The 57671-nt window shown below is 70.3% G+C and carries 45 protein-coding genes and 1 pseudogene (2 of these 46 cut by a window edge); 18 read left to right on the top strand and 28 right to left on the bottom strand.

What is annotated here, in order from left to right; all coding sequences use genetic code 11:
• Positions 1–1128 carry the 5' portion of an AGE family epimerase/isomerase gene (locus tag U5C87_RS05245; protein ID WP_330475576.1) on the bottom strand. 105 nt of this gene lie to the left of the window's left edge, so 1128 of the gene's 1233 nt are visible here — the first part of the coding sequence; it begins with the start codon at positions 1126–1128; the stop codon falls past the left edge of the window.
• Positions 1129–1250: 122 nt separating this feature from the next.
• On the opposite strand from U5C87_RS05245, the gene U5C87_RS05240 reads away from it, so the two are divergent.
• The gene (locus tag U5C87_RS05240; RefSeq protein ID WP_330475575.1) at positions 1251–1805 is read left to right on the top strand and encodes a hypothetical protein; all 555 of its coding nucleotides are present in this window, start codon (positions 1251–1253) and stop codon (positions 1803–1805) included.
• 63 nt (positions 1806–1868) lie between these two features.
• Here U5C87_RS05240 and U5C87_RS05235 read toward each other — a convergent pair whose 3' ends face one another.
• Positions 1869–2042 carry a hypothetical protein gene (locus U5C87_RS05235; RefSeq protein WP_330475574.1) on the bottom strand — a complete coding sequence of 58 codons (174 nt, stop codon included), beginning with the start codon at positions 2040–2042 and terminating at the stop codon, positions 1869–1871.
• A gap of 157 nt (positions 2043–2199) precedes the next feature.
• Between U5C87_RS05235 and trxA the strand changes: the two genes are divergently transcribed.
• The gene (gene trxA / locus U5C87_RS05230; protein WP_330475573.1) at positions 2200–2577 is read left to right on the top strand and encodes a thioredoxin; all 378 of its coding nucleotides are present in this window, start codon (positions 2200–2202) and stop codon (positions 2575–2577) included.
• A gap of 23 nt (positions 2578–2600) precedes the next feature.
• The gene (locus tag U5C87_RS05225) at positions 2601–2999 is read left to right on the top strand and encodes a DUF302 domain-containing protein (protein WP_330475572.1); all 399 of its coding nucleotides are present in this window, start codon (positions 2601–2603) and stop codon (positions 2997–2999) included.
• A gap of 49 nt (positions 3000–3048) precedes the next feature.
• Here the strand turns inward: U5C87_RS05225 and cobA are convergent, their stop codons facing one another.
• From cobA to U5C87_RS05195, 6 genes are all read right to left on the bottom strand, one after another.
• Positions 3049–4272, bottom strand: coding sequence for a uroporphyrinogen-III C-methyltransferase (gene cobA / locus U5C87_RS05220; RefSeq protein WP_330475571.1), 1224 nt, complete (start codon positions 4270–4272; stop codon positions 3049–3051).
• Entirely contained in the window at positions 4260–5636 is a 1377-nt protein-coding gene (locus U5C87_RS05215) for a sulfate adenylyltransferase subunit 1 (RefSeq protein ID WP_330475570.1), read from the bottom strand. The genes cobA and U5C87_RS05215 overlap by 13 nt, the downstream gene beginning before the upstream one ends.
• Complete coding sequence (gene cysD / locus U5C87_RS05210) at positions 5636–6634, bottom strand: sulfate adenylyltransferase subunit CysD (protein ID WP_330475569.1); 999 nt, start codon at positions 6632–6634, stop codon at positions 5636–5638. Before cysD ends, U5C87_RS05215 begins: the two co-directional genes overlap by 1 nt.
• Positions 6631–7380, bottom strand: a complete 750-nt coding sequence (locus tag U5C87_RS05205) for a phosphoadenylyl-sulfate reductase (protein ID WP_330475568.1) — start codon at positions 7378–7380, stop codon at positions 6631–6633. The genes cysD and U5C87_RS05205 overlap by 4 nt, the downstream gene beginning before the upstream one ends.
• Entirely contained in the window at positions 7377–9101 is a 1725-nt protein-coding gene (locus U5C87_RS05200; protein ID WP_330475567.1) for a nitrite/sulfite reductase, read from the bottom strand. The genes U5C87_RS05205 and U5C87_RS05200 overlap by 4 nt, the downstream gene beginning before the upstream one ends.
• Positions 9102–9224: 123 nt before the next feature.
• Positions 9225–10175 (bottom strand): lytic murein transglycosylase, encoded by a 951-nt coding sequence (locus U5C87_RS05195; RefSeq protein ID WP_330475566.1) that lies wholly within the window; start codon positions 10173–10175, stop codon positions 9225–9227.
• Positions 10176–10571: 396 nt separating this feature from the next.
• Between U5C87_RS05195 and U5C87_RS22640 the strand changes: the two are divergent.
• The 4 genes and pseudogenes from U5C87_RS22640 to U5C87_RS05180 form a co-directional block, all read left to right on the top strand.
• Positions 10572–10844, top strand: a pseudogene (locus U5C87_RS22640) (response regulator); the annotation flags it as partial.
• A gap of 115 nt (positions 10845–10959) precedes the next feature.
• Positions 10960–11241 carry a winged helix-turn-helix domain-containing protein gene (locus U5C87_RS05190; protein ID WP_330475565.1) on the top strand — a complete coding sequence of 94 codons (282 nt, stop codon included), beginning with the start codon at positions 10960–10962 and terminating at the stop codon, positions 11239–11241.
• Between the two features lie 2 nt (positions 11242–11243).
• On the top strand, positions 11244–12338 hold the full coding sequence (locus U5C87_RS05185; RefSeq protein ID WP_330475564.1) for a sensor histidine kinase: 1095 nt from the start codon (positions 11244–11246) through the stop codon (positions 12336–12338).
• A gap of 109 nt (positions 12339–12447) precedes the next feature.
• The gene (locus U5C87_RS05180) at positions 12448–15630 is read left to right on the top strand and encodes a discoidin domain-containing protein (protein ID WP_330475563.1); all 3183 of its coding nucleotides are present in this window, start codon (positions 12448–12450) and stop codon (positions 15628–15630) included.
• Positions 15631–15640: 10 nt separating this feature from the next.
• Here U5C87_RS05180 and U5C87_RS05175 read toward each other — a convergent pair whose 3' ends face one another.
• Entirely contained in the window at positions 15641–17020 is a 1380-nt protein-coding gene (locus U5C87_RS05175) for a 6-phospho-beta-glucosidase (protein ID WP_330475562.1), read from the bottom strand.
• Between the two features lie 254 nt (positions 17021–17274).
• On the opposite strand from U5C87_RS05175, the gene U5C87_RS05170 reads away from it, so the two are divergent.
• Positions 17275–18417 (top strand): carbohydrate kinase family protein, encoded by a 1143-nt coding sequence (locus U5C87_RS05170; protein ID WP_443082100.1) that lies wholly within the window; start codon positions 17275–17277, stop codon positions 18415–18417.
• Between the two features lie 21 nt (positions 18418–18438).
• Here the strand turns inward: U5C87_RS05170 and U5C87_RS05165 are convergent, their stop codons facing one another.
• Positions 18439–18966, bottom strand: a complete 528-nt coding sequence (locus U5C87_RS05165) for a DUF3995 domain-containing protein (protein ID WP_330475560.1) — start codon at positions 18964–18966, stop codon at positions 18439–18441.
• 79 nt (positions 18967–19045) lie between these two features.
• On the opposite strand from U5C87_RS05165, the gene U5C87_RS05160 reads away from it, so the two are divergent.
• Both U5C87_RS05160 and U5C87_RS05155 read left to right on the top strand, forming a co-directional pair.
• A complete protein-coding gene (locus U5C87_RS05160; protein WP_330475559.1) occupies positions 19046–19411 on the top strand; it encodes a hypothetical protein in 366 nt (121 codons plus the stop codon).
• Positions 19412–19477: 66 nt separating this feature from the next.
• Positions 19478–19810 (top strand): cupin domain-containing protein, encoded by a 333-nt coding sequence (locus U5C87_RS05155; protein WP_030197216.1) that lies wholly within the window; start codon positions 19478–19480, stop codon positions 19808–19810.
• A gap of 86 nt (positions 19811–19896) precedes the next feature.
• Here U5C87_RS05155 and U5C87_RS05150 read toward each other — a convergent pair whose 3' ends face one another.
• The 9 genes from U5C87_RS05150 to U5C87_RS05110 form a co-directional block, all read right to left on the bottom strand.
• A complete protein-coding gene (locus tag U5C87_RS05150) occupies positions 19897–20748 on the bottom strand; it encodes a carbohydrate ABC transporter permease (RefSeq protein ID WP_330475558.1) in 852 nt (283 codons plus the stop codon).
• Positions 20749–21498: a carbohydrate ABC transporter permease gene (locus tag U5C87_RS05145; RefSeq protein ID WP_330475557.1), complete on the bottom strand. Its 750-nt coding sequence runs from the start codon at positions 21496–21498 to the stop codon at positions 20749–20751. It abuts the gene before it with no gap.
• A gap of 248 nt (positions 21499–21746) precedes the next feature.
• A complete protein-coding gene (locus U5C87_RS05140; protein ID WP_330475556.1) occupies positions 21747–23072 on the bottom strand; it encodes an ABC transporter substrate-binding protein in 1326 nt (441 codons plus the stop codon).
• A 269-nt stretch (positions 23073–23341) separates the two neighbouring features.
• Positions 23342–24643, bottom strand: a complete 1302-nt coding sequence (locus U5C87_RS05135) for a glucoamylase family protein (protein ID WP_330475555.1) — start codon at positions 24641–24643, stop codon at positions 23342–23344.
• 240 nt (positions 24644–24883) lie between these two features.
• Positions 24884–25930, bottom strand: coding sequence for a LacI family DNA-binding transcriptional regulator (locus U5C87_RS05130; protein ID WP_330475554.1), 1047 nt, complete (start codon positions 25928–25930; stop codon positions 24884–24886).
• Between the two features lie 75 nt (positions 25931–26005).
• Positions 26006–27859 carry an ABC transporter ATP-binding protein gene (locus tag U5C87_RS05125; RefSeq protein ID WP_330475553.1) on the bottom strand — a complete coding sequence of 618 codons (1854 nt, stop codon included), beginning with the start codon at positions 27857–27859 and terminating at the stop codon, positions 26006–26008.
• Entirely contained in the window at positions 27856–28806 is a 951-nt protein-coding gene (locus U5C87_RS05120; RefSeq protein WP_330475552.1) for an ABC transporter permease, read from the bottom strand. The genes U5C87_RS05125 and U5C87_RS05120 overlap by 4 nt, the downstream gene beginning before the upstream one ends.
• A complete protein-coding gene (locus U5C87_RS05115) occupies positions 28803–29792 on the bottom strand; it encodes an ABC transporter permease (protein WP_330475551.1) in 990 nt (329 codons plus the stop codon). The genes U5C87_RS05120 and U5C87_RS05115 overlap by 4 nt, the downstream gene beginning before the upstream one ends.
• Positions 29793–29853: 61 nt before the next feature.
• Positions 29854–31533: an ABC transporter substrate-binding protein gene (locus U5C87_RS05110; protein WP_330475550.1), complete on the bottom strand. Its 1680-nt coding sequence runs from the start codon at positions 31531–31533 to the stop codon at positions 29854–29856.
• Between the two features lie 176 nt (positions 31534–31709).
• Between U5C87_RS05110 and U5C87_RS05105 the strand changes: the two genes are divergently transcribed.
• From U5C87_RS05105 to U5C87_RS05095, 3 genes are read left to right on the top strand one after another with little or no spacing between them, the layout of a single operon-like run.
• Positions 31710–35144 (top strand): GH36-type glycosyl hydrolase domain-containing protein, encoded by a 3435-nt coding sequence (locus U5C87_RS05105; RefSeq protein ID WP_330475549.1) that lies wholly within the window; start codon positions 31710–31712, stop codon positions 35142–35144.
• A gap of 1 nt (position 35145) precedes the next feature.
• A complete protein-coding gene (locus tag U5C87_RS05100; RefSeq protein WP_330475548.1) occupies positions 35146–37356 on the top strand; it encodes a glycoside hydrolase family 3 N-terminal domain-containing protein in 2211 nt (736 codons plus the stop codon).
• Entirely contained in the window at positions 37353–39683 is a 2331-nt protein-coding gene (locus U5C87_RS05095; RefSeq protein ID WP_330475547.1) for a beta-galactosidase, read from the top strand. The genes U5C87_RS05100 and U5C87_RS05095 overlap by 4 nt, the downstream gene beginning before the upstream one ends.
• Before the next feature lie 390 nt (positions 39684–40073).
• On the opposite strand, the gene U5C87_RS05090 is transcribed toward U5C87_RS05095, so the two are convergent.
• From U5C87_RS05090 to U5C87_RS05075, 4 genes are all read right to left on the bottom strand, one after another.
• Positions 40074–40979 (bottom strand): hypothetical protein, encoded by a 906-nt coding sequence (locus U5C87_RS05090; protein ID WP_330475546.1) that lies wholly within the window; start codon positions 40977–40979, stop codon positions 40074–40076.
• Between the two features lie 735 nt (positions 40980–41714).
• Positions 41715–42692, bottom strand: a complete 978-nt coding sequence (locus tag U5C87_RS05085) for a caspase family protein (RefSeq protein ID WP_330475545.1) — start codon at positions 42690–42692, stop codon at positions 41715–41717.
• 1 nt (position 42693) lies between these two features.
• Positions 42694–43707 (bottom strand): DUF4386 family protein, encoded by a 1014-nt coding sequence (locus tag U5C87_RS05080; protein WP_330475544.1) that lies wholly within the window; start codon positions 43705–43707, stop codon positions 42694–42696.
• Positions 43708–43821: 114 nt separating this feature from the next.
• On the bottom strand, positions 43822–44712 hold the full coding sequence (locus U5C87_RS05075; protein ID WP_330475543.1) for an alkaline phosphatase family protein: 891 nt from the start codon (positions 44710–44712) through the stop codon (positions 43822–43824).
• Positions 44713–44904: 192 nt separating this feature from the next.
• Here U5C87_RS05075 and U5C87_RS05070 point away from each other — a divergent pair, with 192 nt between their 5' ends.
• The 3 genes from U5C87_RS05070 to heR all read left to right on the top strand — a co-directional run bounded on the left by U5C87_RS05070 (position 44905) and on the right by heR (position 48468).
• A complete protein-coding gene (locus U5C87_RS05070) occupies positions 44905–45309 on the top strand; it encodes an effector-associated constant component EACC1 (protein ID WP_330475542.1) in 405 nt (134 codons plus the stop codon).
• Complete coding sequence (locus U5C87_RS05065; protein ID WP_330475541.1) at positions 45306–47507, top strand: caspase family protein; 2202 nt, start codon at positions 45306–45308, stop codon at positions 47505–47507. The genes U5C87_RS05070 and U5C87_RS05065 overlap by 4 nt, the downstream gene beginning before the upstream one ends.
• A gap of 115 nt (positions 47508–47622) precedes the next feature.
• Positions 47623–48468 (top strand): heliorhodopsin HeR, encoded by an 846-nt coding sequence (gene heR / locus U5C87_RS05060; protein WP_330475540.1) that lies wholly within the window; start codon positions 47623–47625, stop codon positions 48466–48468.
• 144 nt (positions 48469–48612) lie between these two features.
• Here the strand turns inward: heR and U5C87_RS05055 are convergent, their stop codons facing one another.
• The 5 genes from U5C87_RS05055 to U5C87_RS05035 form a co-directional block, all read right to left on the bottom strand.
• Positions 48613–50520 carry a CocE/NonD family hydrolase gene (locus tag U5C87_RS05055; RefSeq protein WP_330475539.1) on the bottom strand — a complete coding sequence of 636 codons (1908 nt, stop codon included), beginning with the start codon at positions 50518–50520 and terminating at the stop codon, positions 48613–48615.
• A gap of 142 nt (positions 50521–50662) precedes the next feature.
• Positions 50663–50800 carry a hypothetical protein gene (locus U5C87_RS05050; protein WP_330475538.1) on the bottom strand — a complete coding sequence of 46 codons (138 nt, stop codon included), beginning with the start codon at positions 50798–50800 and terminating at the stop codon, positions 50663–50665.
• Between the two features lie 263 nt (positions 50801–51063).
• Complete coding sequence (locus U5C87_RS05045; RefSeq protein WP_330475537.1) at positions 51064–51624, bottom strand: NYN domain-containing protein; 561 nt, start codon at positions 51622–51624, stop codon at positions 51064–51066.
• A 53-nt stretch (positions 51625–51677) separates the two neighbouring features.
• A complete protein-coding gene (locus U5C87_RS05040; protein ID WP_330475536.1) occupies positions 51678–54878 on the bottom strand; it encodes a hypothetical protein in 3201 nt (1066 codons plus the stop codon).
• 186 nt (positions 54879–55064) lie between these two features.
• Positions 55065–55802: a polysaccharide deacetylase family protein gene (locus tag U5C87_RS05035; RefSeq protein WP_330475535.1), complete on the bottom strand. Its 738-nt coding sequence runs from the start codon at positions 55800–55802 to the stop codon at positions 55065–55067.
• A 372-nt stretch (positions 55803–56174) separates the two neighbouring features.
• Between U5C87_RS05035 and U5C87_RS05030 the strand changes: the two genes are divergently transcribed.
• Both U5C87_RS05030 and U5C87_RS05025 read left to right on the top strand, forming a co-directional pair.
• Positions 56175–57038 (top strand): hypothetical protein, encoded by an 864-nt coding sequence (locus tag U5C87_RS05030; RefSeq protein ID WP_330475534.1) that lies wholly within the window; start codon positions 56175–56177, stop codon positions 57036–57038.
• 162 nt (positions 57039–57200) lie between these two features.
• Positions 57201–57671, top strand: the 5' portion of a protein-coding gene (locus U5C87_RS05025; RefSeq protein WP_330475533.1) for an excalibur calcium-binding domain-containing protein. 126 nt of this gene lie beyond the right edge of the window; the window shows 471 of its 597 coding nt (coding positions 1–471); the start codon lies at positions 57201–57203; the stop codon falls past the right edge of the window.

Here is a 57671-nt window from a genome sequence, read left to right as displayed (position 1 = left end):
GCGGCTCGAGGGCTCGTTGTGCTCGTCGAGCTCGTGGACCCACGAGCCGTCACGCTCGTCGACGAGGTGGCGCACGGCATACGCCCACCAGCGCTCGTAGTCCTCGGCGTAGCCCGCCTCGCCCGTCGCGCGGTGCACCGTCCAGGCGGCGGCGATCGCCTCGGCGACGACCCAGTGCATGCGCTCGCGCACGACCGGCCGGTCCTCGAAGTCGGTCGTGTAGACGAAGCCCGGGGCGCCGTCGACGTCCCAGCCGTGCTGCACCCCGGCCGCGTAGAGGTCGCGCGCGGCGCCGGGGATCCACGCCGGGGCCTCGGCGCCGAGCGCCGTCCCCACGTGCAGCGCGAGCCGCGACCACTCGATGAGGTGGCCGATCGTCACGCCGTAGGGCTGGAACGGGTGGCCCGGGTCGTCGACGTTGTGGTCGAGGAGCGGGCGCCACTGCTCGTCGAAGTGCTCGGGCAGGCGCCAGTCGTGCGAGCGCGCGAAGCCGTCGACGACACGGGTCAGCACCCGGGTCGCCCGGTCGAGCCAGAGGCGGTCGCCGGTGACGTCCGCGGCCGCGAGGAAGGACTCGACCGTGTGCATGTTGGCGTTGACGCCGCGGTACGGGTCGAGAAGGTTCCACGAGGCGTCCCACTGGTCGACGACGAGCCCCTCGGACTCGTCCCAGAAGCGCTCGTCCATGACGCCGAGCGCCTCGTCGAGCAGGGCCCGTCCGTCGGGGTGACCCGACCCGGTCGCGGAGGCCGCGGCCAGGACGACGAACGCGTGGGCGTAGGCCTCCTTGCCGCCGTCCGGCCGGCCTGCGACGGACATCCAGCCACCGTTGCTGTCGTCGTGCAGGGTCGTGCGCAGGGCGCGGACCCCGTGGTCGACGAGGTCGGCGGCGCGCTCGTCGCCGTGGAGGTGGGCGAGGGCGAAGGTGTGGGTCATCCGGCACGTCACCCACGTCTCGGCGGGACGGCCCGGCGTGACCCGGCCGGCGTCGTCGAGCCAGCCGAAGCCGCCCGCGGGGTCGAGCGAGTGGGTCGCGACGTCGACGAGCCGGGCCGCGGCGTGCTCGAGGCGGCTGACCTCGGTCTCCGGGAGTCGGGGTGCACTCTCGGGGTGGGGCGTCTCGGGCATCGTCGTCCTCGTCAGGTCGGTTCGGGCTGGCCGCCGGTGCGGGACCGCGGCCCAGCCATCCTCCCGCAACGCCGTGCCGCACGTCCGGACGTTCGCGGCGGTGCGCGGCATATCGTGACCGCGTGACGAACATCGGACGGGTCATGCTGGCGCAGGTCAGGTCGATCGGGTCGCGAAACGCCTGCCTCGCGGCTGGCGAGCTCCCCGGCGGACCGTGGGCCGCACGCGGCGGACGCACCTACCGCACGGGCGCGAGCGGCAGCACGAGCGAGGCCATCACCCGGGCGCGCGCCATCCGCTCCGTCACGAGCGTGCGCGGCTACCAGGAGGTCGGCCGCGCGGACCTCTTCATCCAGGTGATCCCGTTCGCGTCACCCGAGGACGCGCGCGCGGGGCTGACGGAGCTGCGTGGCCTGCCGCGGACGATGCCGCAGTCCAAGGGGCTCTCGGACGTCGGCGAGCTGCGCACGGTGGCGCCGCCGACCATCTCCGGCACGACCCACGTCGAGGCGGCCGAGCAGGCGTTCCTGCTCGACGGCGAGCACTCGCGCACCCTCACCGTGTGGTGCGTGGCGAGGCAGACCGTCGTCGTCGCGGCGCTCGGCGGCCGGTCCGAGGCGATCCGGTGGCCACAGCTCGCCGAGATCGTCGAGGCGCAGGTGGCCGCGCTCGGCTGAGCCGGGCTGGGCCCGGCTCGGCTCGGCTCGGCTCGTCTCAGACTTCGCCGCGTGCGACGGGTGTCAGCCGCGACCGAGGAAGCGGCCGAGGAAGCCGGAGCCCGAGGCCTTCTCGGCCGGGGCGTGACCGGGGCAGCGCTGGCCCGAGGGCACGTTGCGCATGACCTGGTCGACGTGCTGACCGCAACCGGCCCACGTCGTCTTGCCGCAGGTCCTGCAGGTGGTAGCTCGGCACATGGTGGTCTCTCCTGAAGTTCGCTCGTTATACCCATAGGGGTATCGATCTGCGTTCACGATACCGACGTCGCCGCGGCAGCCAACCGGGAACATCGACGCGAAGTCTGTCGTTGGATACCCCGGTGGGTATAGGTCGAACCACAGAGAAGGAGCCCCCATGGCAACCCAGACCCTCACGGCCGCCGACTTCGGCACCACGATCTCCGAGCACCCGATCGTCCTCGTCGACTTCTGGGCGTCATGGTGCGGCCCGTGCCGCATGTTCGCCCCCGTCTACGAGGCTGCGTCGGAGCAGCACCCCGACATCGTCTTCGGCAAGGTCGACACCGAGGCCGAGCAGCAGCTGGCCGCCGCGGCCCGGATCACCTCGATCCCGACGCTGATGGCCTTCCGGGACGGCATCCTCGTCTTCAGCCAGCCCGGCGCCCTGCCGGCAGCCGGCCTGGAGCAGGTCATCACCGCCGTCCGCGGCCTCGACATGGACGACGTGCGTCGCCAGGTCGCCGCCCAGCAGTCCGACGACGTCACCGCCTGACCCGACGACACCCAGGAGCCCTCATGTCGCACAGCCTCAGCACGACCCTCGAGCTCGGCTTCGACCGCGCCCTCGAGGCCACGCGCGCCCAGCTCACCGAGGTCGGCTTCGGCATCCTCACCGAGATCGACCTCGCGGGCACGCTCAAGGCCAAGCTCGGCGCCGACGTCGCGCCGCAGGTGATCCTCGGCGCCTGCCGCCCGCCGCTCGCGCTCGCCGCGATCGAGGCCGAGCCGTCCATCGGGGTCTTCCTGCCGTGCAACGTCGTCGTCCGCTCGCTCGACGAGACGCACACCGTGGTCGAGGCCATCGACCCCGACGCCATGGTGCGCCTGACCGACAACGAGACGCTCGCCACCGTCGCGGCCGACGCCCGCGAGCGGCTGACGAAGGCCCTCGCGGCCCTCGACTCCGCCCAGTAGGTCGGGCGGCTCAGCCGGGCAGCTCAGCCGGGCAGCTCAGCTGGGCAGGTCAGCCGGCGCGCCAGTCGGGTCCGAGGCGCACGACGTCGCCGACGACCACGACGGCCGGCGCCTGCACGCCCCGCTCGCGGGCCAGCTCGGCGATCGTGGCGACCGTGCCGACGGTCGTGCGCTGGTCGCGCGCGAAGCCGCGCTCCACGACGGCGACGGGACAGTCCGCCGACCGGCCGTGCTGCACCAGCAGCTCGGTCGTGCGAGCGAGCTGGGTGACGCCCATGAGCAGCACCAGCGTGTGGTCGCCGCCCGTCGGAAGCACGGGGATGTCCTCGTGGCCGGTGACGACCGTGAAGCCGCGCGCGACGCCGCGGTGGGTCACCGGGATCCCTGCTGCCGCAGGCACGCTCACGGCGCTCGTCACGCCCGGCACGACCTCGACGCGTATGCCGTGTGCCTCGCACGCGTCGCGCTCCTCGCCGCCGCGGCCGAGCACGTAGGGGTCACCGCCCTTGAGGCGGACCACGCCGAGGCCCCGCTGCGCCTCCTCGACGAGGATGTCGTTGATCCGTGACTGGGGCACGGGGTGGTGGCCGGGCGTCTTGCCGACGTCGATGACCCGCACCGAGGCCGGCAGCCGGTCGACGACGGCGCGCGGGGCGAGCCGGTCGACGACGACGACGTCGGCCGAGACGAGCAGCTCGTGGCCACGGGTGGTCAGCAGCCCGTCGGTCCCGGGACCACCGCCGACGAGCGCGACCCAGCCGCGTCGGCCGTGGGTGCGGGTGCGCCGCAGGTCCAGGGCGCCCGACACGAGCGCCCGCTCGACCCCGTCGCGGACGGTCACGGCCAGGCCGGGGTCGCCCGCGGCATACGCAGCCACGGTGACCCGGCCGTCGGGAGTGGTCACGTCGGCGCGCGCTGCGACGCTGGCCGTCGTGCCCCCGGCATCCGTCGCGTCGACGCACCAGACGCGGAGGGACTCGGCATCGGCAGCGACCTCGCGGTCGACCGACGGCTCGCCCGTCGCGGTGTGCGCGAACCACGCGCCGTCGAGGTCGGACGGGCCGGCGTAGTCGCGCTCGACCCAGTCGACCCGGCCGGCGGCCACCAGGTCGCGCAGGTCCTCGCAGACCCAGGGGGCGACGAGGCGCACGAGGGCACCCTCGTCGAGGAAGGCCCGGACCCGGCGTGCCGACACCGGTCCGCCACCGACCGCGACGACGAGGCGGCCGGTCAGGTCGAGGACGACCGGCAGCGCCGACTTCAGATCTCCCATTCCTCGTCACCCTCGGGCTGCGACGGGGCGTCGGCGGCGGTCGGCAGCGTGGCACCGACCATGCCCGCGGCGACCGTGCGGCCGTCGTGGGCGTCGATGAGCAGGAAGGACCCGCCGCGGCGCGACGTCGAGTAGTTCTCGACCGGCACGGGTGACGCCAGGCGCAGCGTCACGAGGCCGATGTCGTTGAGCGACAACGACTCCGCCGGCACAGCGTGCAGGTCGTCGAGGTCGAGGGCCCCGTCGAGCGTGCGGACGGCGGTCTGGACGGTGCGTGACCCGTGCTTGAGCAGCAGTCGCTGGCCGGGGCGCAGTGGGGCGTCGCCGAGCCAGCAGACGACGGCCTTGATGTCCTGCGTCGGCTCGGGGGCGTCGGTCGCGGCGGCGATGACGTCGCCGCGCGAGATGTCGATCTCGTCCGCGAGGCGCAGCGTCACCGACTGCGGCGCGAAGGCCTCCTCCAGGCTCGCCTCGCCGAGGTCGATACCCGTGACGGTCGTGCGACGGCCCGACGGGAGCGCCACCACCTCGTCACCGACGCGCACGACACCCGAGGCGACCTGGCCGGCATACCCGCGGTAGTCGCGGAACTGCGGGTCGCGCGCCGCGCCCTGCGGGCGGATGACGAGCTGCACCGGCAGGCGGAACGACTCGTTCGCGGGGTCGTCGGACGGCGGCAGCGCCTCGAGCAGCTCGAGCAGGCTGGGACCGGAGTACCACGGCGTGCGCGACGAGCGCTCCGCGATGTTGTCGCCGTCGAGGGCGCTGACCGGGATCGCGATGGCGTCGACGACTCCGAGCTCGCGGGCCACGGCCTGCACCTCGGCCTCGACGCGGTCGTAGACCTCCTGCGAGAAGTCGACGAGGTCGATCTTGTTGACGGCGACGACGACGTGCGGCACCCGGAGCAACGCGGTCACCGCGAGGTGGCGACGGGTCTGCTCGAGCACGCCCTTGCGGGCGTCGACGAGGAGCACGACGACGTCCGCCGTGGAGCTGCCCGTCACGGTGTTGCGGGTGTACTGCACGTGCCCGGGGCAGTCGGCGAGGACGAACGACCGTGTCGCCGTGGCGAAGTAGCGGTAGGCGACGTCGATGGTGATGCCCTGCTCGCGCTCGGCGCGGAGGCCGTCGGTGAGCAGCGCGAGGTCGGCGGCGGTGAGGCCACGGTCGCGCGACACGCGCTCGACGGCGGCGAGCTGGTCGGACAGCACCGACTTCGTGTCGTGGAGCAGGCGGCCGACGAGGGTCGACTTGCCGTCGTCGACGGAGCCGGCCGTCGCGAGGCGCAGCAGCGTGCCGCGACCGGCGCCGGCAACGGCGGCTGGGTCGAGCACGGGCGTGGTCTGCGTGGGGACGCTCATCAGAAGTAGCCCTCCTTCTTGCGGTCCTCCATGGCAGCCTCCGAGATGCGGTCGTCGGCGCGGGTCGCCCCGCGCTCGGTCAGGGTCGAGGCGGCCACCTCGAGGACGATCTCGGCGTTGGTGCGCGCCCGGGACTCGACGGCGCCCGTGCACGACATGTCGCCGACGGTGCGGTAGCGCACGAGACGCGTCTCGACCGGCTCGTCGTCGCGCGGCCGGCTCACCGGGCCGACGGCCAGCCACATGCCGTCGCGGCGGAAGACCTCGCGCTCGTGGGCGTAGTAGAGCGGCGCCAGCGGGATGTCCTCGCGGTCGATGTAGCGCCAGATGTCGACCTCGGTCCAGTTGCTGATCGGGAAGACGCGCACGTGCTCGCCGGGGCGGTGCCGGGGGTTGAAGAGGTTCCACAGCTCGGGGCGCTGGTTCTTGGGGTCCCACTGGCCGAACTCGTCACGGAGGGAGACGATGCGCTCCTTGGCGCGCGCCTTCTCCTCGTCGCGCCGGGCGCCGCCGAAGACGCCGTCGAACCGGTTGTCGTTGATGGCGTCGAGCAGCGGCACCGTCTGGAGCGGGTTGCGGGTGCCGTCGGCGCGCTCGCGCAGCCGGCCGTCGTCGATGTAGTCCTGCACGCTCGCGACGACGAGCCTCAGGCCGAGCCGCTCGACGGTCTCGTCGCGGTAGGCGAGGACCTCGGGGAAGTTGTGCCCCGTGTCGACGTGCAGCACCGGGAACGGGATCGGCGCCGGCCAGAACGCCTTGGTCGCGAGGTGCAGCATGACGACGGAGTCCTTGCCGCCGCTGAAGAGCAGCGCCGGGCGCTCGAGCTCGCCGGCCATCTCGCGGATGACGAGGATGGCCTCCGCCTCGAGCGCGTCGAGCTGGCTCAGCCGTCGGTCGGGTGCCGTCGAGCCGCTTGAATATGCGTTCGGCTGGTCGGCGTCCGCGACTGACGTTGCCGAAGCTGCTTGGGTGTCAGGCGTGTTCGTGGTCGTCGTCATGTGTGGAGTCCGCACTCGGTCTTGGCGAAGCCGGCCCAGCGGCCGGCGCGGGGGTCCTCGCCGGGCTCGACCCGGCGCGTGCACGGCTCGCAGCCGATCGACGGGTAGCCGTCGGAGAGGAGGGAGTTGACCTCGACCTGGTGCTCACCGGCATACGCCAGCAGCTCGTCGAAGGTCCAGGCGGCGAGCGGGTTGATCTTCACGAGGCCGTTCTTGGCGTCCCACGTCACGAGCGGGGTGTCGGCCCGGGTGGGGCCCTCCTCGCGTCGCACCCCGGTCACCCACGCCTCGTAGAGCGGGAGCGTGCGGGCGAGCGGCTCGACCTTGCGCATCTGGCAGCAGAGAGCTGGGTCGCGCTCGTAGAGGCGCGCACCGTACTTCTCGTCCTGCTCGGCGACGGTCAGCTCGGGGAGCACGTCGACGAGGGTGATCGGCAGGTCCTCGGCGACGATGTCGCGCGTCACGAGCGTGTCGGAGAAGTGGTAGCCGGTGTCGAGGAAGAGCACGTCGACGCCGGGCGCGAAGCGCGAGACGACGTGCGGCAGGACGGCATCGGCCATCGAGCAGGCCACGGCGAGCGTGCCGTCGAAGTGGAAGGCGGCCCAGGCGGCGACCTCGTCAGCGGTGGGCTCACGCTCGGGGTCGGCGGCGAGGGTCGCGTTGAAGTCGTCGACGATCGCCTTGAGCTCGGCCTCGGTGCGCCGCTTGCGCGGCACCGTGGGGGTGGCGAGGGGGACTGCGGTCACTGGAGGGCTCCTTCGTCTGCTCGGTAGCTCCACTGGGCGAACGTCTCGCCGTCGATGCGGCCGGCGACGTAGGAGCGCACGACGCGCTCGACGTAGTCGGGCAGGTCGTCGGCCGTCACCTTGAGGCCGCGGACGGTGCGCCCGAGACCGGCCTCGTCACGGTCGTGGGAGGCGAGGCCGCCGCCGAGGTGCACCTGGAAGCCCGGCACCTGCTGGCCGTCGATGGTGACGAGCTGGCCCTTGAGGCCGATGTCGGCCGTCTGGATGCGGGCGCACGAGTTGGGGCAGCCGTTGAGGTTGAGCAGGATCGGCGCGTCGAGCGAGCCGTCGTCGACGAGGTCGGCGAGGCGCGTCTCGAGCTCGGCGATGGCGTCGGTGGCGGTCTGCTTGGTCTCGACGATGGCGAGCTTGCAGTACTCGATGCCGGTGCAGGCCATCGTCGTGCGGCGGAACGGGCTGGGCCGGGCCGTCAGGCCGAGGCCCTCGAGGTCGGTGACGAAGTCCTCGACCCGGTCGGCGGGCACGTCGAGCACGACGAGCTTCTGGTGGGCGGTCAGGCGCACGGCGCTCGCGCCGTAGGACTCGACGAGGTCGCCGAGCCGGGTGAGCAGGGTGCCGCTGATGCGCCCGACCGTCGGAGTCGCGCCGACGTAGTAGTTGCCGTCCTTCTGCAGGTGCACGCCGACGTGGTCGCCGGGGCCGGTGGCCGGTGCGGGCGGCGGACCGTCGGGGAGCGGGTGGCCGAGGTACTCGGTCTCGAGCACCTCGCGGAACTTCGCCGGACCCCACTCCGCGAGCAGGAACTTCAGGCGCGCCTTGTTGCGCAGGCGGCGGTAGCCGTAGTCGCGGAAGATCGAGATGACGCCGTGCCAGACGTCGACGGCCTCCTCCTCGGAGACGAAGACGCCGATGCGCTCGGCCAGGCGCGGGGAGGTCGACAGGCCGCCGCCGACCCAGAGGTCATAGCCCGGGCCGAGCTCGGGGTGGACGACGCCGACGAGGGAGATGTCGTTGATCTCGTGCACGACGTCGAGGCTCGGGTGGCCGGTGATGGCCGTCTTGAACTTGCGCGGGAGGTTGGACAGGTCGAGGTCGCCGATGTACTTCTCGGTGATCCGCTCGATGAGGGGTGTCGGGTCGATGATCTCGTCGGCGGCGACGCCGGCGACGGGGCTGCCGAGGAAGCCGCGCGGCGTGTCGCCGCACGCCTCGGTGGTCTGCAGGCCGACGGACTCGAGGCGGCGCCAGATCTCGGGCACGTCCTCGATGCCGATCCAGTGGTACTGCAGGTTCTGCCGGTCGGTGATGTCGGCCGTGTCGCGGGCGAAGTCGGTCGAGATGCCGCCGAGGACGCGCAGCCGCTCGGGCGAGAGGGCCTGGCCGTCGCTGCGCACGCGGAGCATGAAGTAGCGGTCGCTCAGCTCGTCGTCGCTCAGCTGCGCGGTGCGGCCGCCGTCGATGCCCGGGCGGCGCTGCGTGTAGAGCCCCCACCAGCGGAAACGTCCCGACAGGTCCTGCGTCGGGATGGAGTCGAAGCCCTCGCGCGAGTAGATCTGCTCGATGCGCTCGCGGACGTTGAGGCCGTTGTCCTCGTGCTTCCACGTCTCGTTGCCGTTGAGCGGCTCGGGGCCGTCGACCTTCCACTGCCCGTTGGAGCGGTCGGCCCGAGGCGGACGGGTGCCGGGTCGGGCGGCGCCGGTCGTGGAGTCGGTGACGGTCATGTAATCGAATGTATAACCCATCATTATCTGGACCCATACGGGTCCAGAGTGCGGCCCTTTCCCACCAAGCCGGTGGGAATGCGCCGTCGCGCCGTCACGACGGGCGTATGCCGTGTGCCCGGGTCAGGGACCGGCGAGCTGTCCCGAGTCGACCGCCTGCACGATGCCGAGCACCGTCGCGAGGTAGCGCTGCGAGTGGTTGTAGGACAGCACCGCTGCCTCGAGGTCGGCCTGCCTGGACAGGTCGCGGCCGCCGGCGCAGAGGTAGTCGGCCGCCGCGAGCGCCGCGTCCTCGATGTTCTGCGGATCGGCGACGCCGTCACCGTTGCCGTCGGCGCCCCAGAGCCGCCACGTGCCGGGGATGAACTGCATCGGGCCGACGGCGCGGTCCCAGACGGGGTCGCCGTCGTAGCGGCCGCCGTCGGTGTCGCGGATCGAGGAGTACGCGCCGCCCGTCAGTGCCGGACCCAGCACCGGCGGGACGACGTCGTGCGAGGCGTCGAGGCTGCGTCCGCGCAGCGACGACGACTCCACCTCGCCGATCGCGGCGAGCAGCATGACCGGGATGTGGCAGCTGCTCTGGCGCTTGGCGGCGGAGACGTAGGCCGCCCAGATGATCTCGTCCTTGCTTAGCGTGGCCTTGGCGCCGCCGGTGGTCTTGCGCGGTGGCGCGGCGACGGGGATCTTGATGACCGCCTTGGGCTTCCACGGGGTCGGGTTGCTGCTCGTCCCTCCGCCGGGCTCGAGGGCGGCGGCCGGCACCGGCCCGACGTTCTCCATCGAGAGGGTGGCGGCGACACGAATCTCGTCGAAGACCGGCAGGACGAGATCGCCTGCGACGGAGCCGAACCCGGGACCGATCGGCGACGGCGACCCTGACGAGCCGGTGCTGCCCGACGAGGACGTCGCTCCCGGGGTCAGGGGCGACAGGAGCGGGGCGGGCGTCGGCGTCGGCGGGGCCGGGCTGTCCGCGGCCGACGCCCCGGCAGCCGACCCGAGCAGCAGCGCTCCGACCGCGAGCGAGGCGGCCGCAGCGCGTGCGGCAGTCAGCCTCCGCTCGGTCCGGCGTCGCATGTCGCATCCCTTCCCCGGCGGCGCGTGTCCGCCCTGCTCTCCAGTACAGCGCGAATCCTCGCATCGCGGCGACGAAAGGCAACTCCCACAGGGAGTCGCCCGCCCCGGACGGGACGGCACACCGGCGCATACCCCATCGTGGCCGGGTCGGTCCCCTCACCACGGCCGGCGCAGCGTCGAACTCAGCCAACTGTCATCGTTCAGGTGGTCATCGGCTCACGGACGGCTCACCGCGTCGAGAAGCCTTCGTCATCTTCTCGTCATAACCAGTGCCCGGTTTGCCTCGCTTGGTCCGGCTATCGGAATCGGTCTTCCGCGGGTGTGGCTTCTGTCTGCTCGTGCGAATGCGCGCCCGACGCATACTGATCGAGCAACTCGGGGAGGGGGGCCGGTCACATGGCCAGAGTCATGGTGGTGGACGACGAAGAGCGGGTCCGAACGCTGCTGGCGAAGTCGCTGGCCTCGCAAGGACACTCGGTGGTGACGGCTGCCTCGGCCAGTGCAGCCATCGAGCGGCTGGAGTCGAGGGACGTCGATCTCATCGTCCTGGATCTCGTCATGCCGGGCCTCGGGGGCCTGGCCGTGCTCGACGCGGTCAACGCGCGCAAGAGGTCGACGCCGGTCATCGTGCTGTCCGGCGTCACCGACGTCGGGACCCGGGTCGAGGCGCTCGACCGCGGCGCCGTCGACGTCGTGGCCAAGCCGTTCAGCCTGACCGAGCTGCTCGCGCGTCCGGCGCAACGTCGGCGCGGCGCGCGCACCCGCGGACGACCGCTTCCTCGACGTGGGCGGCATACGCCTCGACGTCGGGCGGCGACGGGCGACGTTCGGGTCGGTCAGCGCCTCGCTCACCGAGCGGGAGTTCAGCCTGCTCGCGCACCTCATGCGCCGCTGCGGGGAGGTGTGCCGCAAGGAGGAGCTGCTCCACGACGTGTGGCACCTCGACTTCGACCCAGGCAGCAACGTCGTCGAGGTCTGCATCGGGCGGCTGCGCTCCAAGCTCGGCCAGGACCTCCCGATCGAGACGCTGCGCGGCGTCGGCTACGGCCTCTACGAGGACGCCTGACGATGCGCCAACGGATGGTGGTCGTCTGGACCGTGGTCGCGACGCTGTGCGCGGCCGCCATGCTCGCCCTGCCGGGCAGCGAGACCGTGCCCTACCACGTGGGGTGGGCCGCCTTCGCGCTCTGCTTCGGCCTCGAGCAGTGGAGCCCGCGGGCCACGTGGATCGGCCTCGGTCTCTACACGGTCGTGACGGGCGGGATCCTCGTGACCCGCGTCGCGAACGGGGTCCTCGACTGGCAGGAGACGACCGAGATCCCCCTCATGCTCCTGCTCATGGCGCTGATGATCTGGCACGTGCGCCGGCGCCAGCAGGCGCTGTCGGACCTCACCGAGAACGCGGCGAGGGAGCGCGCCGAGTCGACGATGCGCGAGCTGCTCACGCTGCGGACCTCGCACGAGATGCGCTCGCCGCTCATGATCTCGCGCGGCTACGTCGAGATGCTCATGGACCGCACGCCGGCGGGTGAGGACCTCGCGGACCTGCAGGTCGTCGACGAGGAGCTCGTGCGCCTCACCCGGGTGTGCGAGCGGCTCGTGCGCAGCATGCGCGTCGGGGCCGACCTCGAGGTCACGGCCATCGACGTCGACGCCGTGCTGCGGCAGACCGCCCAGCGCTGGTCGATGGTGGCCCAGCGCGCGTGGACGGTCGAGTCGTCGGGGATCACCCTGGAGTGCTCGGGCGAGCGGCTGCGGGCCTGCCTCGACACCCTTGTCGAGAACGCCCTGCGCTACACCGAACGCGACGACGACACGGTGCTGCTCTACGCCCGTCCGATGCGCGACGCCATCGCGCTCGGCGTCGCCGACTCGGGACGCGGCTTCTCCACGGAGATGCTGCGCACGGCCGCCGGTCAGGGCGTCGTCCAGAACCAGGGGCCCGGCGAGATCCTCGACGGGGTGCGAGACGACCTCTCGCAGACCGGTCTCGGGCTCTCGCTCGTGCGGGACGTCGCCACCCGGCGCGGCGGCTGGTTGCAGCTGGGCGTGTCCCCGTGGGGTGGAGCCGACGTCGCGATGATCCTGCCGCTCGTCCCCCAGGTCCCGGTGGCGCCGATGCTCCGGCCGGTCCAGACCACGGCACCGGCCGGATCTGCCTGACCGATCCGGTCCGGCGCCCGTGCCGGCCGTGTCCGATGGGCTTGTCCCGATCGGACAGCCGGCCGACAGACCGTTGACTGCCGGTCGTGGGCCCCCGAAGGATCACGCCATGACAACGACCGTCACCTCTCGCCGTCGGTTCCTCGGGCTCCTCGGAGCGGGAGGCGTCGCGACCTGCCTCCCCGTCGCACAGGCATCCCCGGCGTCGGCTCTGGGCCTGACCGGCCCTATGGCGGCGCCCCTCTCACCACCCTCCGGCTGGCTCGACGGCGACGAGGTGGCACAGACCTACCACCGGGCACTGCTGCGACACACGCGCTGGACCGAGACGCAGTGGGACGCGTCCGCGGGCACCTACCGCAAGACGGACTTCAACTTCGCCGTCGTCCTCGGCCACGCGCTGCTGCTCACGCGGGGCCACTACGACGCCGACGAGGCCGGCATCGACGAGGCCACCCTCCGGCAGCGCACCCTGGCCACGATCACGCACTTCGCCGGCACCAACCGCAACGCCGGCGGCACCGAGTGGGGCCGAACCCTCTTCTGGGACAGCACCTTCCAGCTCTACGTCCAGCTCGCCGCATGCCTGCTGTGGGACGAGCTCGACCCACTGACGCGCGACCGCATGCAGGCCATCGCCGTCGAGCAGGCGGCCTACACGACGTCCCTCGGCACCTCCGACGACCCCGCCTCCGGGTCGTGGAGCCCCAACGGCCTCAAGGGCGGCTGGGTCGGTGACACCAAGCTCGAGGAGATGGGTGTCTACACCCAGTCCCTCGCCCCTGGCCTGGCGTGGGGGTCCGACGACCCCCGCTGGGAGAGCTGGATGGCCAGCTACGGCCGCTGGAGCCGCAACGAGGCCGGCCTCCCGCAGGCCGACGCGGCCAACCCGGCCCTCGTCGACGGCGTCCCGGTGCTGACCAACACCTCCCACAACGTCTACGACACGTTCGTCGTGGAGAACCACGGGTCGTTCGGCCCGCACTACCAGTCCGAGCTCTGGCGCACCTCGGGGCGCAACTCCGCCCACTTCATCGTCGCCGGCCGGCCGCTGCCCGAGGTGCTGACCCGTCAGCCCAACGGCGAGCCGCTGTGGAACCGCCTTCTCGGCGTCATGAGCGACGCGGGCGAGCCACTCATGCCCCTCGTCGACGACCGCGAGCACCTCTACGGCCGCGACGTCATCCCGATCGCCTTCCTCGCGCAGGTGGTCGGTGACCGGGCCGCTGCCCGTGCCGAGACCGACCTCGCGGAGCGGCTGCTGCCCTACCTCGCCTACCCGCCGGCATACCGCCTGACGAAGTTCTCCGGCGAGCCGAAGTACGAGCCCGAGGCGCGCGCCGAGGTCGCGATCAGCTTCCTGCTCCACGAGTGGCGCGCCGCCCATGGTGACGTGCCCGTGCCCCTGACCTCCGAGGAGCTGTATGCCACCGGCGCCGGCGCCGTGGACCTGGGTGACGGCCCCGGGATCGTCTCCCACCAGAGCCCGCGGGCGTGGGCGGGCGCGATCAGCAAGCCGGGCTTCGTCAAGCTCGCGTGGCAGCCCGACCACGACGACTGGTTCTTCAACCTCGGCGGCACCTCGCCGATGTACCTCCCTCGCACGAACCTCGGAGTGACCGGTCGGAACGTGCGCACGTATGCCGCGGCACGCGACGGCTACGACGCGTCGGTCACCGTGCTCACGCTCGGCGCCGCCGGACGGGTCGCTCTGGCAACCCTGCCCGGGGGCGAGGTCGTCATGACGAGCTCGGGTGTCGCCGACCGCGAAGGCACGTTCGGCCTGCACAACCTGACGATGCCGGGGGTGCGGGGCCTCGACGGCACGCGCACCTTCGTCACCGGAGACGGCACTCTCGAGGCCACGGCCGCCGACGCGCAGGGCGACCTGCCGAGCGGGGTGGCCCGCCGCGACGTCCTCGACGTCGCTGGCTCGGTGACGGCGCGCCACGTCCGGATGCTCGGCGTCACCCCCGACCCGACCTACGGCTACTCCATCATCTCCTTCGAGGTGCGCACCGCCGCGGGCGGCGCCGACCTCGCAGCCCGTCGCCCGACCACGGCGTCGTCGAGCGACACGGGGCGCGGGGCTGGTCTCGCCACCGACGCGAGCTCGGCGACGCGATGGGCGGTTTCGCGCGGCGACCGTTCCCGTGCCGACAGCTGGCTCGCGGTCGACCTCGGCACCCCGACCGCCGTGGGTCAGGTGACGATCGACTGGGAGGCCGCCGCCGGTCGCGCCTACGTCGTGCAGACCTCCGACGACGGCGTCACGTGGACGACGCGCGCCTCCTATCCCCGGGTGCTTCGCAGCTCGCGATGGCTCGGCATCGACGACCGGGTCGGCTTCCTCGTGCGCGGTGGCACGAACCCGATCGAGATCGGCGGCAGCACCGTGACCCTGTCCGCCGGCCCAGCAGCCGGGAGCGCCGGAATCGTCGTCGAAGGCCTACCGCAGGTGCGGTCCGCCGACCTCGCCCGCCTCGCGGACGATGCCGAGGCCGCAGCCCCGCGGCCCAGTGCGCCGGGCGTCACTGCCTCTCTCGCCGGCGGTCTGCTCAGCATCTTCAACCTGACTGGCGCCGCGGTGGAGAGTGAGGTCGCGATGGCGGTCGACGGCGCGGTGCCCTGCTACCAGGGCACGCAGCGGCTGACCGACGCGGGCAGCGCCCTGCAGACGCGACTCGAGGCGGGGGACGGCGTCGTGATGGCCGCCCGGGCCACCGTCTCCGCCGTCGGTGGCGGACGGCCGCCGGCGGGACTCGTCGTCACCGTGGACGACGCGGCCACCCTGCGCCTCACCGGCATCGACGCTCAGGTCGAGGTTGCCTTCACTGACGGCCGGCGCCGGCGCGCAACGGTGTCGTCCGGGCGCACGACGACGGTTCGCGGAACCGGGAAGCCGTTCCCGCTCGATGACCTCGCCCTCGCCTGCCAGACGTTCCCGACCTCGCCCTTGCCGCCGACGATGACCTCGCCGGCTGCGGCCGTCGACGGAGAGGACACGACGGCGTGGGAGGTGACGGGGTCGGGCCGCATGGTCGTCGACCTCGGCACGACGCATGCGCTCGGCAAGGCGGTCATCGACTGGGGCACCGCCCCCGGCTTCGGGACCGTCGAGGTGTCGGACGACGGCATCGACTTCCGTCGCGTCGGCCGCGTCGGTCCGGGCACCCGGCTCGGCTCCCTCACCCTCGGCACGAGCGCCCGCTATGTCGGCCTGTCGGTCGACTCACCAGGCAGCTCGGACCGGAAGGTCACCGTCGTGTCCTTCCGGGTCACGGCCGGATGAGACGGCTGGACTAGCCCAGCGAGGCGTAGAAGTCGGGCAGGCGGCGCTCGTAGGCCGTCACGAGCTGCCGTGCCACCGTGACGGAGTCGACGAGCGGGTGGAGGGCAAATGCTTCCACTGCAAGGGATCTCGACTGCTCGACGGCCGCGCGGATGACGAGCTCGTCGACGGCCTTGACCTGCTGCACGAGCCCGAGCGCGTGCCCCGGCAGGGGACTGACGGCCACCGGCACGGGCCCGCGCGCGTCGACCCGGCACGGCACCTCGACGACGGCGTCGTCGGGCAGGCCGGCGACCGCTCCGCCGCCACGGACGTTGAGGATGAGGCGGGCCGGCTCGTCGCGGGCGATCGCCGCCATGAGCGCCAGCGCGACCCCCTCGTAGCCGCCGCCCTCGACATCGGCCTCGGCGCGCTCGTGCGCCTCGCCGTCGTCGGTCTCGCGGGTCTCCTGCATGTAGGTCGCGTTGCGCTCGCGGCGCACGGCGTCCCAGCGCTGCCAGGCCTCGTCGGGCGCGCCGGCGACCCCGGCGTAGAAGGCGGCCTGCTGGTCGAGGAGGTACTCGCCCCGCGTCTGCGGCGCGGCCGTGATCTGACCGATCGCGTCGCGCGTGAAGTAGTAGTAGTAGAGGTACTCGTTGGGCAGCGACCCGAGCGTGCGCAGCCAGTCGGGGCCGAAGAGGTGCCCCTCCTCGATCGCCGCGAGCGCCGTCTCGTCGGCGAGCAGGTCCGGCAGCAGGTCGCGCCCGTCGCGCCGCAGGGCCGTGAGCCAGCCGAGGTGGTTGAGGCCGGCGTAGTCGATCTCGAGGTCGTCGAGGTCATGGCCGAGGGCGCCGGCCGCCCTCTTGGCGAGCCCGAGGGGCGAGTCGCAGATGCCGACGACGTGGTCGCCGAGCACCGACTGCATCGCCTGCGTCACGAGGCCGGCCGGGTTGGTGAAGTTGATGACCCACGCGTCGGGAGCCAGATCGCGTATGCGTGTGGCGACGTCGAGCGCGACCGGGACGGTGCGCAGGCCGTAGCCGACACCGCCGGGCCCGGTCGTCTCCTGGCCGAGCAGGCCGAGGTCGAGGGCGATCCGCTCGTCGGCGGTGCGACCCTCGAGGCCGCCGACCCGCATGGCGGAGAAGACGAAGTCGGCGCCGGCGAGCGCCGCGTCGAGGTCGGTGGTCGCCGTGACCGTCGGCGGCGCGGCCGGGAGGCCTTGGCCGCCAGCCGTCTGAGCCGCCTGGGCGGCCTGCGCGGCGAGGACCCGGCGCATGACGTCGAGACGCGCCACGTCAGTGTCGTGCAGCACGACCTCGGTGACGCGGCGGTCGGCCGTGTCGCGCAGCAGCGCACCGTGGACGAGCGGCACGCGGAACCCGCCCCCGCCGAGGATGACCAGCTTCATGGCACCACCACCCTCGGACCGTACCAAGGCGTGACGACGAGACAACGCGACACTCGAGTGCCCACGAACCCACGTCGAGAACTGAGCACTCGACCCCATCCACACCTCGAGTGCCCACGAACCCACGTCAGGAACTGAGCACTCGACCCCACCCACACGTCGAGTGCCCACGAACCCACGTCGAGAACTGAGCACTCGACCGGTGGGGGCACACGGCATACCTGCTCGGGAATCCCGGTGAGTCGCGCGCGACGATGCGCGATCATGGGTTCGTGCCCCACCACCACCACTCGTTCGACCCGCTCGCGTCGCTCCGCGGCGCCGACGAGCCATCGCTCGACGTCTTCGTCTGGGGCACCGTCTTCCTCGACATGATCTTCGCGGGACTGCCGAGCGCGCCCAAGCCGGGCACCGAGGTGTGGGCCGAGGGGCTCGCGTCGTGCCCGGGCGGCATCGCCAACCTCGCCGTCGCGACCCGCCGACTCGGGCTGCGCACGGGTCTCGCTGCGGCGTTCAGCGACGACGACTACGGCGACTTCTGCTGGCGCACGCTCGAGGAGCAGGAGGGCATCGACCTCGCCCGCAGCCGCCGGTTCGCCGACTGGCACAGCCCCGTCACGGTCTCGATGTCGGTCGACCGCGACCGCAGCATGGTCTCGCACGGCCACCCCTCGCCCGTACCGGCGGCCGAGCTCATCGGGACTCCGCCGCGCTCACGCGCGGTCATGGTGGACCTGGGTGAGGACGAGGTCTGGGGTGCGACCGGGCCGACGTGGGTCGACCGGGCCCGTGACGCCGGCGCGCTCGTCTTCGCCGACGTCGGCTGGGACCCCAAGGAGCAGTGGTCGCCGCGCGTGCTCGAGCGGCTCGACCGGTGCGACGTCTTCATGCCCAACGCCGTCGAGGCCATGGCCTACACCGGCACCGGCTCGCCCGTCGAGGCCGTCTACGCCCTCGCCGACCGCGTCCCCGTCGCCATCGTCACCAACGGCGCCGACGGCGCGCTCGGCATCGACGCCCGCACCGGCGAGGAGGCGCGCGTCCCGTCGCTGCGGGTCCAGGAGGTCGACCCGACAGGGGCCGGCGACGTCTTCGGCGCGGCCCTGCTCGTCGGCACCCTCGCGGAGTGGCCGCTCGAGCAGCGGATGACCTTCGCCAGCCTCTGCGCCGGGCTCGCGCTCCAGCAGTACGGCGGCTCGCTCGCCGCTCCCGGCTGGGGCGACCTCGCCGACTGGTGGACGGCGCTCGTCACGGACCGCAGCGCGGACGCCTACCACCGCTCGCTCCGGCGCCGGTTCGGCTTCCTCGACGACATCGTGCCGCGCGTGCCCGTCCTCGCCTGCCGCCGCGCGACCGCGACCATCGCCAGGCGCGCCGACGTGCAGGACCTCGACTGACCCCGGCCGCGGCGCGAGCTCTCAGGCCTGGCGCCTGCTGAACTGGCTGACGTCGCGGGGAGCGGAGACAACCCCGGAGGGCTGTCGCGTGAGGGCGAGCCCGACGCCCAGCAGCAGCCCCCACACCAGGAACAGGGGATCCCACAGCAGGACGTGCCCGGTCAGCGCCCTCCGGGAGGCTGCATCCGCAGGGCCCTGCACGACGCCCAGCAGGGCCAGGCTCCCGACGACGACGTTCGCCAGGCCGTAGAGCACGAGAACCGTGGCCCCGACCCAGCTCAGGCCTCGCCAGACGCGGGCTCGTGGCAGGCGTCCTCGAGTGGCGAGCAGCGGCACGATGCCGCCGGCCAGCTTGACGGCGAAGATGCCGACGAGCAGCACGCCGACGAGAACGGGGCTCTCGGCCCGCCACGCCGGCGCCCACGTGCCCAGCGAGTCCATGCCGAGCGTGCCGCCGACAGCCCAGTAGAGGCTGGGCACCGCGTGCAGGAAGGCCACCCCCGCCGCCGCAAGGAGGAGCCGCTCACCGGTCGTGTCGGGAATGTCCACCCCTCGACGCTAGACGACGCGCGTCCGAGGGAGGGGGTCGGCGGCGGTGTCGTCCGGGGCGGGCGGGCACGATGGGGGCATGACCGAGCTGCCGGAGGACGTCCGTGACCTCGTCGCCCTCGACCTGCGAGCCGCCCAGGTGCAGGACTGGTCGATCGCCGGCGACTCCTTCACGTGGACGCTGCTCACCGGCGACCCCGACCGGGGCCACGAGCTCGCGACCGTGACCTACGTCGGCGCGGTCGTGCTGCACACCAACCGCCGTGACCTCGACCGGGCCGTCGCGGCCGCCGCGGACGTCGCGCGCGCCGAGGTCGTGCCCACCGGGGAGGGCGGCTTCGAGCACCGGGTCGTCCTCGTCCCCGACTACCCTCTCGTCGTGCGCTTCTGGAGCGTGGAGGTGCGTCGTATGCCGGCACCCGACCACCTGCGTCGCGTGCGCTGAGCGTGTTGCCGGGTCCACGGCGCCTGAAGTCTGTCCCGCCCCTCGCGCGAGTGCCATGGTGGAGGCATGGAGAAGTCGTCGTTGACCGCGCTCGCCCGCGAGCTGCTCGAGCACGCCACGCACGCCTCGAACGGTCGCAGCGCCGACACCGTCTACGGAGGCCACGAGCACGTGCTGCGCCAGACGGTCGTCGCGCTCGCAGCCGGACAGGTCCTCGCCGAGCACGAGAACCCGGGCGAGGCCACGGTCCAGGTGATGCACGGGCGCGTGCGGATCAGCGCGGGCGAGCTCTCGTGGGAGGGCGCCCCGGGGGACCTGCTCGTCATGCCGCAGGCGCGCCACTCGCTCGAGGCGCTCGAGGACTCAGCCATCCTGCTGACCGTCGCCAAGCTGCCCTGACCGGGCCACCCGGCATACGCCATCGGTGGTGCCGGTGACGGCAGTGCGGTGGATCGTCGGCACCAGGCGCCGGTGATCCACCGCGCTCAGTCGCCGGCGATGCCGGTGCGCTCGACGCCCTCGACGATCCAGCGCTGGAGGAAGAGGAACATCAGCAGCAGCGGCACGATCGCGACGAGCGCGGCCATGAAGAGCTGGCTGACCTGCACCGACTGTGCCGTGAGGAAGGTCGACAGTGCGATCTGCACCGTCCACGACTCCTGGTCGCGGCCGATGACGAGCGGCCAGAGGAAGGCGTTCCACGAGCCGATGAAGGTGATCGTGCCGATGGCCGCGACGAAGCCCATCGAGTTCGGCACGACGATCTTCCAGAAGGTGCCCCAGTAGCCGAGGCCGTCGATGAAGGCTGCCTCCTCGATCTCCTTGGGGAAGCCGAGGAAGAACTGCCGGAAGAGGAACGTCGCGAGCGCCTGAAAGAGGCCGGGGATGATGAGGCCGCGCAGCGTCGAGATCCAGCCGAGGGTCGAGACGAGCACGAAGCTCGGCACGAACGTCACGGCCGCGGGGATGAGCAGCGTCGCGGTGATCGTGTAGAAGACCGCGTTGGACCAGCGGTACGGGATGCGCGCGAGGCCGTAGCCGGCGAGGCCCGAGATGACGAGCACGCCGACCGTCTGGGTCACGGCGATGAGGCCCGAGTTGAGCAGGCTGCGCGCCATCGGGATCGCCGGGTTGTCGAAGAGGCCGGTGAGGTTGGAGGTCTCCCAGACCGGCGGCAGCCAGTGGAAGTCCGGTGAGCCGAGGTCCTGCTCGCGCATGAACGCGCTACGGACCAGCAGGTAGAAGGGGACGAGGAAGAGCAGCGCCGCGACCGCGAGGGCGCTGTAGCGGGCCCACCCTGTGACGCGGGACCGGCGCTTGCTGCGCACGATGGCCATCTAGTCGCCCCTGTCGCCGAGTCGGAGGATGCGGCCCTGTACCACCGCGACGATCGCGATGATGAGGGTGAGGATGACGGCGCCGGCGGAGCCGTGGCCGAAGTCCTGACCCGAGCCGAGCGCCGTGTAGTAGAGGTAGACGAGCGGCGGTCGCGCGTAGGGCGGGTAGGTGCCGAACGTCGACAGGATGTTGTAGAACTCGTCGAACGCCTGGAAGGCGTTGATGAGCAGGAGCAGCAGCACCGCCGTCGACGTCGCGCGCAGCTGCGGCAGGGTGATGTGGCGGAAGACCTTCCACCCCTCGGCGCCGTCGATGGCGGCCGCCTCGTAGAGCGTCGGGCTGATCCGCTGGATGCCGGCGAGGAAGAGGATCATGTAGAAGCCGACCTGCAGCCAGAGGCGGGCCGTGACGATGACGAGCCAGTACCACGGCGGGTCGGCGAGGCTCAGCCACGGGATCGAGTCGACGCCGAACCACCCGAGCACCCCGTTGGCCAGGCCCGATCGGATGCCGCTGAAGATCGACATCTTCCAGATGAGCGAGGCCACCACGTAGCTGCACGCGGTCGGCAGGAAGAAGACCGACCGGAAGAAGCTCTGCATGACCCGGGTGCGCGCGACGAGCAGCGCCGCGCCGAGGGAGATGACGAACGTCGTCGGCACGATGAAGACGGCGAACGCGAGGAACGTGACGAGGCTGCTGCGGAACGCCGGGTCGCGCAGCATGTCGAGGTAGTTGCCCAGCCCCACGAACTTCGTCGGCGTGACGGTGTTGTAGGCCTCGAAGAACGACAGGTAGATCGACCAGGCGATCGGGATGTAGACGAAGACGATGAGCCCGATGACGAACGGCCCGACGAAGACCCAGAACCACAGGTTGCGGTCCTGGCGCCCGCGCAGGCGCCGACCGAGCGACGGCCTCGGTGTCGAGGGCGTCGCCCGGTCGGTCGCCTTCCGCTGCGCCGCGTGGTCGTATGCCGCCGGGTCGGCCTGCGCTGTCAGGCGAGGACCCGCTTCAGCTCGGGATCGGCCACGGCCTTGACCTTGGCGATCTCGCCGGCGGGGTCGGCGCCCTCCTTGACGATGCGGTTCATCGCGTCACCGAAAGCCGTGGCGCACTTGGGAGTCCACAGGATCGGGCTCTGCGCGTGGCCGACGTCGGTCGCGAGCTTGGCCGCGTCGGCGGCCTGCCCGCTCTTGAGCGTGCTCGCCTGGCTGATGAGGCTCGTGCGCGAGGGGATGTGGAAGCCGTAGGAGGTCGCGAAGTCGAGCTGGTCCTGGGTCTGGTCGATCCAGAGCCACTTGACGAACTTCTTGGCCGCCTCGACGTCCTTGCTCTTGGCGCTGACGCACGAGCCGTAGGCGCCGACGGGCACCGAGGCCTTGCCGCTGCCGTCGAGGGCGGGCCAGGGGAGCACGCCGAAGTCGTCGCCGAGGCCCTTCTTGATGTCGGGGAAGGTCCAGAGGCCGGTGAACTGCATGGCGGTCAGGCCTGAGGTGAGGGCCGAGGCGTCGAACCAGTCCTTGGGGGCGCCGAGGAGCAGCACCTTGGCGTCCCACATCTCGCGCAGCTTGCCGAGGGCGGTCGCGGCGCGCGGGTCGTCGAAGCCGAACTGGTTGTCCTTGGTGAGGTAGTCGAGCCCCGCCGACCACAGCATCGGGCCGCCCATGAGGCCGGCGCCGCCGTCGTTGCCGAGGAAGAGGCCCTTGACGTTGCCTTGGGTCAGCTTCTTGGCCGCGGCGATGAGCTCGTCGATCGTCTGCGGCGGCTGGATGCCGGCCTTGTCGAGCATCGACTTGCGGTAGACGAGCAGCTGCATGTCGACGACCTGCGGCACGGCATACGTCTTGCCCTGGTAGGTCATCCGCTCGAGGATGCTCGGGTTGAAGTCGGACTTCGTGTCACCGATGAGGTCGGTGAGGTCGACGACCTGGCCGCCCTTGATCATGTCGATGGTCGGGCCGTTGCCGTACTCGAAGACGTCCGGGCCGGCGTCGGTGAGCAGCGAGGCGGCCGTCGACTGGTCGTAGTCGCCGGGCTTCCAGCTGACCTTGACGGTGGCGTCCTTGTAGGCGGCGGCGTACTTCTCGACGGCCTGCTGCGTGCCGGCCTCGCCGTACTGGTGGTACCACTGGTTGATCGTGGCCCCGCTGCCGCCGCTGGCTCCGCCGCCGGTCGCTGCCGGCTCGCGGCCGGTGTTGCTGCCGCAGGCGGCGAGCGCGCCCGTGACGGCTGCCGCGCCGCCGAGCGCGAAGAGCGAGCGCCGGGTGAGGTTGGCCCCGAGGGCCTGGCCGATCTCGCGGCCGATCTGCTTGTCAGACATAGGTTCCCCTGCGTCCTTCCTGCCCGGCGAGCGGGCACCGTTGACGACGGCGGGCGTCCGGCCAGTCTGCTCGACCTCGCCCACCGTGCGATCGTATGCCCGCAACCTCCGGGTATGCCGGATGGCCCGCGCAGCGACGTCGCTGCGGTTCAGATCAAGGCCGGGGAGTCGAGCGGGTTGTCGCTCAGGGTCTCGGGTGCGGTCTGGAGCAGCTGCTCGACGAGCAGGAGGGTCTGCTCGACCGGTCCCGTCCGGTCAGGCGGGTCCGGTCAGGCGGGTCCGGTCAGCGGCAGCTCGCGTGCGGCGACGACCGGGCGCAGCACGGCCTCCACCTCGGGGGTGGCGAACCAGCGGCGGAGGCAGTCGTCGGCGAGCACGTTGGCCAGCGAGCCGAGCACCATCGACTGGTCGAGCGACAGGTGCCGGCCGGCGTGCCGCCCGGTCCGCGTGTCGACGGCGTCGATGAAGCCGCCGGGACCGTAGGCACCCAGGTCGCGCTCGATCCGGACGAGGTTGTCGGCGGCAGCCTCCGGCTCGACCATGAGCGCCATCGCCGACGCGTGCGGCGTGACCACGACCTCGCCGTCGCGCTCACTCGGGTAGCCGTCGGTCTCCCACGCGATGGGCGGCACGCCGAAGACGGAGTAGCCCTCGCCTGGGCAGGCCGACGGGCTGAATCCCCAGTAGCCGTAACCCTTCTCGTCGAGGGCGTACTCGCGCTGCAGGGCCACGGTCCGTGCCTCGTTGACGCCCCACGTGTCCGGCGCCCACGCCGCCTCGGGCACGAAGATCGTCGGCATCAGGGCCTCGAACATCGAGCCGCCGAAGGTCGGCACGACGTCGCGGCCGCGGTAGTGCCGCAGCGGCGCGTCGAGGGCCGCGTAGTGCTCGGGCGGGATCTGCCCGCGGGCGATGCCGACGTAGCTCGCGATCCGGGGCTCCGAGTCGAGCAGGTCGTAGTGGTGCTTGGTGTGGAAGACCTCGGCGTGGCCGGCGACGAAGGAGGTGCGGCGCGTCCGCTCACCCGGGTCCTGCACCCAGAAGCCGCCGGTGAGGCGCCCGCCGGGACCGTCGGGACCGGCCGACGGGTCGTGGAAGACCCCGAAGTCCATCCGGTCCAGGACGACGTGCGCCTGCACCGCGACCCGCGGCTCGGCGGCTGCCGCGACCATGAGTCCGACCGCGAGCCACCCGTTGTCGACGCTCGAGAGGAACTGGTGGACCTCGTGCCCGCTGTCGGGCATCTGCCGCATGAGGGCACCAGTCCGGTCGTCGTACCAGTTGAAGAACATCCTGGACTCGTCGTGGACCTCCATCCCGGCGAGCGTCGTCAGCAGGAGGGCGAGCCGGTCGTGGGCCTCGTCGACGGCCAGGAGCCCCAGGTCGCGGGCGGCGACGGTGCACCAGAGCAGACCGCCGATGTTCGTCGGCGAGGTGTAGCCGCTGCGGGTCGTCGAGTCGAGGGAGTCGGCGATGCTGTCGGTCGGCAGGCCGGTGTCGGGGTCGGTCATGGCCTCGAACGAGCGCCACGTGTCGGCGGCCCAGCGGAGCAGGAGAGTGCGGTCAGGCATACGAGAGTCCTTGGGGAGGGGGGAGGCGCGTCGGGAACTGGGCACTCGACGAGATCTGCACGTCGAGTGCTCAGAAACCGGCGTCGGGAACTGGGCACTCGACGAGATCTGCACGTCGAGTGCTCAGAAACCGGCGTCGGGAACTGGGCACTCGACGAGAACTTGCCGTCGAGTGCTCAAAACCCGACGTCCGGAACTGGGCACTCGACGTTGGGGGGGGTGGGGTGCCCGGCGGGGGGCTCAGGCTCCGGCTACGGAGGCTTGGTCCCAGTCGCAGCCGCAGGAGCCGCGGACGACCATGCGGGTGGGGAGCACCTGCGGGTGGACGTCGAACTTGCGGCCGCCGATGCGCTCGTGGAGCCGGATCGCGGCCCAGCGGCCGAGCTCGCGCATCGGCTGCTGCACCGTGGTCAAGCCGGGCGCGAGGTAGCGCGACGTCATGATGTCGTCGAAGCCGACCACCGCGACGTCGTCCGGGACGCGACGACCCTCGCGGCCGAGCAGCACCATCGTGGCGAGCGCGAGCTCGTCGTTGGCGCAGACGAGCCCGTCGACGGCAGCCCCGGCGGCATCGGCCTCGTGCAGCCCCTCGATGACCTGGCGGCCCGAGGTCTCCTCGTACTGCACCCGGATCGGCCCGGCCACCTCCGCGCCGCGGCCACGGGTCAGCGCGTGCTGGAAGCCGCGGTAGCGCTCCGAGACGTCGTGCGAGGTGTCCGGGTCGCCGACGAAGACGAGGCGCTTGCGGTCGTGCTCGAGCAGGTGCCGGGTCAGCTCGGCCGAGCTGATGAAGTTCTCGACCTGGACGGCGTCGCAGCCCTCGATCGCGTCGCGCGCGACGAGCACCGTCGGGGTGGTCTTGACGATCTGGCGCACCATCGTGTCGCTGATCGTGTCGTTCGCGATGACGATGCCGTCGATGCGGCCGAGCATCTTGCGCACCGAGGCCTCGGCGTCCTTCGACGCGTCGCACACCACCACGACGACCGACTGGCCGTCCCGGGCCGCCGTCGACTCGAAGCCCGACAGCAGCTCGGAGTAGTAGGGCCCGCGCAGCCCCGGCAGCACGAGCCCGTGCGTCTGGTGCGAGGGCACGTCGACGGTGCGGCCGGCCCGGAGCGGGACGTACTCGAGGTCCTCGACGGCCCGCAGCACCCGCTGCCGGGTCATCGCCGACGCCGGGGTCGACCCGCTGAGCACCCGCGACACCGTGGCGATGGACACGCCGGCGCGCTCGGCCACGGTGTAGATCGTGACCGGTCGCGCGTCGTCGTGCTCCGTGGACACCCAGGCTCCCTCGTTCGGGACCAGAGTGCACGGGCGCGTCGGGCTGCACAACTCGGACAGGCACGTCGCCACGCCTCAGAACGGGTTGGGGATCGCGTCGAGCAACGTGCGTGTGTAGTCGTCCTTCGGGTCCCGGATGACCTCGAGCGTCTGCCCCTGCTCGACGACCTTGCCGTTGTTGAGCACCAGGACCTCGTCGGAGAGCATGCGGGCGCTCAGCAGGTCGTGGGTGATGTAGAGGATGCCGACGTCGTTCTCCTTGACGAGGTCGTTGAGCAGCTCGAGCACCTCGGCGCGGATCGATACGTCGAGGCTGCTGATCGGCTCGTCGGCGACGATGATCCGCGGCTCGACCGCGAGCGCCTTGGCGATGATGACGCGCTGGCGCTGACCGCCGGACAGCTCGTAGCCGTAGCGGTTGACGAACCGGTCGGCGGGCGTCAGGGCGACCCGCTCGAGCAGCTCCATGACCCGCTCGCGCAGGGCCTCGCCCTTGAGGCCGTGGTAGTTCGCGAGCGGGCGCGACAGGACGTAGCCGAGACGCTTGGCCGGGTTGATCGAGCTGTACGGGTCCTGGAACACCATCTGGACGTCGCTGCGGTAGTCGCGCAGCGCCCGGCCCTTGAAGCCCGAGACCTGCTTGTCGCCGTCGGGACCGTGGAAGACGATGCGCCCCGACGTCGGGCTCTCGACGCCGGTGATCATGCGGGCCAGCGTCGACTTGCCGCTGCCGCTCTGCCCGACGAGCGCCGTCACCTCACCGCGTCGCAGCTCAAAGCTGACGTCCGTGACAGCCTCGGTGCGCGTCACGGTGAGGCCACGGCGCCGCTCGAAGACCTTGCTGACGCCCTCGACGGAGAGGACGACGTCGTTGGCCAGGGCGCTGCGCGACTCGTCGGCCGTCTTGACGAACTGTGGCCCCTCGAAGCCGCGCTTCGGCTCGCCGTGCGGCCCGGCCCCGCCCTCCTCGCGCTGGAGCACGGCGACGTGGCACGCGGCGCGTCCGCCCTCGAGCGGCACGAGCGCCGGGTCCTTCTCGAGGCAGACGTCGATGCGCTCGGGGCACCGTGCCGCGAAGCTGCACCCCACCATCGGCAGGCTGAGGTCCGGCGGCCGGCCGGGGACGTAGGTGATCTTCACCGTCTCCTGGCGCGGGTCACCGTAGGAGCCGAGCAGGCCCTTCGTGTACGGGTGCAGCGGGTCCCGCAGCAGCGCGGCCGCGCCCTGGTCCTCGACGATGCGACCGGCATACATCACGAGGATGCGGTCGGAGAGGTCGAGCACGGTGCCGATGTCGTGGCTGATGAAGAGCACGGCGAAGCCCTGCTCGGCCTGCAGCCGCCGCACGTTCTCGAGGATCGAGTGCTGCACGACGACGTCGAGGCCGGTCGTCGGCTCGTCGAGGAGGATGAACTTCGGCTCGAGCGCGAGGGCGAGCGCGAGGTTGACGCGCTGGCGCATGCCGCCCGACAGCTCGTGCGGGAAGGCCGTCATGAACTTCGGGTCGATGATGACCATCTCGAACAGCTCGCGTATGCGTCGGGTGACGGCCTCGCCGCGCAGCGAGCTGTGCTGCTCGATGGCGTCGCGGAACTGCCCCTCGACCCGGACGACCGGGTTGAGCGAGTTCATGCTGCTCTGGAAGACGGTCGAGATGTCGCGCCAGCGCAGGGCGCGCAGGTCGTCCTCGGGCAGGTCGGTGATGTCGGTGCCGTCGAAGGTGATCGAGCCGCCGCTGATGCGGCCGGGTCGCTGGAGCAGGCGCAGCAGCGCCGTGCCGAGCGTCGTCTTGCCGGAGCCGGACTCGCCGATGAGGCCGACGAACTCGCCGGGGCCGATGCCGAAGCTGACCTCCTGCACGGCATCGAGGGGCCGGCCGGCCTTGGGCTCGTAGCGGACGCTCAGGTCGCGGACGTCGAGCAGGGTCATGCGTCCTCCCTCAGGTGCGGGTTGCTCAGCAGGTCGACGCCGAAGTTGATGAACGTCATGGCGGTCATGAGGATCGCGAGCACGAGGCCGGGCACGAAGACCCACAGCCACAGGCCCTGCGCGATCGCGCCCTGGGCGTTGGACTGGTAGAGCATCGTGCCCCACGAGACGCTCTGGCTGTCGCCGAGACCGAGGGCCGCGAGACCCGCCTCGGCGCCGATCGCGCCGGTGGCCGCGCCGACGAAGCTCGCCGCGACGAGCGAGGTCATGTTGGGCATGATCTCGCGGAAGACGATGCGCCACGTGCCCTCGCCGGAGAACTTGGCGGCCGTCACGAAGTCGCGGTTGCGCAGGCTGATGATCTGCGCGCGCTTGGCGCGGGCCGCGCCGGCCCACGAGGTGATCGAGATGACGCCGACGATGAGCCAGATGCCGCGGACCTCGGAGTAGGCCACGAGCGTGATGATGAGCGGCAGCGCCGGGATGACGAGGGCGACGTTGGTGACGAACGAGAGCAGGTCGTCGAGGATCGTGCCCTCGGCGTAGCCGGAGATGAGGCCGATCACCGTCGCGATGACGGTGGAGATCAGGCCGGCGAAGAGCCCGACCATCAAGGAGATCCGCGAGCCGTAGATGAGCTGGCTGGCGATGTCCTGGCCGCTCGTCGTCGTGCCGAGCCAGTTGGTCGAACTCGGGCCGTCGAGCGGCGTGAACGAGCTGTCGAGCGGGTCCTGCGGCGCGATGAGCGGCGCGAAGATCGCGACGATCACGTAGACCGCGAGGATGACGACGCCGACCCGGGCCTTCTTGCTGCTCCAGATGACCTGCCACCACTGGTCGGGACGCGCCGTCTCGCTGACCTGCTCGACGGCGAGCTCCTGACGGGGCGCACCCTCGGCCATGAAGTCCTCGCCGGGGGTCGGCGTGGGCGTGGTGTCGGTCGTCATCCTTCGGCCCTCCTGGCGCGCGGGTCGAGCACTCCGTAGAGCAGGTCGGCCGCGAGGTTCGCGACGAGCACGCCCGCCGTCGTCAGCAGCATCAGGGTCTGCAGCAGCGGGTAGTCCTTGTTCTGCACGGCCTCGCCCATGAGGCGCCCGAGCCCCGGGTAGTCGAAGACGGTCTCGACGAGGATCGCCCCGCCGAGCACGCCACCGAGCGCGAGCGCGAAGCCCGTCACGCTGGGCAGCAGCGCGTTGCGGGCGGCGTAGCGCAGGGCGACGTCACGGTCGGGCAGGCCCTTGGCCTTGGCGAGCCGGATGTAGTCCTCGCCGAGGTTCATGATCATCGTGTTGCGCATGCCGAGGATCCAGCCGATCGGCGTGACGATGAGCAGCGCGAGCGCCGGCAGGAAGGAGTGGCTGACCGCCTCCTGAATGAACGGCCAGTTGAAGCCGGGCGTCGCCTCCTCGTAGCCGCCCGAGGTCGGGAACCAGCCGAGGCTGTAGCCGAAGACGTAGAGCAGCAGCAGGCCGATCCAGAACGGCTGGAGCGTGCCGAGGAACGTCGAACCCAGCGTCACGATCGAGTCGAGGCGCGAGTTGCGGCGCCACGCGGCATACGCCCCGAGGACGACACCGACGACGAACGAGACGACCTGCGTCAGGACGACGAGCACGACCGTCCACCAGAACGCCTGCCCGATCACCTCGGTGACCTTGTAGGGGTAGTAGGTGTAGGACAGCCCGAAGTTGCCGTGCACGAGCTCACCGAGGTACGTCACGTACTGGTTCCAGAGGGAGCCGTCGGGCGCGCCGAGCATGGCGCGCATCGCCTTGACCTGTGCGGGGTCGAGCGCGGCGTCCTTGCCGGCCAGTCGCTTGACCATGATCTCGGCGGGGTCGCCCGGCTGGAGCCGTGGGATGAGGAAGTTGAGCGTCACGACCGCCCACAGGGTGGCCAGGAAGAAGCCGAACTTCCTTGCGAAATAAGTCATCTGGGCCTCCCGACCCGGGACGGGACGGCTCGGGGAGCCGTCCCGGACCGAAACGGGGTGGTCACTTCGGGGCGGTGAGGTGCGTCAGCACCAGCAGCTTGTCGTCCTGCGGGTTGGCGTACGCGTTCTCCTCGCTCGGCCAGCCGACGGCCTTGTCGGTGCGGTAGAGGATGCGAGCGGGCGCGTAGATGAGCGCGGTCACCGGGTACTTCGTCATCATCGTCTCGACGAGCGGCGCGAGGTCGCGCTTCTGCGACTCCTTGTCGGTGTCCGAGGCGAGCTTGGTGACGGCGGCGTCGACGGCCGGGTCCTTGAAACGCTGGACGTTCGGGAAGATGTCGGTCTTCGTCGGGATCTGCGTGCTCGAGAGCTTGGCGCCGATGTTCTTGGCCAGCTCGCAGCCGCCGTGCAGGTACTCGAGCATCAGCTGGAAGTCGCCGGTCTTCTTCTGCCCGTCGACCGAGTCGGGGGCCGAAGCTGTGACCTTGGCGTTGACCCCGGCGTCGTTGAGGCCCTTGACGACGACGTCGGCGATGGCCTGGTAGTCGATGAAGCCGGCCTGCACCGAGAAGTTGACCGACAGCGGCGAGCCGTCGGGGTTGGTGCGCTTGCCGTCGGCGCCCTTCTTGTAGCCGGCGGCGTCGAGCACCTGGTTGGCCTTGGCGAGGTCGAACGGCAGGACGGTGTCCTTGCCGGAGTACTCGGCCGGGACGAGCGAGGCCATCGACGGCAGCTTGAGGCCGGTCTGGCTGGCCGGCTTCATGACGCCGTACGTCGCCTTGAGGGACATGTCCTGCTTGTTCATCGCGTAGGAGATGGCCTCGCGGAACTTCACGTCGCTGAACGGCTTCTGCTCGTCGTTGCCCGTCAGCACGGTCATGCCGTTGGGGGCGTAGTAGAAGTGGTTGTTCTTCGGGTCGGCGTCGACGAACGTCTTCTTCGGGTTGGGGATCTCGCCGTAGTACGCGTCGAGCTGGCCCGCGCGCAGCTTGAGGGCCGCCTGGGCGGCGTCGTACTGGCCCTCGAGGACGATCTTCTGGACCTTGACCTTGTCGGCCTGCCAGTAGTCGGCGCGGCGCTCGAGCACGAGGCGGCGGCCGTTGTAGCTGCCGACCTTGTAGGGGCCGGTCGAGACGGGGGTCTTGTCGACGTACTTCGTCGGGTCGCCGACCTTGGAGTAGACGTGCTCGGGGAGGATCTTCGTGGCGATGATGCCGTCGTACTTCGGGGCGGCGTTGCCGGTGAACTCGAAGACGACCTGGTTGCCCTGGGCGGTCACGGACTTGGCCGGGGCGCCGAAGGTGTCGTTCCAGACGCCGGCCTTGTCGAAGGCCGGGTACTGCTTCATGAGGTTGAAGGTGAAGGCGACGTCCTTGGCCGAGAAGGCCTGCCCGTCGCTCCACTTGACTCCGTCACGGATGTCGAAGGTCAGCTTGCTGCCGCCCTCCCACGTCGACTTCGTCGCGAGCCACGGCGTCTCCTCGCAGGTGAGGCTGTTGCGCACGATGAGCGGCTCGTAGAGCCACGTCGCGGTGAGCGGCTTCGGCGAGTTGGGGTTGTAGTTCACGAGGCCGCCGACGGCCGCATCGGCCTCCGACGGGAACGTCAGCTGGGCGATCATGCCGTCGGCGGACGCCTTGCTGTCCTTCTGCGCAGCACTGCCGGCGCAACCGGTCAGGGCCAGGGCGGCGGCAGCGAGGCCGGTGACGACCAGGGTGGGTTTGGTGCGAGTACGCGTCATTGCGGACCTCCGTCAGGGGGATTTTTTGTCAGGTTAGGTCCGGTCTCGTGACGACTGTCAACGCTCTGGAAGCATGTAACTACTTTCATGGGGTCGCTCGTGCGCAGCGCGACTTTCATTTGTTTTCAAGGGGATTCGCTATGGAGTGAAAACGGGGCCGCTGGTAGACAAGAAAGGTGCTCGACGACAACGCCGTCCTGACCGCGCCGACGGTCCATTCCCTCGAGGGGCGCTCCACGCTCTCCGCCGAGGTCCTCGACAACGGTGCCCTGCGCCGGCTCGAGGCCCATGGCACGAGCCTGCTGCTGCACCTGGCCACCGTCGCAGAGGCGGGGCTGACCAACGTGCACCTGCGCGTGCACCGGCCGGACGGCACCCGCCGCCTCGCCCTGCTGGGGCCGGGCAGCGGCTCGGTCGTCACGGCCGCGGCCGCTGACGAGGAACACGACGGCGTCGCCGTCACCGGGCGCCACGAGGGCCTCGACTACCGCCTCGTGCTGCGGCTCGGCACGACCGACCACGCCACCTGGCACTGGGACCTGTCGCTGACCAACACGACCGGAGAGCCGGTCACCGCCGACGTGGTGCTCACCCACGACCCGGCCCTGGCGCCCCTCGGCGCCGTGCGCACCAACGAGTACTACGTCAGCCAGTACCTCGACCTGACGCCCGTCGCCACCGACGGCCACGGCACCGCGGTCGCCGTGCGGCAGAACATGCCGGGCCAGCGCGTGCCGTGGCTCATGGTCGGCACGACGGGCACCGGCACCGGCTGGGCCACCGACGCGCTGCAGCTCGTGGAGCGCACCGAGCGCGGCGTCACCTGGCCCGGTCTCGACGTGGCCGACCTGCCGAGCACCCGCCTGCAGCACGAGCACACGCTCATCGCCCTGCAGGACGCCCCGGCCACGATCGCGCCGGCCGACACCCACCGCACCGGCTTCTGGGGCATCGCCCTCGAGGACCACCCCGAGGCCACCTCCGACGCCGACGCCCGCTGGGCCGAGGCCGCGCTGGCCGCCACCCCGACCCCGTGGGCGCCGGCGGGCGACGGCGCCCACGGTCACACCGCCGCCGCGACCCCGACTCCCCACACGCTGTGGTCGTCGGCCCCCGCCTTCGCGTCGCGGCCGCTCGACCGCGCCGAGCTCGAGGACGCCGACCTCGTCGACGGCCGCACCCTCGTCGAGACCGACGGAGACGGCACCGAGCTCGCTTGGACCGTCCGCGGCGGCCAGCTCGTGACGCCCGCCAAGGAGCTCGCGGTCCTGCGCCCGCACGGTCACCTGCTCCGCACCGGCGACGCCTTCACGCCCGACTCGCGCTCGCTCGCCTCGACGGTGTGGATGGCCGGCACCTTCCACTCGCAGATCACCCGCGGCCACGTCGGCCGCAACCCCGTCGCGACGGGCCGTCGCACCTACCTCGGCCTCCAGCGCGCCCACGGCGTGCGCCTCTTCGTCGAGGACACCGACGGCGCGTGGAGCCTCCTCGAGGCGCCGAGCGCGTGGTTCACGGGTCTCGACCACTGCACGTGGTGGTATGCCGCGTCGTCCGGTCCCGTGCTCACCGTGACTTCGAGCGCCCCGGCCGACGAGCACGCCCTGACCCTGTCGGTCGGCCAGAGCGGCCCGGCGCCGCGCCGCGTGCTGCTCGCGATGCAGGTCGCCGACGACCTCTCCGACGCCCCGTCCGTGACCACCGCCGGCGACCACCTCGACGTCACGACGGCGAGCGACCCCCGCCCGTGGCGCATCGCGTGGACCGGCCCCGGCACCGCCGACGTCGGCGACGCCCGGCTCCAGGCCGACGGTGTCAGCCGCGGCCCGGGCTGGCTCACGGTGCTCTTCGACGCGAGCGAGCAGCTCGAGGTCGTCGTCACCTCGGCGCCCGGCGCCGGTGAAGCGGCTGCCGGTGAGGTGCTCCCGGAGGGCGAGCGCCTCGGAGCTGCGTTCTGGGACAAGGCTGGTCACGCCGTCAGCCTCGACGGCTCGGCCCTGGGCTCGACGTCGGGTGCGGACGGTGCCGGTGCCTCGGCCGCCAACCTCTCGGCGGCCCTGCCGTGGTTCACGCACAACGCGTTGGTCCACTACCTCTCCCCGCGCGGTCTCGAGCAGTTCTCGGGCGGCGCCTGGGGCACGCGCGACGTCTGCCAGGGACCGGTCGGCCTGCTCACGGCCCTCGGCCGGCAGGACGCCGTGCGCGACGTGCTGCTGCGCGTCTTCCGCGCGCAGAACGCCCGCGGCGACTGGCCGCAGGCCTTCGAGTTCCTCCCGCCGCTGCCCGAGACGGGTCAGCAGGACTCGCACGGCGACGTCGTCTTCTGGCCGGTCCTCGCTGCGGGCGACTACCTGCGCACGACCGGTGATGCCAGCATCCTCGACGAGCGGGTGGCCTTCGTCGGTGACGACGCCCTGGGTGAGCCGGCGACGGTGGCCGAGCACCTGCGGCGTGCGGTCGCACGGATCGCGGAGTGCACGGTCCCCGGGAGCCCGCTGCCGGCATACGGCCACGGCGACTGGAACGACTCGCTCCAGCCTGCCGACCCCCACCTGGCGGCCCACCTCGTATCCACGTGGACGGCGGTGCTGCAGACGCAGTCGCTGCGCACCCTCGCCGAGGGGCTGCACGCGGTCGGCAACCCCGGCGACACGGCCACGCTCGGCGCGGACGCCGACGAGCTCGCCGAGCGCACCCACGATGCCCTCCTCGACCAGCTCGCGGCCGACCCGGTGCTGCCGGGCTACCTGCTGCACCACGAGGACGGGCGGTTCGAGCCGCTCGTGCACCCGAGCGACGAGCGCACCGGCCTGCACTACGGCGTGCTGCCGTGGATCCACGCGATCGGCGCCGACCTCATGACGCCCGAGCAGGCGCACCACCACCTCGACCTCATCGAGCAGCACCTGCTCGGTCCCGACGGCGCGCGCCTCTTCGACCGGCCGGTCAGCTACGTCGGCGGGCCGATGTCGGTGTTCCAGCGGGCCGAGGCGAGCACCTTCTGGGGCCGCGAGATCGGGCTGATGTACATGCACGCCCACCTGCGCTACGCCGAGGCCCTGGCTCGCGTCGGCGACGGCGCGGCGCTGCTGACCGCACTGGCCAAGGCGAGCCCCGTCGGACTGGACTCGCTGGTGCCGCAGGCACGCCCGCGCCAGACGACGTGCTACTACTCCTCGTCCGACGGCGCCTTCACCGACCGCTACGACGCGTCCGAGCGGTATGCCGCGCTCATGGCTGGCGACGTGCCGCTTGAGGGCGGGTGGCGCGTCTACTCCTCCGGGCCCGGCCTCGTGCTGCGGCTCGTCACGGAGGTGCTGCTCGGCATCCGCCAGCGCGGCGAGGACGTCGAGGTCGACCCGGTGCTGCCGCCCGCCGGCTCCTCCGAGGGCAGCGAGCTCACCGCGCGGCTGCCCCTCGCGGGCACCGACCTCACCGTCCGCTACGTCGTTGGGGCCGAGGGCCACGGCGTGCGCCGCGTCACCGCGGGCGGGCGCGAGCTCGACCTGCGCCCCCTGACCAACCCCTACCGCCGGGCCGGCGTGGCCGTGCGCGCCGCCGACCTGCTGTCCGCCACCGAAGGCACCGAGATCATCGTGGAGACCCACTGACATGACTGACACCACCGCCACGCGCACCCTGGAGCGCACGTGGCTCGATGCCACGCTGCCCGTCGAGGAGCGCATCGACCTGCTCATGGCGCAGATGACGCTCGCCGAGAAGGTCGGCCAGACCCACCAGGTCGCCAACATCGACCCGGACGCCGACGCCGACGAGATCGCCGCCGGCCGGATCAGCTCGAGCCTCTACGCCTCCGGCCCGACCGGCGGCAACGAGCGCGACGAGGGCGTGCTCGTCGGCAACATCGACGCCGCCCAGCGGCACGCCGTCGAGGGCAGCCGCCTCGGCATCCCGCTGCTCTTCGGCCGCGACGTCATCCACGGCCACCGCACCGTGTGCCCGATCCCGCTCGGCATCGCGGCCTCCTTCGACCCCGACGTCGCCGAGGAGATCGGCGAGATCGCGGCCCGCGAGGCCGTCGTCGACGGCGTCGCGTGGACGTTCGCGCCGATGGTCGACATCTCGGAGGAGCCGCGCTGGGGCCGGGTGGCCGAGTCGCTCGGCGAGACCCCGGTGCTGTCGGGCCGGCTCGCGGCCGGGCTCGTGCGCGGCTTCCAAGGCGACGACCCGAGCGAGCCGGAGCGGCTCGCCGCGTGCGCCAAGCACTTCGCGGGCTACGGCCTGTCCGCCGGGGGCCGCGACTACGACACGGTGAGCGTCGGGGAGAACACGCTGCGCAACCTGCACCTGCGCCCGTTCAAGTGGGCCGTCGACGCAGGCGTCACGACCGTCATGGCCGCCTTCAACGACGTCGACGGCACGCCGATGCACGCCCACGAGCACCTCCTGCGCGACGTGCTCAGGGGCGAGTGGGGCTTCGACGGCATGGTCGTCGCCGACTGGAACGGCATCGGGCAGCTCGTCAACGCCGGGGTCGCGGCCGACCTGCGCGAGGCCGCGGTGCTCGCGATCCGCGCCGGCGTCGACCTCGACATGTGCGGCGGCGCCTACCTCGCCCACCTCGAGGAGCTCGTCGAGTCGGGCGAGGTCGAGCTCGCGCTCGTCGACGACGCGGTGCGCCGGGTGCTGCGCCTGAAGTTCCGCCTCGGGCTCTTCGAGCGGCCGTATGCCGCGCAGCCGGGTGCGCCGAACGCGCCGACTCCCGAGACCCGCGAGGTCGCCCTCCGGTCGGGCCAGGCCGCGCACGTGCTCGTCAAGAACGACGGCGTGCTGCCGCTGGACGCGTCGGCCGGATCGAGCGGCTCCGCCGGCTCGGCCGGTTCGGTGCTGCTCAGCGGAGCGTTCGTCGACGACGGCGACGCCCTGCTCGGCACGTGGGTGCTCGACGGGCGCGGCGAGGAGGTCGTCACGCCGGGGGCCGCGCTTCGCGAGCGCCTCGGCGACCGGCTCACCGTCGCCGACGGCCGCTTCTCCGACGTGACGCTCATGCAGGCGAGGGCCGCCGAGACGTCGGTGCTGCTGCTCGGCGAGCACCGCTCCCGCTCGGGCGAGGCGCAGTCGGTCGTCGACATCGGCCTTCCGCCCGGCCAGATCGAGGTGCTGCGTGCGGTCGCCGCCCTCGGCAAGCCGCTCGTCGCCGTCGTCTACACCGGCCGACCCCTCGACCTCAGCGAGGTGCTCGACCTCGCCGACGCGGTGCTCGTCGTCTGGCACCCCGGCAGCGAGGCCGGCAACGCCCTCGCCTCGGTGCTGCTCGGCGAGGTCGAGCCGCACGGCCGGCTGCCGATGACCTTCCCGCTCTCGACCGGGCACATCCCGACGAGCACGCACCAGCGGCCGACGGGCCGGCTCATCCGCGCCGACGTCGACCACAAGGAGGGCCGCTACATCGACGCCCTCACCTACCCGCGGCTGCCCTTCGGCTTCGGCCTGAGCTACACGAGCGTCGAGTACGGCGCTCCGGTCGTGTCGTCGTCGACGCTGCCCGTGGGCGGCTCGGTCACGCTGACGGTGACCGTCACCAACACCGGCGACCGGCCGTGCCGCGAGGTCGTCCAGCTCTACTTCCGCGATCCCGTCGCCGAGGTGACCCGCCCGCTGGTCGAGCTGACCGACTGGGCGCTCGTCGACCTCGAGCCCGGCCAGGCACGCGAGGTCACCTTCGATGTGGACGCCGAGCAGACGGCATACGCAGGCCGTGACCTCACGACCCGCGTCGACGAGGGCGAGATCGTCCTGCTCACGGGGCCCGACGCGGCCCGCCTCCAGTCCGTCAGCATCCAGGTGAGGAACGACTCATGATCGAGACCACGCGCCGCCAGATCCGCATCGACGGCGAGCCGGCCATCGTCATGTCGGGGGAGGTGCACTACTTCCGCGTCGCGCGCGCCGAGTGGGGGCAGCGCCTCGACCTGCTCGTCGAGGCGGGCTGCGACACCGTCGCCTCCTACATCCCGTGGATCTTCCACGAGCTGCCCGACGGGACGATCGACGTGACGGGGTCGACGCGGCCGGAGCGCGACATCGGCGCCTTCATCGACCTCGCCGCGTCGAAGGGGCTGCGCTTCATCGCGCGCCCCGGGCCGTTCATCATGGCCGAGCTGAAGAACGAGGGCATCCCGTTCCGCGTCTACCGCGACCACCCGGAGATCGTGCCGCTCGGCTGGGACGGGGTGCAGGTCACGTCGCGCACGGTGGACTACCTTGCGCCGGCGTTCATCTCGGAGAGCGCGCGGTGGTTCGACGCGATCATGCCGGTGCTGGCGCCCCGACTGCAGCCGGCCGGTGGGCCGATCATCGGCGTGCAGCTCGACAACGAGATCGGCATGCTCGCCTGGGTCACGAACTCGCCCGACCTCACCGACGGTCTCGTCGCGTCGTTCGGGGAGTTCGTGCTGTCGCGGCATGGTGGGCCCGGGCCGTATGCCGCGTCGCCGGGTGAGGACGGCTGGGCGGAGGTCGTGCGGTCGCCCAAGGAGGAGTGGGCGGGCGCGCTGCGCCTCGACCTCGGGCTCTTCATGCGGCAGCGGTTTGCCTCGTATGTCGCCGCGCTGCGCGGTCTGTGCGAGGAACGCGGCGTCGCGGGCGTGCCGTTCTTCATCAACATCCACGGCACCGAGGGCGGCAACGGTGCGCCCTTCCCGATCGGCATCAGCCAGCTCGTCGACACGTATGCCGGCATCCCGGGGATGGTCTCGGGGTCGGACCACTACCTCGGCGAGGCGACGCTCAACACGATGACCGACCTCTACGTCATGAACGCCTACATGGCGGCCGTGCACGACGGCGACCAGCCGCTGACTTCCCTTGAGTTCGAAGCGGGTTCGGGCGACTACGGCGCGGGCGCGGAGATGCAGTACGACCCGTCGACGGCCGACCTCAAGACGCGGCTGTGCCTGGCCCAGGGCAACCGGCTCATCAACTACTACCTCTTCGCCGGCGGCATCAACCCGCCGCTCGACGAGACGGTCTCCGACGGGAACGACCGCGTCAGCTTCACCGGCGAGCGGCACGGCACGGCAGCGCCGGTCGGTCCGGAGGGCCAGCGCGGCTACGCCTACGAGGCGACGGCGCGCGGCGTGCGGGCGATCAAGGCCAACGAGCCGTGGCTGGCCCGGATGGACGAGGACCACGACGACGTGACGCTGGGGCTCGTGCTCGACGCGTACATGACGGAGTACCACCACCCGGGGTCCTCGTTGATGACAGAGGTCGTGGACGACCTGACGTCGCATCGTGGGGCCGGTGAGCGCAAGGCGCTGGCGCGGTCGCTGCTGCTGGGCGGCTTCCGTTATGGCGCAACGCATCTCGAGCGTCGTGACCCGGCGCCGGGGTCGACGGTGCTCGTCGGGACCGGGCGCCACCTGTCGCAGGTGGTGCAGGAGCGGCTCGTGGGCCACGTCTCGACCGGTGGCAACCTCGTCCTGCTCGGGCGGGTGCCGGAGCGCGACCTCGACGGGTCGCCGTGCACGGTGCTGGCGGACGCCCTCGGTCTTGGCGCAGGTGAGGTGGTGCGCGACTCGGGGCACTACTTCCCGTCGCTCGTCGCGCACGGGTGGGCACAGCCGTGGCCGGAGATGCGGGCCGGGTGGATCCAGCAGCTGACGCACGAGCGCGGCGATGTCGTGCTGACGGACGTCGACGGCGCAGTCTGTGGCGTGGACGTGCCGCTCGGTGAGGGGCGCGCGATTCTCCTGGCCGCGCAGGTGCCGTCGGACCCGGTGCTCTTCGACCGTGCTCTCGCCAGCCTGGGGGTGAGCCCCGGGCTGCGGCTCGAGACGCAGTGGCCGGGCGTCTTCGCGACGACCACGAGCACCGACGACGGACAGCGGGCGCTGCACGTCATCAACACGTCAGGCGCTCCGGCGACCGTCACGGTGGCGCTCGATGGGACCCCGATCGCTGCGGGCGCGACGCTGAGCGTGCCGCCCCGGTCGGGCCACATCCTGCCCCTGGGGCTCGAGGTGAGCGGACGGCGCCTCGACTGGGCCACGGCGGAGATCGCCGGCGTCGACGCCGACGGCACGATCCACTTCCGCCCCGGCCTCGACGAGGACGGCGGCACGACAGTCATCGTCGACGGCCTCCCCATCGAGCTGGCCCCGGGGGAGCACACCCTGCTGCCCTGAGGTCCACGGCGCGGTGAACGGCCGGGCGCGACGAAGGGTCGCACCCCGGCCGTTCTGACGTCCGACGCGGGACTGACGAACTGAGGCTTCGCAGCACGGCGCGCGCCATATAGACGGGGACAGAACTAGACGGGAAAGAACGCGTTCGCTCTGGACGCAACCCGCGGCACAGCGTGAACGCATCGCGCCCGCTTGTACACGGAACTTCCAGGCGAAGTCTGCTCTCCCTCCCTCGAGCCCGATACGGCGCGTACCAGAGAAGCGCTCAAAACCCAAAGGTCCTGGCTCCAGCACGGCAGGTTCCGCAGTGAGCGGACAAATAGGGAATGGTTCCTACCTGTCGCGACCTACCGAGTGCCATTGGATATCCGGATGCGGTCAGGAGCAGGCTCAATCTTTCGACATTTGACGTTCGAACTCGGCCCGGGTTTCCGGATCGACGTCGTCCTCAGCCCCGCCATCGTCTTCAATCTCTCGTCGAACATCAACATCGAAGAGAATGTCGTTCAGGACGCTTTTGCTGTCGACCCCCGTGACCTTAGCCAGTTGCCGCCTTGCCCAGTCGTCGTACTTTTCCGAACTGTCAGGCGAGATCGCTGATTCAAAATCCGACAGCTCTGCCCGCCCAGCATCGACTACACGCTCAATGATCATTTTTGTGAGCCTCGCATGCGCCAGGGCTTGTTGAAGACGAACATTCGAAGAAACGCCGCTTATCCGGCGCGAAAGAGCACGCTTTACGTCCTGATGAACTTCAGCGATCGCCTCCATTACGCGAACATTGCTCTCTGCGACCGGGTCGGTGCTACCGTGAATCGCTCGGAACCTGGTCGCCGATGTAAGGGGGGTCTCCACCTTTTCAGGATTCTTGATTGCATAGTCTGCAGATGCCCGCAGACGGGACCTGGCTATTTCGAGATCGTCAGGGTCCATCGTATAGGTTACGATTCTCATATCCTTCACGTCGAAGGGTGGCTTCTCACCAGCTCTTTGAATGTGAACCGTAGGAATGTCGTAGCCGTGGGCCATTGCAAGTTCATACAAGACGTTTGGGTTGGCGCCAGACAAGTTCGCCACGACCAGGTCAGCCTCCAAGACACCCGCAACGATAGTGGGCGTAATCGAACCCGGGTTAGTGCTGTCATCGGCACGTTCCACATGAAACTCAGGCTCCAGAGAGTGACGGATCAGGTGCTTGAGAACCTTGTCAGCCTCCTTGCGTTCGGCTGAATCCTCAGCTCCAATAGGCGATAAAACGAAGCAACGCTTCGGCTTCTCACGCTCGTCGGCTGCCATGCCAACTTCCTCTCCAGTCTGTTGAGATTAATGCAGGACGACAAGCCTTAGCTTCCTCGCCCATGCCTGACATGCCGTCGATGAGTTCTTCCACTCGCGGCGCAGCCCATATGACGCGACGCGAATAGATCACGCCTGAGCGGAGAAAGTGCCCTGCTCTTGTAGCTTCGACTTTGTTTTAAGACCTTGCCCACCACACTACCGGCATGACCGCTGCTCACACGTTCATCGAGTGAATTTGGAAGTTTGCTGGGACTGGGGCATGAATTCAGCGACGCAGCCCTTCCGGCCAGACGACGTCGACTGACTTTCCGACACTCTGAGCATATGAGACTACGTCGGCGGTTCCACCAACTCCGCGTGCCGGGAGACCATCCCAGAGGGCGACGAGAACGTCGCATATGTCCACCACTCGCCGTCCTGCAGCAAAGAAAGCTTCCTCGCTTGGCCTGGGATAGTCGAGTCGCTCCACGGTACTTGCGGCGGAAAGCATCTGCCGGAATCTTGATCGATCTTCGCGGCTGGCCATGGAGGACTCGTAGCCTGAACTGGGAACTACTACGTACAGTTTTCCGCCCCGACTCAAAGCCATTTCGGCAAATCGCTGGTCGGCACCCGCCGCCAGACTCGTGACGGCGACGAACGATGGCTTGTCAAACAGGTCGCTAAGTCTGCTCTCCAACATCTGCCAAGCCGCTTCCGGCGCCGTTTGATGACCCGTAATGCCGTACGCGGTCAAAAACGTCCCCTATCAGCAAGGTGTCGATAGTGCCGACCCAAGGCAGTCAACTGGCAGCCTTGGCTGTTCATAGCTGCGAAGTACATATGTTCAGCACCTACCGGCTCAACCAGCTTTGAGGATGCGCACCTTTGTAGCTGCTTGAAAGTAGCCTCGTTTTCAGGATGGGGAGGCAAACCACTTTGGCTTTTGTCCGGCTCGTGGCTCGGGTCGAGTGCGAACACATGGTTGGCCGCAGGGAACCACTCGGGAAGCCGCCGCAGCGTGGTCAACGGCACGGACGGATTGCATCGCCGAATGTCTTGAAGTCGATCGACGTTGGCCTTGAACATAGGGCGCTGGTCCCACGCTCCAAAGGCCTCAGAGAGGTACGCGTACAAACCTGCGACCGTCACGTGGCCCAATACGTCCGCGGCGCCGCCGTCCAGCGCTCCCTCCAGATACTCGGGGAACTGTCCACGCCCATCGAGTGTCTCGGCGGACGTCTGGTCCGCTCTGCTGGCCATTAGAAGTGACACGCCTTGCCGAAGAACAGATGCGGGACTCAGAGCCGCCGGAACGCCGCCTGCGGCGCCAGCGAAGCAGCAATCCAGAACAACGGCCACCTCTTGGCTGCACGCGTTGATTCGCTCAAGAACTTCACTGAAGCGGACACCCGGAGTGCCGTTCGTTCCATCCGAGGTCACCAGATTTACGTCGCCGCCATCCCCTACAGCCGCTCCGTGACCAGCAAAATACAAGAGAGACACGTCCACACCCGGACCGAACAGCGTGTCGAGAGCATCGAGAAACTCGTCGCGTCCTACGAATCCTGTATCCACGGGTGCAGTTAGGGTGCGCACGTCGAAGTTGGGCGAATCGTCTTCATTCCGCGTTAGAAGGGGAGCCAGAGCGTGGGCATCGTTGACGCAGCCCCCGAGATCGCCAAAGGTTGGGTAACTGTCGATGCCTACCACTAACGCGCGGCGCAGCATCTCAAAGGCCGTCGATGAAGTCGCCGACGTTCTGCCATGTCCAGTCTTTGCAGGGCGAGGTGCCCATAACTGCGGGTTTCGTGCTGTAGCCCTTTTCGATCCAGATGCCTAGCAGCGGCTTGCCCTCCTCTCGCGCACACTTAATCTCCCAAAGCTGACCAGACGCGGCTGGGGTGTTGCTACTTATAAGAGCAATGACACCGTCTGAGCGGCGGATCCGAGTGCGAACGCGCTCCTTCCACTCCGTGTCGTATGGATTCTTAACGCTCATGTCGGTCCAGTCGTAAGGCGTGCTGCCCAACTTACGCTGCCCTACAAAGAGGTCTCGCGCTCTCTCGTCTTCTTTGGCGAATGCTATGAACACAACTTTGTTAGCCATGGTTGCCCCTGTCCTAGGTTTGTAGCATCTGTATACCACCCCGCACCGACTGCCGGCTCGTCTAGGCTCCGCCGCGCAAGAGAAGGCCGTAGCGGTTGGAGTCCGAGCATCCAAGCCCAACGGAAGTCCTGTTGGCGTGGCAGGAACCCTGAGCGCAGCACCAGTCAGCCGAGGGGAAGAGTCACGGGAGAAGAACAGCTGGGCCGTGACGAAGCCGGTCCGGTACGTGCTGACCGACGGAAGGGCCAGTGCGTCGATCCGGCCCTTCAGGGCGTGCACGTCGAAGGCGGCGTCGCGCTGGGCCAGGATAGACAGCAGTGGCAGGTAGCTCGCGCAGTGGACGGCCACGCCGACGGCATTGAGGATCAGCAGGCGCAGCGCCACCGTCCCGTCCAGCGGACGTAGGAGCACGTAGAGCGCCCACGCGGTACGGACGAAGAGCGGCGCCGACGCGAGTGCCGCGACGAGCCCCCACCGGAACGTGGTCTCGTCTTCGGTGAACGCGGCTCGGAGGGTCTGCGAGTCGCTGAGCCCGATCTTGCCGACCAGGCTGGCGACGACGTTCGCCACGATGTACGCGAGACAGAGACCTCCAGCCCACCGGGCGATCGTGCCGCGGGGCCACCGATCGGTCATTACGGGCACCTGTCCCAAGCGTGCGCGGCTGCTGCCCTCATCGCCGCCGCGCCGCTACCTTGTGCCGGTGACCCCGGCGGTCGCGTTCCTCGTGACCCGTTGAGGTCCCTGCCCTCAACGACCGGAGAGCTCCAGTCCGAATGCCTTGGCCATCGAGGGAGCAGTGGCGGCTTCGCCGAGCGGCTCCGCGCCGAGGACCTCGCTGTAGAGGCGCGCCAGGGAGTAGTGGGTCAGCGGTGTCGTGACGCCGGCGCCATGCATGGACGGGTGGGCCACCACGGTCAGGACGAGGTTGTCCTGGTGGTGGTCATCCTCATCGGCGGTGACCACGATCGCGAGATGTCCGGCGCGCCAGTCCGGACCCGCCATCACCACCTCGAGCTCACTGCGCAGCCAGCGGTCGGCGACCGAGAGATCGCAGTTGTGGGCGTCGTTGCACAGGTCGGGGATCACCATGCCGGCGTTGGGCAGTCCTCCGTTGCTGACGTCGCCGCTCAGCTCGGTGACCGGCACGTCATACCGGAGGCAGGAGGCGCGCTCGCTGAGGTGGTAGGCCCACGGGTTGTGCTTCACGGCGTACTGCCCGGAGCTCTCGGTCGCGCAGTTGCCAGGCACCCCTTCGGCATACAGCTTCGCCGTCTTGCCCAGCGACAGCGCCTGGCCGAACACCGACGGCTGGTCGGTCGTGTGGCTCGAGGGCGGGTCGTCATCGGTGACGCCGTACGTGCTGCCACCCGTCATCGCGAGGTAGTTGGGCAGCGAGGGGTGCGTCACCGCTTGGTAGTTCGTCGCGACAGCGAACTGCTTCCCCAGTGCTGCTGCATACGGCATGGCTGCACGCATCTGGTCCAGGGAGTGGTTCTCGACGACGAACACCAGCAGCTTGGTCACCGGCGCGGGTTGCACCGTGGCGAAGGTGACGGGTGCGGAGGGCTCCGCGGCGGCAGTGCAGCCGCCGAGCAGCAGCGCGGACGCGATTACCAGCCCGACTGCCTTGTGCGACATGGCCCTCCCCGTTCTGAAGCGGCTCGCCGTGCGCGACGGTACCCCGGCGCGCTCAAAGGGGGCTGCGAAGCACGTGAGGTTCTGCCACGCGCGCCTGTGACGAACCTCGCCGCCAGCGGCCGCAGTCCTTCTCGCGGGTACACCGGCGCGAGTAGCATCCGTGGGAGAGAGCAGCGTCGTGAGGTGGGGCCCATGGACGCAACAGTGCAGGTGTGGCTCGGTGAACCCGGAGCCGATGGGGCACGCCTCGACCTGCTCCACCGTCAGTTGCGCACCCAGCTCGACCAAGTCACGTCGCTCGACGTGAGGCCCGGCGACCCCACCCCGGTGCCGGACGGCGCCCGGGGTCTCGACCCCGCCACGGTCAGCACCCTTGCCGTCGCCGTCCTCGGGTCAGGCGGGCTCACCGCCCTGCTGGCGGCCGTGCGTGACTGGCTCGACCGGGGGCACGACGAGCCGCGGACGGTGCGGCTGGAGATCGCCGGCGACGTGCTCGAGCTGACCGGGGCAGGCGAGGAGGAGCAGCACGAGCTCGTGGACCTCTTCCTCGCGCGCCATGAAACCGCGGAAACCCAAGAGCCCCAAGGGTCCCCATGACCCAACCATCGGGTGGCCGAGCAGCCGGCGCCGAGCGAGGCGGACGGCATACGCGACGGGCCCTCATCATCGCCAACGACACCTACGACCACGCCAGCCTGAGCGCGCTGCGGGCGCCGGAGGCGGACGCTCGCGCCCTGGCCGAGGTGCTCGGCGACCCCGAGATCGGCGGCTTCGACGTGTCGATCGTCCACAACGCCGCGTCCTACGAGGTCCAGGCCCACGTCGACGACCTCTTCGCCGACAGCCGGCCCGAGGACCTGCTGCTCCTGCACTTCTCCGGTCACGGCCTCAAGAACGACGCGGGCGAGCTGTTCATCGCCGCCCGCAACACCCGTCCCGATCGTCTCGGATCGACCGCGCTCGCCGCGGACTTCGTCCAGCGCTGCATGCGCAGCTCGAGGGCGCGCAGCATCGTGCTGTTCCTCGACTGCTGCTACGGCGGGGCCTTCGGCCAAGGGGTGACGGTGCGGGCCGCCGGCCCGGTCAACGTCATGGACAGCTTCCCCGCCGGCCGGCTCGGCGGCGGCCGGGGCCGTGCGGTCATCAGCGCCTCGAGCGCCATGGAGTACTCCTTCGAGGGGACCACCCTCGCGGCCGACCACCAGGTCCCACCGTCCATCTTCACCTCGGCCGTGGTCGAGGGTCTCCGCACCGGTGAGGCCGACCGCGACGAGGACGGTCTCGTCTCCCTCAACGAGCTCTACGACTACGTCTTCGACCGCGTCCGCGAGACCAACCCCAACCAGACCCCCGGGCGCGACGTCGAGATGTCCGGGGAGCTCTACCTCGCCAGGAGCCGACGTCGCCGTGTGCGCCCGGTCCCCATCCCCGATCCCATCGCCTCCGCCCTACGCGAGTCCGACCCGACCTATCGACGCGGAGCCGTCAGCGAGCTGCGGGACCGGCTCGCGCACCCTGACCTCGGCGTCGCGCTGGGAGCGCTCGAGGCCCTGCAGGAGGTGGCCCGGTCCGACACGAAGGCCGTCGCCGACGATGCGAGCGCCGTTCTCCAGTCGGCCGCTCCGCACGTGAGCCCGACCTCCCTCGACTTCGGGGAGCTCGGGCCGGGCGCGGTCGCCGGCATCCACCGCGAGCTCCGGGTCACCGGCATACCCCTCGCGCGGGACGTCCGCGTCGACGCCGAGCCGCCGCTCTCGGCCGTCGTCGAGGGCACGCTCGTCACCGTGACCCTCACGCCCACAGGCCGGGCGTATGCCGGGAGCCTCACGTTGACGAGCCCGACCGGTTCCGTGGTGGTGCCGGTCACGGCGAGCGTGGCCGAGTCCGGCGCGCCTGACGAGGAGTCGGCGACGCGAGGATCCCGGCCGCCTCCGCCACCAGCTCCCGCCGAGCTACCCTCTGCCGCACCGGCGGTGGCTCAGCACGTCACCGGCACGTCCGAGCTCGGCCCGCGCCATCGTCTCCGGGTGGCTGCCGGCCTGGCGGCCCTCGCTGCGGGTCTGCTGATCCTCGCGAGCATGACACTGCCCTGGCGGTACGGGCAGACCTACGCAGCCGGCGACCGCTGGCTCGTGCCGAGCATGGCCATCCTCGGTCTCCTGGTCGTGACGGCAGGAGCCGTCATGTTCGCCCCGCGAGTGCGAACCGAGGTGTCCTTGGGGCTGCTGCTCGCGGTGTCCGGGACTGCTGCCGCCTCGCTGTTGACCTACCTCGGCCTCGTCGCCGACCTGAGCCCGGACGCCTCCGGGACGGGGACGTGGTTCGGCCTCATCGGGCTGGTCCTCGCCGCCTCCTGCGGACCGGCGGCTGTGGCGGTCGCCGCCTGGCGACAGGCGGTCCCGCTAGCCCGGGTCGACTGGCGCGACCCGGGATCCCTTGCGGCGCTGGGCCTCGGCGCCGTCACGGCCGCCGTGTTCATCTCCTATGCCGTCCACCTGGGCTCGCTCAGCGACGCCGGCTACGAGGCCGGCGTGACGTACGTGTGGGCGGTGCTCACGGTCATCGCCGCGATCGGGGCGGTCATGGTCCGTCCAGCCGCGGTCGGACGGGTCCTGCTCGCGGCCTGGGGCCTCGGCACCCTCAGCTACTCCCTGTCCCAGTGGGTCTACCTGACGGATCACTCCCCGGAGTCTTTCGGGATGCCCTTCCTCGTCGCCGCCGGCTTGGCCCTGTCCGCCGCGGCCCTCCTGATCGACCGTCGATCACCCAGCGATGCCGCTGCAGCGGCCGAATGACCTCACTACCTCCGCGGCGTGCTGGCCCGTCCACCCGACGCACCCGCCAGCTGATGCATCGTCGACCCGGTCCGGTGGCACTCGAGCATCCCCATCGAGAATGAAACACTGGAGGATGAGCACCCACCCCTTGGAGCTGCAGACTCGATCCGTCGATGTGGGGCGCGACACCGCAAAGCGCCTACGGGTCTTCAACGTGGTCATGGGACTCCTGCACCTGGTGTCCGGCGCGGCCATGGTCGCCCTCAGCAACGACTTCACGCTGCCGGTGTCCACCTTTGCGCTGAACGGCCCGCCGGGGACGCCGCTCTCCAAGGGCGTGACGAACCTCGTGTTCGACGTTCCCCTGGGAGTGGCAACCGCTTCCTTCCTGTTCCTCTCCGCGTTCTTCCACTTCCTGATCGCCTCGCCGTGGGGCTTTACGCGCTACGTCGACGAGCTGTCGAAGGGGCGCAACCGCTTCCGCTGGGTGGAGTACAGCCTCTCCTCGACGCTGATGATCGTCCTCATCAGCTTGGTGCTCGGGATCTCCGACGTCGCGGCACTCATCGGGATCGGCATCGCCAACGCCTCGATGATCCTGTTCGGCTGGCTGATGGAGATGTCCAACAACGGCTTGATGCACGGGAAGGATGGGCGACCGGTCCGCGGGCGACGCGCCTGGTGGACGCCCTTCTGGTTCGGTTGCGTTGCCGGGGTTGGACCGTGGCTGGCGGCTGCTGCCTACCTGTTCGTCAACGTGGCGGTCAAGGACGGGCCCGGCCCGCCCGGGTTCGTCTACGGGATCATCGTCTCGCTCTTCGTGTTCTTCAACAGCTTCGCCATCAACCAGTGGCTTCAGTACAAGCAGGTCGGTCGGTGGCAGGACTACCTGACCGGTGAGCGCACCTACATCGTCCTCAGCCTCGTGGCGAAGAGCCTGCTCGCCTGGCAGGTCTTCGCCAACGTCCTGGTTGGGTGAGCGCCGGGCGCAGGAGAAGAGCTTCGGCCAACTCGGCGGTCCGTGCTGTGGCGAGAGGACGGCCCCCACTCCTGGTCCTCAGGAGTGGGGGCCGGCTCTGTGTAGAGCGTCGCTAGCGGCGAGTGGCCGCTCCCGCGCTTCGGGTCACCGAGGCCAGAGCGTCTCGTCGAGGTCGGGCAGGGTGCCCTTCGCCAGGTTGTCGGTGTCCTTGGCGGTCAGGCGTCCGGGAGCGAAGCTGCTCATCGCGCCGGAGACCGGCAGGTTCAGCCGCGTGGAGCGCAGGTCCACGACATACGTCCCTGCGCTGGTGTCGACGGCGATAACGCCGTTGCTCGCCCCGCTGACGACGAGTCCCAGCTGGTGACCGGCCGGGACGACGACGTCGTTGGCGGCCAGCTCGACGGTGACCTGGTGCTGGCCGGCGCCGTCGAGACGGGCCCAGCCGCGGGCCAGCACCTGCAGCTGCGTGCTCTGCAGGCGACGTGTGACGTCCTTGTAGCAGGCGTCGTCCGTGGCGATGGACTCTCCCCAGCACGTCTCCGTGGCCAGGGTCTGGGCCCCGTCACCGGTGGCACTGACCCGGTCCATGGCGCCGTAGTCGACGAGCATGACCGACACCTGCCCGACCGGAGCCGAATGGGTGACGGTGAGGTCGACCGTGGGCGTGCCGGAGATCCGGACGTCCTTGGTCACCGCTCCGGTGAGGAACTGCACCCGGTTCGGGTTGGCAGCCAGCGAGACGGCGTTCGTCTCGGACAGGCGGGAGTTGTTGACGTAGGTGGCCGTGCCCGCGTCCTGCTTGCCGAGGGTCAGCGTGCCGTCCGCCCGCGGGTTGAGCGACATCGTGCGCGACGACTGGATCGGCCACGTCTTCGAGGTCTCCCACTGGTTCGGAGCGGTCTCGACCCGGACGACCGGCTCGCGGTCGATCCCGTTGTCGATCCCCATCAGCTCGTGGTCGAACCACCGGTTGAGGGTGGTGACCCACTCCTGCCGGTCGTGGTCGAACGGGTCGACGTGGCCGAGGCGGCTGAGCCACATCTTCCGATCGACTCCGCTCTGCCCCAACGCTTCCCACCACTTGGAGGCGTTCATCGTCTTGACGTTGTTGTCCTGCAGGCCGTGGACGATGAAGACGCTCGCCTTGACCTTGGACGCGTCGTAGAAGGTGCCGTCGCGGTAGTCGCGCTCGGCCCAGAAGTCGGTGTAGGCGCCGGTCGCGTCGGCGTCGTTGGCGTCCATGTAGGCCAGCCGCGCCGAGCAGTCCGTCGTGATGGTGCGGCGCTGGGCGATGGTGCGCGAGAGACTGCTCGCGTAGTGACGCGACTTCACGGCGCCCTGCCAGCGGTTGTAGTCGTACCACGAGCTGATGGCACTGATCGGCACGATCGTCTTGAGCCCGTCGACGCCGGTGGCGGCGACGCCGTTGGCGAGCGTGCCGTCGTAGGACTTGCCGATCATGCCGGTGCTGCCGTTGCTCCAGCTCGCCTGGACGAGAGCGCCCTTCGAGTCGTGGGCGGTCCCCTTGCCGTCGAGCCACTCGACAACCGCCTTGGCCGACTCGACGTCCGAGCGGCCGCCCTCGTCGGTGCACCCGGTCGAGCGGGCCGTACCGGCCATGTCGACGGCGACGAACGCATAGCCGCGCGGGACGAAGTAGTTGTCGTAGTAGAGCGGGAACTTCGTCGGGCTGCCGTCAGCCGCATACTCCTTGAACTCGCCGTCGTTGCCGCGGCCGAGGCTGAGGTAGTAGGGGCTGGCGTCCATGATGACGGGCACCCTTGCGGTGCCGTCGAGCTCGCGCGGCCGGATGATGTCGGTGGCGATGCGCTCGGCCCTGCCGTCCCCGTCCAGGTCGGGCGTGTCGACCCAGACGGTCTCGCGGATGGCGTTGGCGTAGTCGTACTTCGGCGAGGTCATCCCGTCGACGAGCGTGACGGGCGGGGTGTCGGTGATGCTCGGCGGTGCGGCCTGAGCCTGCCCCAGCGTCCCGATGGCCAACGGAGCGACCACGGCGAGTGAGCTGGCGAGGGCGAGGATCCTGACTTTCATGTGAGTCCTTCCTGCCCCCGGGACCGGCGATGTCCCCTTGAGGGTGAGGGGCAGTCTCAAAGTAGCGACGAGACCGCCGGAGAGGGACGGAGCTGCGACCCCGACAGAAACCTGTCCCCTTGTCTGTCCGACCGCCCGCAGCTCAGCCGGAGGGAGTTCCACCCGACGGGGGCTTGACCCCGCCGAAACGACGACCGTCCCCGGCGCCGAAGTTGTGCGCCTCGATCCGGCCGTCCTCGGAGCCGTGGCGCGGGCTCTTGCTCTCCGACAGGGACAGCATCGTGTGACGCTGCTTGGCTCGACGGTCAGCCAGCCACGCCGCCAGCAGCACCAAGGCGAAGAGTCCGCCTGCGATTGACCAGAATATCTGCCACCCCTGTCGTCCCATGGATCGTCCGGCTCTTGTCCGAAGTGTCGCAATCGACGAGGCGAGAAAGGTAGCCAATCGCGGGTCAAGATTCCGACGCCGTCCCGGGCCGGCCAGGCGACATCAACGGCCTCGAGAGTCGGGCGAAGCCGGTCGCCGACCTCTGACTGAACGTGTCAGAGGAAGTCGGCCGGGTCGAAGTCCTCGATGGCGATGATCCGGATGCGCGGCAGGGACTCCCGGAAGGCCTGCACGTCGTACTCGAGGTCGAACGTCGCCAGTCCGTGAGTGGTCAGCTCCAGGAACGCGCTGCTGCGGAACTCCTGGAAACCGACGACGCCGACGCGCCGGCCGTCGAGCAGGTCGCCCATCTGGTCGACGAAGTCCCCGTCGTTGCTGACCAGCAGCACGTCGGCGCGGCGTTGACGGATCTCGACCAGCGTTCGCTGGATGGCGATGTCGACGACCTTCTCGCCTGCGGCGCCCGAGAGCGGCACGGGTCGGTAGCCGATGGCCATGAGCGCCTGGACGAACGGCATCGGCAGCTCGTTGTTGGCCGCAAGGAAGAAGAGGCCGACGGCGGGCTGCCTCCACAGTTCCTCGGCGAACTGCAGCAGCCGCTCCCACCGCGGGCGCTCCTCCGGGCGAGGGCGACGACCGAGGATCGAGGTGCCGAGGGTGGCATCGATGTTCTCCCCGTCGACGAGGACGTAGGTGATCCGGGGAGCGTCAGCCATGACCGGAGCCTACGGGGGCCCCCGCTCCGCCCGCGTCCTTCTGCGGCCGGAACTCAGCGGACCACGCCCAGAGCGTCGATGAGGGACGGCGCCGAGCTGACGGAGCGGATGGAGATGGTGCCCGTGAACGCATACGTCGGGAGCAGGACGACGTCCCGGCGCCACGTCGTCGACGAGAGGCTCACGCGACCGACCTTGTGGGAGCCGGCATACACGTCGACCACGCCCTGCTTCGGCCCGCGGAGCACGACCACGGCGATGCGAGAGCCGCGCTGCGAGCCGATGCTCAGGGTCGCGCCGGAGCTGTTGAGTCGGGACACCGTGCCGGTCAGGGCCCGGCTGTTCGTGATCCGCGAGACCTTGCTGCCCGCGAGCGCCCGGTCGTCGTAGGGCACGGCCGAGCACCGCGCGCCGGACCAGGCGGACGTGTTGCCCATCCGGTCGCGGGCGCGGACGACGAAGCAGACCTCGCCACCAGGGGCGACCGTCAGCTTCTGCGAGGTCGCGGTCGTCGCCTGCCAGGTGCTCGGACGGGTGAGCGCTCCGAGCGCCCCGCGCGGCGGCGCGTAGCGGTAGCCGACGTCGTAGCTCGCGACGCCGGTGTTGTCGGCGGCCTTGTAGGAGAACGTCACCGCGCTGCTCTTCGTCGCGCTCACGACGAGCGCGCCGGTGCTCGCAGCAGTGATGGTCGGCGCCGCGGTGTCGACGGCGCTGCAGTGGCTGGCCGACCAGCCCGAGACGTTGCCGACCTTGTCCCGAGCCCTGATCTGGAAGCAAGTGTCGGCGCCGGCGCCGGCCGTCAGGGTCTGCGTCGGGGCGGCCGAGCTCTGCCACATCCGGGGGTAGGTCCAGGCGCCGAACGTCCCGCCGACCTTGGCGGCCTGCTGGTAGCGCACGTCGTAGGTGCCGACGCCCGAGCCCGCCACCGTCGACGTGAACGCCGGGTCGGTGAACACCGCCGAGATCGTGACCTGACGCGTCGGCGCCGTCCTCGGAGTGCCGCCCGTCGAGACCAGCTTCGGCGCGGTGACGTCGGTCGCCGTGCACCGGGGCGCGGACCACGCGCTCGTGTTGCCGGCGTGGTCGGTGGCCCGCACCGACAGGCACGTGTCCTTCCCGGCCAGGCCGGTGACGCTGGCCGTGGGCGCGGTCAGACCGCGCAGGGCCGCGGGCTGCACCCACGCGGCATACGGCCCGCCGACCGGACCTTGCTGGTAGCGCACGTCGTACGTCGCCACCCCACTTGGTATGCGTGTTGCCTCGTTCGCCGAGTCGGTGGCGGTCCACGACGCCTTCACCACAGAACCACTCGCCCTCGGGCTGCCCGTGATGGTGACGAACGTCGGGGGGACGGTGTCCTTCCACGCGGCGCGCGTCAGCCAGTCGAGGTCGACGACTCGCGGCTGAAGGGCCGTGTCGGCGTAGGCCAGACGAGCGCCGCCGGCGTCATCGACGGCGATCATCGGGTCCGGAGACGTGTACTTGCCGTGCAGCGGACCGTACTGACGGGTGCCGTGTCCCGGCCCGAGGTCGTAGACCGTGGCGACCGCGTACTTGCCGACGGTGGGCTCGTCGACCCACTGCACCCAGGCGACGTATCCGTTCCCGAGCTGCGCAAAGGACTGGACCGATGCCCGCGGCCACGGAACAGCTTGGGGCGCCAGCACACCGTGCAGGTCGACGGCCATGTAGTGGTCCCCGCAGTAGAAGAGTGCGAAGCGGCCCGCGACCTGCAGGTCGAGCGCCCCGCAGTCCTTGACCCCGGTGGCGACGGTGCGCGTGGGGCTCACGCCGTCGAGGTCGGTCGCGGTCAGGATGCCCTGAGCGTCCGGGCCCTGCCAGAGCGTGCGCCCGTCGACCACGTACCTCGTCCCCGGGGCCATGGTCCGGAGCGGTTGTCCGCTCTTGGCGTCGGCCAGCATCCCGTCGCCACGGACCAGCACCTGGCCGCCGCGGGACAACCTCCACCCACCGGGCGTCGAGTACACGTCGCGGTAGCCGCCGGGCCACGTCACCCGGTAGGTCTCCGTCGCGCTGCCGGTCGAGGTCTGCGTCAGGACGACGTCCCCGCGAGCCGACAGCAGGCCGCCCGCGACCGGCCTGTCGCCCGCCGCCATGGAGGTGGACCACGACCCCGACCCGTCGACGGCGGCTCTCGCCACCGGACCCGTGCCGGAGTCGTAGGCCCAGCCGAACCCCCCGTAGACGCTGCTGCCGCTCAGACCGATCGAGCTGGCGAGCCGGCCGATGACCGGCAGGGCCGTGACCTCGTGCAGCGGCTGCCCGTCGTCGGTGACGGTGGCGACCCGGCCGGTGGCGGTGTCTCCGAGCGTGATGACCGCGACGCCGGCACCGTCGGACGCGAACTTGCCGACCTTGGTGGCGACGGCCGGCTCGCGTGTCCCGGTGGCGAGGTCGACCGGCTCGAGGTGGCCCGAGTCCCCGGTGTCACCGGACTCGATGTGGAACGCCGCGAGGCGGTCTCCGTAGCCGACCCACCCACGGGTCACCGACGTGTTGTCCATCGTCATCTCGACGTGCCCGGCGTTCGTCCCGTCGACATCGGCCCAGGAGGCGGTGACCGGGTAGGCGTTCTCGTCGATCACGAAGACCCTGCGCGGGGTGACGACCAGCTTGTCGGAGGCCCCCGCGCTGTCGGCGATCAGGTGGGAGTCGCCGCTCGCGAGGTCGACGCTCCAGACCAGGTTCTGGTTGTGGATGACGAGGGTGCTGGCGTTGGCCACCGTGTCGATGGAGCCGAAGGACATGACGACACCCGCCAGAGCCAATGCGTCATGGCCAGGCCGACGCAGCACGGCCTGGCGAGCGTCGGCGGGACCCTTAACGCTCAGCACCCAGGTCGCTCCCGCCTCGACCACGTACTCGTCCGACGGCACATCCACCGTCCACGTCGTCGCTCCGGTCTCGATGTCACTGACGACGACGCGGCGGCTGAGGTCTGCAGAGATCGGGCTCACCGAGACCAGTCCACCGGGGGACAGGTGCGGGCTGGGCGTGCCGGTCCACGTCACGGTGCGCACGACAGATCCGTCCGACGTCCGCCTGATCGTGAACTGCGACGACGTCTCGTACTCGTCGACCTGGTGCAGGTCGTAGGCGACGTAGCCGGGAGCGCCGGCATCGAGGAACGGCTGGTACGGAGCAGCCTCCGGGAGGAGCGGCAGCTGCCGACCGGCGGAGATCGCCGGGTCGACGTCCAGCGCGAGCGCCGGCTGCGCCGCGAACACACTCACCGACAGCAGCGACGCCACCGCGACCGATCGCAGGACACGACCGAACAACAACGCACCAGACACGCGACACTCTCCTCCGGCTGGAGCCCATGTCCGCGCCGGCGTCAACGTACCTGTCACGTGGGAGCCGCGGATGCGATTGGCACATTTCCGGCAGACGCCCGGTGGCGCAGCTACCGGCAGTCGTCAGCGGACGAGACCTGAAGAGCCGTCCATCGCGACGAAGCGGTACCCCCGAGCCTTGTACCAGGCGATGATCTTCGGCAGTGCCGCAACGGTGTTGCCCCGGAAGGAGGAGACCTTGCTCTCCGGCTCATTCGACGCCTTGCCCGCATGCATCAGCACGATCGGGTGCGACGGGTTGGCGTAGCGCAGGTCGGTGCCCTTCTTGAGGATCGCGGCCTGAGCAGTGGCCGAGAGGTAGGGCGGCTGCGACCAGTCCTGCGTGTCGACGCTCCACAGCACCGTGCGCATGTTGTTCAACTTGGCCGCTGCGTTCACGTTGTTCATGTGACCGCCCGGCGGCCGGAAGAAGCAGGTCGGCTTACCGGTCAGGGCGCGCTGCTGGGCAGCGGTCGTCTTGATCTGACTGCTCAGGTACGGCACGGCCCAATAGCCATTGGCTGCAGTGGGATACGCGTGGTTCCACGTATGCGGCTCGATCAGGTGGCCCTGCGCTGCGGCGGACTTGAGCACCGCGGGCATCCGTGCGTCGTACTTGCCGACGTTGAAGAAGGTGGCGCGCACGTTGTACTTGCGCAGCACCGCGAGGACGGCCGGCATGTACTCGGGGCGAGAGTCGTCGAAGGTGAGCGCGACGGTCTTTCCCGTCCCAGGCGCGGTCCGAGTACTGGTGCCGGCCAGCGCCGTGCTGCACTCCGTCGCGGCCTCGGCCGTGGTCTCAGGCCCGCCCGCGGCGAACACGGCCACGAGCGTGGCCGCGGTGGCTGACGCTGCCACGACGCGAGCCGTGTAGGTGCGAGCCCGTCGATGGTTACCTGAGGTCATTCTGATTGGGCTCCCTTGAGTGCTCGTTCTGGCCATGCACGTCGCCAGACCGACATAGGACGGACATCCGCTGGCTCGGCGCCGGGCCGACTATGTCAGGTGCGCTGACCGACGCGAGCAGTAACGGCCAAATCACCTCAAGCGGCCGACTTCCTCTAGAGGCAGACGTCGCTCGACGGACGCATTCGAGCCTCTCGTAATGCACCCTGTTGACCGAACATGAGGGCCGGGCCACTACTCTCCTCACGATGTATCCGTGAAGGACAAGTCGATAAGGGCAGGAGCCGGGTGGCTGAGGACGTGCAGTACGAGCACCACGATGTGCGAGCCATTAGGGGCACCGAGGCGAGCAATATCGCCAAGTGGGAGAAGGACGGTTGGGAGCTCGTCAACCAGAGCCCCGGTCTCTTGTGGTCGGACATCACCTTCCGGCGCCCCAAGCCGAAGACGGCTGGCACTTACCTCAAGGCGTTCGCACTTCAGGGCTATGCGGCATTTCGTCGGCTGGAGCCGCAGACCCAGAAGCGCGTCATGGCAGTTGGCGGGACGTTTGTCCTTCTCATGGTGGTCGCAGGCGTCGCCGTGGGGCTCCGTTCTGGAGGTGGCACCGCCGCGCCGAGCGCGTCTCCCAGCAGGTCGGTGACGGCAGCGCCCCAGACGCCCTCCGAGGTGCCGAGTCCAAGTGCAAGCCTCAGCGCACCTGAGCCGGAGGCGTACACCTACCAAGGCCCGAAGTACGAGATCATCTCGGTCGACGAGGGACAGACGGTGGCCAAGCTCGACCAGTACTGGATCTACACGAGTAAGCTCGACCAGTCGACGGCCAGATACAAGGACCAGGTCAAGCTGATCGTCGCCGACATCGCGCGGGAGCAATCCACCGACAAGTTCATGGTCGAAGTCGTGACGAACAAGGAGATTGCCCTGGCGGAGTCACCTTCCAAGGTCGAGAGCTTCATCGCAGAGCACGGCGATGACTACTTCCTCACGACCATCCCCAAGATGGAAAAGGCCAGCTGGGTCGCCTCGTATTCAGGTGGTTTCGACTCCAACGCCTTTGAGCCGAGTGACTCCGACGCTGCTTTCGAAATCACTTGGAAGCCTGCAGGAACGCCGAAGTTCGAGAAGTGGCGGCCCGAAACAGGGGACTGACCTTCTATCGCTCGCCTCTCCACCTGCGAAGGCGGACATGCACCGTTTCGGCGCTCGCGGGATTGGCTTCTTTGGCCAGGGCAATCTTCGCTATTCGCCCACGAGGCGACGGCGTCGAACATAGCCTCGCAGGGCACACAGCACGCCCACAGAAAACAGGTCATGAACTCTCGCGCTAGCACCACCCTCGCCGTCGTCGCCGCCCTCTTCGCCCTCACGGCGTGCAAGGAGTCAGCACCGCAGGCAGCACCACCCGTCCCGTTCGTCAACGTCCAGAGCAGCACCAGCTCGGCGACACCCACGACCAGCACCACCTCGCCGACGACGTCTGCGACCCCGACCGTCGACCCGGCGGCCGCAGAGAAGGCAGCAGCAGCCGCCGCAGCGGCTCAGGCCGCTGCAAAGGCCAAGGCAGACGCCGAGGCGAAGGCAGCGGCAGCGAAGGCCAAGGCCGCCGCAGCCGCAAAGGCGAAGGCAGCGGCAGCGAAGGCCCAGGCCGCAGCCCGCGCAAAGGCCGCCGCCCGCGCAAAGGCCGCCGCGAAGGCCAAAGCCGCGGCCAAGGCCAAAGCTGCTGCGAAGGCCAAGGCCGCAGCGCAGGCTCGGGCAGCAGCGAAGGCCAAGGCTGCGGCCGCT

The sequence above is a fragment of the Terrabacter sp. C0L_2 genome (assembly GCF_036352015.1).
Lineage (GTDB): Bacteria > Actinomycetota > Actinomycetes > Actinomycetales > Dermatophilaceae > Terrabacter > Terrabacter tumescens.
This window is presented reverse-complemented; position numbering and strand designations above follow the sequence as displayed.

Excerpts from the sequence above, each read along its gene's own strand:
- U5C87_RS05070 (WP_330475542.1), top strand. The coding sequence starts at position 44,905 with ATGGACGCAACAGTGCAGGTGTGGCTCGGTGAACCCGGAGCCGATGGG.
- U5C87_RS05080 (WP_330475544.1), bottom strand. The coding sequence starts at position 43,707 with ATGACCGATCGGTGGCCCCGCGGCACGATCGCCCGGTGGGCTGGAGGT.
- U5C87_RS05075 (WP_330475543.1), bottom strand. The coding sequence starts at position 44,712 with ATGTCGCACAAGGCAGTCGGGCTGGTAATCGCGTCCGCGCTGCTGCTC.
- U5C87_RS05055 (WP_330475539.1), bottom strand. The coding sequence starts at position 50,520 with ATGAAAGTCAGGATCCTCGCCCTCGCCAGCTCACTCGCCGTGGTCGCT.
- U5C87_RS05045 (WP_330475537.1), bottom strand. The coding sequence starts at position 51,624 with ATGGCTGACGCTCCCCGGATCACCTACGTCCTCGTCGACGGGGAGAAC.
- cobA (WP_330475571.1), bottom strand. The coding sequence starts at position 4,272 with ATGGGAGATCTGAAGTCGGCGCTGCCGGTCGTCCTCGACCTGACCGGC.
- U5C87_RS05155 (WP_030197216.1), top strand. The coding sequence starts at position 19,478 with ATGGAGAAGTCGTCGTTGACCGCGCTCGCCCGCGAGCTGCTCGAGCAC.
- U5C87_RS05135 (WP_330475555.1), bottom strand. The coding sequence starts at position 24,643 with ATGCCTGACCGCACTCTCCTGCTCCGCTGGGCCGCCGACACGTGGCGC.
- U5C87_RS05200 (WP_330475567.1), bottom strand. The coding sequence starts at position 9,101 with ATGACCGTCACCGACTCCACGACCGGCGCCGCCCGACCCGGCACCCGT.
- U5C87_RS05090 (WP_330475546.1), bottom strand. The coding sequence starts at position 40,979 with ATGGCAGCCGACGAGCGTGAGAAGCCGAAGCGTTGCTTCGTTTTATCG.
- U5C87_RS05110 (WP_330475550.1), bottom strand. The coding sequence starts at position 31,533 with ATGACGCGTACTCGCACCAAACCCACCCTGGTCGTCACCGGCCTCGCT.
- trxA (WP_330475573.1), top strand. The coding sequence starts at position 2,200 with ATGGCAACCCAGACCCTCACGGCCGCCGACTTCGGCACCACGATCTCC.
- U5C87_RS05225 (WP_330475572.1), top strand. The coding sequence starts at position 2,601 with ATGTCGCACAGCCTCAGCACGACCCTCGAGCTCGGCTTCGACCGCGCC.
- U5C87_RS05175 (WP_330475562.1), bottom strand. The coding sequence starts at position 17,020 with ATGAAGCTGGTCATCCTCGGCGGGGGCGGGTTCCGCGTGCCGCTCGTC.
- U5C87_RS05140 (WP_330475556.1), bottom strand. The coding sequence starts at position 23,072 with ATGTCTGACAAGCAGATCGGCCGCGAGATCGGCCAGGCCCTCGGGGCC.
- U5C87_RS05150 (WP_330475558.1), bottom strand. The coding sequence starts at position 20,748 with ATGGCCATCGTGCGCAGCAAGCGCCGGTCCCGCGTCACAGGGTGGGCC.
- U5C87_RS05085 (WP_330475545.1), bottom strand. The coding sequence starts at position 42,692 with ATGCTGCGCCGCGCGTTAGTGGTAGGCATCGACAGTTACCCAACCTTT.
- U5C87_RS05125 (WP_330475553.1), bottom strand. The coding sequence starts at position 27,859 with ATGACCCTGCTCGACGTCCGCGACCTGAGCGTCCGCTACGAGCCCAAG.
- U5C87_RS05115 (WP_330475551.1), bottom strand. The coding sequence starts at position 29,792 with ATGACTTATTTCGCAAGGAAGTTCGGCTTCTTCCTGGCCACCCTGTGG.
- U5C87_RS05170 (WP_443082100.1), top strand. The coding sequence starts at position 17,275 with ATGCGCGATCATGGGTTCGTGCCCCACCACCACCACTCGTTCGACCCG.
- U5C87_RS05185 (WP_330475564.1), top strand. The coding sequence starts at position 11,244 with ATGCGCCAACGGATGGTGGTCGTCTGGACCGTGGTCGCGACGCTGTGC.
- U5C87_RS05050 (WP_330475538.1), bottom strand. The coding sequence starts at position 50,800 with ATGCTGTCCCTGTCGGAGAGCAAGAGCCCGCGCCACGGCTCCGAGGAC.
- heR (WP_330475540.1), top strand. The coding sequence starts at position 47,623 with ATGAGCACCCACCCCTTGGAGCTGCAGACTCGATCCGTCGATGTGGGG.
- U5C87_RS05065 (WP_330475541.1), top strand. The coding sequence starts at position 45,306 with ATGACCCAACCATCGGGTGGCCGAGCAGCCGGCGCCGAGCGAGGCGGA.
- U5C87_RS05195 (WP_330475566.1), bottom strand. The coding sequence starts at position 10,175 with ATGCGACGCCGGACCGAGCGGAGGCTGACTGCCGCACGCGCTGCGGCC.
- U5C87_RS05095 (WP_330475547.1), top strand. The coding sequence starts at position 37,353 with ATGATCGAGACCACGCGCCGCCAGATCCGCATCGACGGCGAGCCGGCC.
- U5C87_RS05180 (WP_330475563.1), top strand. The coding sequence starts at position 12,448 with ATGACAACGACCGTCACCTCTCGCCGTCGGTTCCTCGGGCTCCTCGGA.
- cysD (WP_330475569.1), bottom strand. The coding sequence starts at position 6,634 with ATGACGACGACCACGAACACGCCTGACACCCAAGCAGCTTCGGCAACG.
- U5C87_RS05215 (WP_330475570.1), bottom strand. The coding sequence starts at position 5,636 with ATGAGCGTCCCCACGCAGACCACGCCCGTGCTCGACCCAGCCGCCGTT.
- U5C87_RS05120 (WP_330475552.1), bottom strand. The coding sequence starts at position 28,806 with ATGACGACCGACACCACGCCCACGCCGACCCCCGGCGAGGACTTCATG.
- U5C87_RS05235 (WP_330475574.1), bottom strand. The coding sequence starts at position 2,042 with ATGTGCCGAGCTACCACCTGCAGGACCTGCGGCAAGACGACGTGGGCC.
- U5C87_RS05100 (WP_330475548.1), top strand. The coding sequence starts at position 35,146 with ATGACTGACACCACCGCCACGCGCACCCTGGAGCGCACGTGGCTCGAT.
- U5C87_RS05160 (WP_330475559.1), top strand. The coding sequence starts at position 19,046 with ATGACCGAGCTGCCGGAGGACGTCCGTGACCTCGTCGCCCTCGACCTG.